This window comes from Aquimarina megaterium XH134, from assembly GCF_000520975.1.
Taxonomy (GTDB): Bacteria; Bacteroidota; Bacteroidia; order Flavobacteriales; family Flavobacteriaceae; genus Aquimarina; species Aquimarina megaterium.
Window position 1 is genome coordinate 115,344 of sequence record NZ_JACB01000032.1, and the last position, 56,206, is coordinate 171,549.

A 56,206-nucleotide genomic window follows, 5' to 3' on the forward strand; every position below is an offset into this window, starting at 1 on the left:
ACTTTCTGGACATTCGTACACTTCACCCTAATTAATTTTATCATCTAAGTACTACACTAGTACAAACCAGGTATTTGTTTTTAGCTTAAGCAGTTTGTTGCTCTATAGTAGGCTAAGAATAAGGATAGATTTTTATAAACAAACCATAAAAACATAAACAAATGAAAAAGAAAGAGTTTTTATATCGTTTAATCATCTTTTGCGTGTTGATTGTAGGATGCAAAGATGATGATGACAGAGTTATACCTCCTGTATCAGTCGAGAATCAGGTGCCAGGAGATTTTACCATACAGGTTAACCAGATAACTGATAATAGCGCACTATTAGAATGGACTCTCGCAGTTGATCCAGATGATGATGATGTATCGTATACTATTTTTTTGGGAGAGAATTCCATACAATCAGATGTACAAGCCGCAGAATTTTTGTTAGAAGGACTTGATGCCCAAACCACTTACAATGGGAAAGTAGTAGCTTCTGATGGAAAAGGAGGAACATCAGAAAACACATTTGCCTTTGATACAGAAGACGGAGTAGTAATTAGCGAAGAAGTATCAATAGCATGGGAAAAATCTTATGGAGGTTCTGAGATTGATGTTGCTAATGCGCTGCAACTAACAGTAGATGGAGGCTATATTGTTGCGGGTACTGCAAATTCTGATGATGGAGATGTAGGTGGTAATAACGATGCAGATGGATATATAGGAGGAGATTATTGGGTAATTAAACTAAGTAGTTCGGGTGATTTGATATGGGAAACAAACCTGGGAGGATCTAGTGATGATTCAGGAAGAAGTATACAACAAACATCAGATGGCGGATTTATAGTGGCAGGAGCAACCGATTCTAATGATCAGGATATTAGTGGTAATACTTCTTCTTCTGATTATTGGATTGTAAAACTGGATGAATTCGGAAATTTGATTTGGGAGGTGAGCTATGGTGGAAGCGGAAATGATGGAGCAAGAAGCATCCAACAAACATCAGATGGAGGTTATGTTGTGGTTGGCTCTGCAGGTTTTTCAAGTGGGGATATTGGAGGAAATTATGGAGGTTTAGATTATTGGGTAATAAAACTAGATACTATGGGAGCTTTAGTATGGGAAACAAATCTTGGAGGTTCTGGATTTGATATTCCGGAATCGGTTGAGCAAACTATTGATGGAGGTTATATTGTTGGAGGATATTCAGAATCCTCAAATGGTAATGTAGGAGGAAATTATGGAGGAAAAGATTATTGGATTGTAAAATTGGATGCTTTAGGAAATCTGGTTTGGGAAACAAACCTTGGAGGAACACTGGATGATTATGCATATGATGTTCATCAAACAACAGATCAGGGCTATATCGTAGCTGGATATTCAGAATCCTTAGATTTTGATGTAAGCAGTAATAATGGAAAAAAAGATTGCTGGATTGTAAAATTAAATACCTCGGGAGAATTGATATGGGAGGTTAACATTGGTAGTTCAGAGAGTGATGTTGCCCGCTCTATTCAACAAACTACAGATGGAGGATATGTCTTTGCTGGTAACTCGGGAGCAAGTGACTTTGATGCAAGTGTTAATAACGGAGGATATGCAGATTTTTGGGCGGTAAAACTAAATCCTCTTGGTGAATTGTCATGGGAAATTAGCTTTGGTGGTCCAGAACCTGATTACGCAAATTCGATTCAACAAACCAATAATGGTTACATCGTAGCCGGTTATGTTTATGCTCCGGGAGGAGATATTAGTGGTGCTGGCAAAGGTAAGTGGGATTGCTGGGTAGTAAAACTAGAATAACCTCCTGTATACGATAAAAATAGTTTGTAATGATTAGGTTTTTTTGTCCATGCTTTTCATTACCCGGATCCTCATTACCTAACCTAACAAGATAATGGGGATCCTTTTTTTTCTAACCTACAGGTAAACCCCTTAAAAAATGTCCGAATTCTTTGAAATTCAAACTTTTCGGATACTTCAAACTGTGACTGTAGTTAGGTTTGTGGCATTAGCTTTTTATCATAATAGAAAAACAATAATAGATTTCATAAAGGCCATTGTGAGATACATATTTGGCTATTAATTAACGTAAAAATGAGAGATGAAAAGGATGAAAATAATTCAATATGTAAGTGTAATTTTTTTTGTTATACTAATTTCATGTAGTAAGGATGATAATGTTCTAAATTCTAATTCTGAACCAGATCCTATTACAAATCCAGAAAAAAGAATTTTTGATGACTTTGAAGGTACTGGTCCTCTAGTAGATTATATAACAAACAATGCTACAGTATTGCCAAATGTAAGTAGGGTTTCAGGTAGATATCATGCAGTTTTAGACGATAATACGAATAATCAGACCTTACATTTTAACGAAGAGCAAGGGCGATTAGATGCTAAATTAGTTACGTTTCCTTTTGAGTTTATTGCAAGAAATATTGGTATTGGCACTACTGCCAATTCTCAAACAGGACCAGCTCATAGTGATACTCAATACAACTTTTCGGGGATTCAAGTACATGTAGAAGATTTTAGCTCTATAAACTCTTCTCATGTGGTTATAGGTCACAGAGGAACAAGAAGATTTACTATAGAAGGTAAAAACACGGTAAATGGTATTTCTTCTGTAGACGACATAGGTATAGATATGGCTCCTTTGGGACGAGCAGATATCCGTATTGTTGGAGATGAAAATTATGAACTTACTTTTTATTGGCAACAACCAAATTTAACAAGCAATAGTACTTCAGATGAATGGATACTTTATAATGGTACGGGTAAATTACCAGGAACCGCCCCTTCATACGATAGTAAAGTTTATATAGGGCTTATTACATATGCTTTTGGTAACGCAGGTATTCCGTTTGTAGGGACTTGTGACGCTATTGAGATAAAATAAATAGTAACAATAAATAAATTACAATGAAAACACAGATATATATAATACTACTAGCATTTGTATCTACGATCTTTTTATCATGTGATACTGAAGAAATCCAGATAGAAAACTTTGAAAAAAGTAATGCCAAATCTTTTATGACCAAAGCAATTAGTTTACATCCTAAGAAGATTCTTAAAGAAACGCCTTTTGGCGGTAGAGCAAATCATACCTCACTTGTATTTGACAATAAAATGTGGGTAATAGCGGGTAATGGTCCAGGAATATACTATAACGATGCATGGTATAGTAAAGATGGAACTACCTGGATGGCAGCCACAAAAAAGGCTTCTTTTTCAGCAAGAACAGGTCATGCTGCAACTGTCTCTCAAGGTAAAATGTGGATAACAGGTGGTAGGCTTGTTAATGAAATGAATGATGTTTGGTATAGTGCAGATGGGGAGACCTGGAAAGAAGCTACAAACAATGCTTCTTTTTCACCAAGATCAGGACATACGATGGTCGATTTACAAGGAAGAATGTTTGTAATTGGTGGTCATGAAAATGGAGTCGAAAAAGGTGATATTTGGGTAAGTAGCGATGGAGTTAAATGGAATTTAGTTTCTAACCTCGCACCTTTTGGAGCAAGAAGAGATCATGCCTCTGTAGTGTATGATAATAAAATATGGGTTATAGGCGGTTATGATATCAATAATAACTTTTTAAACGATGTATGGTATTCCCCAAATGGTTTTCAATGGTTTCTTGCTACCCCAGATGCAGATTTTTTACCCAGAAGAAATCATACAGTAACAGTAGATAAAAAGGGAATGTGGTTAACTGCCGGAACAAGAAATAACGACTTCGAGTATTTTAATGATTTCTGGTATAGTACCAATGGTATAGATTGGAAAAAAACTTATTTAACTAAAAAATTTCAAGAAAGAACGGAGCATACATCTGTGTATTTTGACAAGAAATTGTGGATCATTAATGGGTATGCGTTGGATAACGGAAGTCCAGATGATTTTTATGACGATATCTGGTCTTTTGAATAATAACAATGACATTTCTGATACACGTGACTATTCTAACTATTGAATTTTACATCCAATTTTTAAGCAATGGTATGTGTCAACGTTTGAGATTACTTAAATAAAAACAATAAATAATGAAAAAATTAATTCTAATTCTGCTAATAAGCACTGTTCCTATGTTTGGGCAGCAACAAAATAATACAATAAGTGTAATAGGAGAATGTTCTAAAAAAGTTGATATCGAAAAATATATTATTAATGTCGAATTCAGAGAAGTTATGGCAGATGGATATCAAAATATTGAATCCAAAAGTATATCACAACTTAAAGAGGATTATAAGAACAAATTGAACACTATAGGTGTGGATTTTGAAAAGTTTAAGGAAAATGTTTTATACAAAATTACCTCTACGGGTTATGGAGCACAGGCCTATTATTTTTATGTTACAAAATCCCTTGATGAAGTAAAAAAAATACATGCTCAAAAAATGAAAGGAGTAACAATCACTTGGGTGGATGTTATTGCCAAAGAAAAGACCAATGAAGAAATGATGATATTAAATAAAAAAGCTATCCAGGATGCTAGAGGTAAAGCCACTCGAATTGCAGGTAGTATCAATAAAAAGGTAGGGAGTATACAAAGCATAAAAGATACCAATTATAAGCAACAATATTATAATGTGAACAAATCACAAGAACTACAAAAGCATTACATAACAGTAACCTTTGTTTTAGAATAGATTTTTGAGAATCAAATAAAACGGTAGAGGTATCTCTAAAAAACGAAACGAAAAATGATTAACTTTAAGCTAAAATTAAGTAAGTAATGAAATGAATGTCAATAATAGTACTATTATTGACATTCTTATTTGGTTGTAAATCAAAAGCTAAAGTAAGAGAGTGAATACAAATTAAATTTAGAAATAGAAATGTACCATATATTGACAAAAGCGATAGTAATTTTTGCTCTTCTTTTTTTTAGTACGAGTTATGCACAAAAAAAAGAAGCAAATACACCATTATATTCATCAGACACCCTTAGGGTGGGATATACATATTGGTGGCCACAATCTGGGCCTTTTATTGGTAATTGTGGCGATACATATGCATTAGTTTTTTTAGGCACTATTCAACATATTGATGATCCGATTAAGAATGATGATATGCTCTATACTTCTCAACGAGGGATTATTGATATCGATGAGGTATTAACCTCAAGAATCCTTAAGAAGAATAGATATGATAAACAAAAGTTCTTTGTTTCAGATTACTTCTATGAGCAAGATGTAAAAGAAGGAGATCGGGTATTGGTTTTTTGCTATGAATACGAAGATAATTATAGTATTCCGGGAGGAAAGTCGATGTTAAAAATAAAAGGAGATAATGATCCTATTTTACTATCCATTAAAAGATATATTCAGTCTAATCAAAATGCATTAGAACTAAAAAAGGATGTGGCTTTATGGAAAAACTATGGTTTAGAGGCAGAGGTAAAACAAGTTATAGCTTGTAAAGAAACGATGGATTAACATTTTTGGGATAGTATGAAAGAATTTTCTGGATATGAGAAAATACCTAAAAACCTTAAAAATTTAGGGATCAATGATCATGATTTTCGCAAACTGGAAAAATTACAATGGGTTGTTACAGAAAAAATACACGGAGCAAATTTTAGTTTTGTATATGAAAATGGACAACTAAAATTTGCTAAAAGAAAAGAGTATTTATCATGGAAGGATGATTTTTTTGGGTTTCAAATGGTTGTACAGCGTATTGAAAATAATGTTCTTCAGCTTTTCGAGAGATTGAGTTTTGATATTAAAGGAGCTAAATATATTTTGTATGGAGAATTATTCGGCGGCGAATATCCTCATCCAAAAGTCACTTCAAATAAGCATGTACAAGCTATACAAACAGGAGTGTATTATACTCCAGAAATCGAATTTTGTGCTTTTGACATTGCCATAGAAAATAATGAAAAGTATTATGTGTCATATGAGATTGCAATGACATATTTTGAAAAACATGATATATTTTATGCAAGACCTTTGTTTGTTGGTAAGTTTAATGAAGCCTTAAATTTTGATACTCGAATCCAATCTACAATTCCTGAGGTGTTTCATCTTCCCAAATTAGAAAATAATTTGATAGAAGGGATTGTGGTAAAACCCTATAATCAAAAAGGGGTAATTGAAAATCAAATCAGACCTGTTATTAAACTTAAAAATAAGGAGTTTGATGAAGAAAAGAAATTTCACAAAGCTCAAAAATGGATGTTTACACCAAAGGTATCTTCAAATACAGAAGAGCTTGCCTTTTTAATAGATGAAATACGCAGTTATATTACCAAAAACAGGTTAGATAGTGTAGTATCCAAAATAGGAGCATTAGATAAAAATAATGAATCGCGATTAACAGCGATAGAAACCGAATTTTTACACGATGCCATTGCAGATTTTAATGAAGATCATGATCAGGTACTAGAAGAACTCAATGAAGTACAAAAAGAATGGATCAAAATTAGAATTAAGGTAGACATCAAAAGAGTAATGATTTCCCAGTTTTAAATATATACAAAGATAATATATCAGTATTTGATACATAAAATAGAGTTAAACCCCTTAAAAAGTGTCCGAATTCTTTGAAATTCAAACTTTTCGGACAGTACATATTCTTACCCATACTAGGTTTGTGCCATTAACTTTTAAAAATTATAAAAATGAAAGCAATAACAAATTTAGTAAAGGGGATGATGATAGTGATGGTATCGCTATTGATCTTTTCGTGTTCTGATGGGGAAGATGGAGCAATAGGGCCTGCAGGCCAGGATGGAGTTAACGGAGTTGATGGTGCTAATGGAACAGACGGTAATGATGGTGCCGATGGACAAGATGGTGAAGATGGGCAGCCGGGAACTGCCAATGTAATTTATTCTGATTGGATTGCAGAAGATTTTGAAACTAATGTAGCGGCTGAAACTAACGAGCAACTTCTCACTACCTTTAATCTTAGTGAATTCAATCTCAATGAAGATGTAATATTGGTCTATGGGCGACATGAGGTAAACATACTAGTTTCTGAAATCAAACAACTTCCATATATACTTGCTTCGCAAAATGAATACTACGGTTTTGAAGTTGCAAGCTTTGTCGGAGGAAGTTCGTTACGAATTGAAGTAACTACGTTGGATGGGTCGACTAATATATTCACTTTCTTTGATGACTTTAGGTATGTAATTATTCCTGGTGGAGTTGCGGCATCCACAAGTTCAGCTACAAAATCAGCGATAGACTATACCAAGATGTCGTATGAAGAAATTATAACTTTATTTAATATCCCAGAATAATCTTTATAACCAATCATTAATTTGAATTATGTATAGTGAGCAATACAAGGGTATTGCTCACTTTTTTGTACGAATAAATTCTGAAATTTGAATGATATAAATGGTGATGAGATATGATTTGTCATTTGTTGCTCTATTTTTTTAGCCTAAATTAGTAGCCCTAAATTCTTTTTTATGACGCTAACTATGAGTATTCCAGCTTTGTTATTTCCTGCAATATCATTAACTATGCTGGCCTATAATGCAAGGTATTTAGCTATTGCAGCATTGATACGGCAATTGCATGAGGAATATTTGACTTCACGATCAAAAAATACCGTATTGCAAATCAAAAATTTAAGAAAACGATTATGGTTGATTAGAAATATGCAGGCTATAGCTATTGTTAGTTTTCTCACGAGTGTGATTACCATGTTTTTATTGTATGTAGAAAAGATATCCTGGGCTAATATAGTATTTGGCATCAGTCTTTTCTTACTTATGATTTCACTTTTTTTATCATTTATAGAAGTTCAGATCTCTACCAAAGCACTAGCTATTAGGCTTAATAGAATCGAAGAGAATACCTAAGAAATCCTTATCTTGTTATGATAAATGCTACTGAATGCTTCAAAATGAACTTTTTAATAATGTAATTCAAGATTTCAATGCTGGATATTGGGAGCTGTATGATGATCCGGAAAGAGAGATTTGGTCAGAAAAATTTTATGCTAGTTTAGGATATACAAAAAATGAACTAGAGTCAAAAATAGAATATTTTTTAGAACACCTGATACATCAAGAAGATGTTGAGTTATTCAGAGATAATTTTTTTAGCTATCGACGTAATGCTGTAAGTTTTAAACAGCATATAAAAATTCTTGATAAAAAAGGAAGTTATAAGCTATATAGATGTGCAACTAATGATGAATTACCAGTAAATATAAAATCTAAGATTAGCCTTGTCTTTTTTATTGAAATCAAACTAGAGCCAGAGCAGGATATTACAAAAGATAATTTCTACTATAAAGAAACTGCCCAAATGACAGCTACGGGGAGCTGGTATGTAGATTTTCAGGAAAGGAAAAGTTTCTGGGATTTTGAGACCAGAAGAATTTTAGAATATGCCGACAACTATATTCCTTCTCTTAAAGATTCTGCCAACTACTACGCAGAAGATTCAAGGCAACAGGCAGCAGATTTATTTTTTAATTGTGCTATGGTAGGTACACCTTTTAACACCGAAATTAAAATGGTAACGGCCAACAAAAGAGAATTTTGGGTACGAGCGATAGGAAAACCTGTATATAATGAAAATAAAGAAATAATTGGGATTAGAGGTGTTTTTCAGGATATAGATGAAATAAAAAAAAAGGAATTAAGTCTGCAAAAATCAATTGATATTATTGCATCTCAGAACTCTAGATTATTCAATTTTGCTCATATCGTATCTCACAACCTTAGATCTCATACCAGTAACCTATCTTTATTAGTACAGTTGATTGAAGATATAGATGATCCTAAGGAAAAGATTGGATTGGTTAAAGAAATTAAACAAATATCGTATAGTTTAAATACAACCATCGAACACCTTAATGAGATTGTAGCAATACACACAAATAAGGACCAGGAAAAAAAACCAGTCAAATTTCAGGATGCTTTTAATTTGGTTGCAAGTGGAATCGGGCAAATGATTTCTATGAGCAAGACCAAAATCAAGACAGATTTTAGCGAATTAAATACAATTAATTATATTCCTGCATATTTAGAAAGTATTCTGTTAAATTTAATAACGAATGCTATAAAATATAAACATCAGGATAGAGATCCAGTAATAAAAATCAAAAGCTATTCTAGAGGTAGTAAAGAGTTTTTAAAGGTTACTGATAATGGTAGGGGGATTGATATGAAACTGTTTAAAGATAAAATATTTGGCATGTATAAAACATTTCATTACAACAAGGATGCAGTAGGAATCGGACTATTTTTAACAAAAAACCAGGTAGAATCACTTGATGGAAAAATTACTGTAGAGAGTGAAGTAGATAAAGGAACAACTTTTATAATTGAATTTTAATAACAAATACCCCCTTTAAATTATGAGTCACAAAATAGGATTAGCTTGTATTATTGACGACGACAATATGTATGTAAATCTTGTAAAAAGGATTGTAGAAGCAAAAAACCTTTGTAATAACTTAATGGTATTTCAAAATGGTAAGGACGCTCTTAATTATTTTGAGGCTATTTTAACTAATTTAAATAAAAAGACAATTCCCGAAATCATATTTCTTGATTTAAACATGCCGGTAATGGATGGATGGGAATTTTTGGATAACTTCACTAAAATCAAAAATAAACTCGGAAAAACTATTACACTATACATTGTAAGTTCCTCAATTAATCCGGTAGATATAGAAAGGGCAAAAAGTATTAATACGGTAAAAGATTATCTTATAAAACCAGTTACCATAGAGGACTTAGAGGCTATCTTTTTAAAGCAAACTTTATAGAAAAAAAGCTTCCCATTTAGAGAAGCTTTTTACTACAATATTCTATTGCAGGAATTCCTTAGATTTGCGAAACCCTAAGTGTGTTTACCATTCCTTTTGCAGTAATTGGCATTGCTGCCAAATTGATCAACATATCTCCTTGTTCTACAAATTTACGCTCTAATGCAATTTTATTAATATCTTCGACAGTTTCGTCAGTACTTACGAACTTATCATAATAAAAAGCTTTTACTCCCCATAAGAGACTAAGCTGAGATAAGATTCTATGATTACTGGTAAAGACCAGAATATGTGCATCAGGTCTCCATGCGGAAATTTGAAATGCTGTATAACCACTATTGGTAAGAGTACAGATTGCTTTGGCATCAATATCATTTGCCATGTGTGCAGCATGATAACAAATAGATTTTGTAATAAACCTATTGGTTCGAATATGAGGAGGGTTTTGAGGAACCGTTATTAAATCAGAATTTTCTACACTTTTAATAATTTTAGACATAGTTTCGATCACCTGTACAGGGTATTTTCCTACAGAAGTTTCTCCAGATAGCATAACGGCATCGGCTCCATCCATTACAGAATTAGCGACATCATTTACCTCGGCACGTGTTGGTGTAAGACTATCGATCATTGTTTCCATCATTTGTGTAGCAATAATCACAGGTATTCGGGCAGTTTTAGCTTTGAGTACCAAGTTTTTCTGAATTAGAGGTACTTCCTGGGCAGGAATTTCTACTCCAAGATCTCCTCTTGCCACCATCAATCCATCACAGTAAGCCACAATCTTATCGATATTTTCTACTCCTTCGGGCTTCTCTATTTTGGCAATAATTGGAATTTTGTGCTCACTATGTTCTTTTATAAGATCTTGTAATTCTATCAAATCCTGAGCATGACGCACAAAAGATAACGCAATCCAATCCACTCCTTGTTCACATGCAAAAATTGCATCCTTTATATCTTTTTCTGTCAGTGCTGGTAAAGAAATACTAGTGTTAGGAAGGTTTACTCCTTTTTTAGATTTTAGAGGACCTCCTTGTATTACTTTGGTCTTAACCGTATCTTTTTTGTTAGAAGAGATGACTTCAAAAATTAATTTTCCATCGTCTAACAGTATTCTTTCACCTGCTTTTACATCTTTTGGAAAACTTTCATAATTCATATAGACCTCTTTAGAGGTGCCTTCAAAAGGTTTGCCGGTCACAAAATTGATCATATCACCATCATTGACAATGATATCTCTTTTCATAACACCTACACGTAGTTTAGGACCCTGTAAATCTCCAAGTATAGATGCATTATAACCATGTTCTTTGCTTAGTTTTCGTATAATTTTAATGCGCTCTTTTACATCATTATAATCAGCATGAGAGAAATTTATTCTGAAAACATTTACTCCTGCTTCCAGCATTTTTTTTAATATCTCTTCACTACTTGTTGCGGGTCCAAGAGTAGCGACTATTTTAGTTCTTTTACGTTTTGGCATTATTCGAATATTAAGTTGTTCTTTGATTTAAGTGTAGCATATTCCAAAGGATATGCAGTTATAATTTGTGAAATGGTAAGCATGTCTATAAGCAAAGACTTACTTGAAAAATTTGATGCTTCGGTCTCAATTTTTAGAAAATAATCTACATTTTTTAATTCAGGAATTAAATATTTTGTAGTATATGTATTCTCTATAGTAGTAAATAGGCCTTCAGAAACCTGATTTTCTGATGTTATTTTGGATTGAAATTTATTTCCGATAAGACTATATGTACTATATTGAAAATGATCATCATACTGATATAATGGAAAATTGGCAGTGAGATCATTATACTCAAAATTGATATCTTCTTTTTTTCTATAGAGTTTTAAGTTCAGGTTTTTATTCAATAAAAAAGCCAACCGATATGAAGCTAATGAACAATGAATGGCAATAAGTTCATAATCATCATCGGCAAAGGCATCTAATACTAACCGCTGAACAGCCACTTTGATTTTTTTTGTTTCCGATTTAACGCGAAATATACAAATAAATTCACCTAACAAGTTTAATTAAAGATAAAGTTATTTTACGAAAACGATTGAGTTAGTATCTTTTAACTATAAAAAAATATAGTTTTTCTAGTATGCGTATATTTTGATTAATTTAATAAGAAAGAATCTAATGATATTTAGATATTTATTTTAGATTGAAATGCAAAATAAGCTCTTTTTGATGCTTTTTCTTCTGCTTTCTTTTTTGAAGTAGCTCTTGCTTTTGCAACTACTTTATCATCTATCCAGAGCTTTACGGCAAAATGTTTCATTTCATCCTTACCTGTATCTTCATATACTTCGTAACTAAATACTTTTTTCTCTTTTTGACACCATTCTATCAATAAGCTTTTATAACTAATGATTTGTCCCTCGAGGCTTTCGATATCAACATATGGATCGATTACAGCCTCTTTGATAAATCGTTCGCAGTATACAAAACCGCGATCCAGGTAAATAGCACCTATTAGTGCTTCAAAAAGGTTTCCGTGTATATTTATTCCAAATTGAGACTTAGGAATATTGGTTCGCACCAGTTCAATTAGTTTAAGATCTTTACCCAATTCATTAAGATGCTTTCTACTTACTACTTTGGCTCTCATTTTGGTTAAATACCCTTCATTACCTTCGGGTACTTCTTTAAATAAGTGAGCTGCGATAACACTGCTTAACATGGCATCACCAAGAAATTCTAACCTTTCAAAATTAACAGCATTTCCTTTTTTGTCTTTTAAATTTAGTGACCTATGGGTAAATGCTTTTTCATAAGGTTTAATGTTTTTGGGCTTAAAATTTACTATTTTCTGAATTTTAGAAAAAAAATTCCCGTTCTTTTCAGAGCGGGAATTTAGTATGTTTCGAATAACATTCATTTATTCGTTCAGTTTTTTAAATAACACACAAGCATTATGACCTCCGAAACCAAAAGTATTACTCATTGCATATGTGATTTCACGCTTTTGAGCTTTGTTTAATGTCAAATTCAATGAAGAATCTATGTTCTCATCCACTGTAGTGTGATTGATAGTAGGAGGTACTGTACTTTTTTGCATAGCCAAAATAGAAGCAATAGCTTCTATAGCTCCGGCTGCACCAAGTAAGTGTCCTGTCATAGATTTTGTTGAATTGATATTGATGTTAGATGCATGATCTCCAAAAACCTTAGTAATAGCTTTCAATTCTGCAACATCTCCTAATGGAGTGGATGTGCCATGAGTGTTTATAGCATCTACTTGTTCTGGTGTAACACCTGCATCTCTTAAACAATTAAGCATCACGCGTTCTACTCCTATTCCATCAGGATGCGGAGCTGTCATGTGATATGCATCACTAGACATTCCGCCACCAACTACTTCGGCATAGATTTTGGCACCTCGTGCTTTTGCGTGTTCATATTCTTCAAGAATAAGAGCTCCACTACCTTCTCCCAGAACGAAACCATCTCTAGTTGCGTCAAATGGTCTGGAGGCAGTCTCTGGACTTTCATTTCTTGTAGACAAAGCGTGCATCGCATTAAATCCTCCCATACCAGCTATAGTAACTGCAGCTTCACTTCCTCCTGTAATGATAATGTCACAATGACCCAAACGAATATAGTTTAGTGCATCGATCATTGCATTTGCAGAAGAAGCGCAAGCAGAAACTGTGGTATAGTTAGGTCCCATAAAGCCATTTCGTATAGAAATATGACCAGGAGCAATATCGGCGATCATTTTTGGGATAAAGAAAGGATTAAAACGTGGTGTTCCATTTCCGTTGGCATAGCCAATTACTTCTTCCTGAAAAGTCTCTATTCCGCCAATTCCTGCACCCCAGATCACACCAACTCTAAATTTATCAACTTTTTCCAGGTCAATAGCAGCATCTTTTATAGCTTCTTCAGAAGATACAATAGCATACTGGGCGAATTTATCAAGTTTTCGTGCTTCTTTTCTATCAAAATAGTCTGTGGGAGAATAATTTTTGACTTCGCAAGCAAATTTAGTCTTGAAATTTTCGGTATCGAAATAGGTAATGGGAGCGCAACCGCTTTTTCCATTTACTAATCCATCCCAATATTCATCAATATTGTTACCTATAGGTGTTAATGCACCTAGTCCTGTGACTACAACTCGCTTAAGATTCATATTTTGTTGTGAGGTTATTACTTTGCGTCTTCAATATAAGATATTGCTTGACCTACTGTTGCAATGTTTTCAGCTTGATCGTCTGGAATCTGAATATCGAATTCTTTTTCGAATTCCATAATCAATTCTACAGTGTCTAATGAATCAGCGCCTAAATCGTTTGTGAAACTAGCTTCATTTACAACTTCGTTTTCGTCTACTCCTAATTTGTCAACGATTATCGCTTTTACTCTTGATGCAATGTCTGACATAATGTTTAATTTTAATTTTTTAATTAGGTGGCAAAAATAAAAAACTTTATTTTAAAACCCCACAATCCCATAAAAATGTATTTGTATTTTATCAAATATAGCGAAGTATTGCCTTTTTGCTACCTAAAATTGAATAATAATTATTTTTTTTGTGCTCTCTAATTAACAACTTTACCATACTATGAAGCGTATTATAATTTTTGCTTCCGGCTCAGGTACCAATGCCGAAAATATAATTAAGTACTTCCACGAGCGAAAAATTGCCGAGGTTACACATGTGTTCTCTAACAACCTGCGTGCCAAAGTATTAAAAAGAGCTCATGCCTTGAAAGTAAAGGCGTTACACTTTGACAAAGAGTCATTTTATGACACAAATGAAGTGCTTAATATCTTAAAAGATGCCAAACCTGACATCATTGTACTAGCTGGGTTCTTATGGATTTTTCCTAAAAAAATCATTGAAGCTTTTCCTGATAAAGTGATAAATGTTCATCCTGCATTATTACCAAAATATGGCGGAAAAGGAATGTATGGTCATCATGTACATGAGGCTGTAGTTAGAAATAAAGAAAAAGAAAGTGGGATTACGATCCATTATGTAAACGAGCATTATGACGAAGGAGCGATTATTTTTCAGGCTAAAACATCAATTTCTAGAGAAGATTCTGCCGAAGATGTAGCGCAGGCCATCCATCAATTAGAATATAAACATTTTCCAATCGTTATAGAAGAACTTCTGTTCGCTGAAAAAAAGTAGTTTGAAAATGTTACGACTAAAGTTGCTTAGTAAGAAAAGTAATTGCCATACTAAGTCTATCGAAGCAAATTTGTAAGACAAAAGTACTTCGACAAGCTCAATGTGGCTTCCGAAATATCGTTAATGATACCAAAACAGACCTTAATAATAAATAACGAGGAACAATCAACGAATAAAAATGGCTAAGAAAGAAAAATTTTATGTGGTTTGGGAAGGACACAGGCCGGGGATTTATACAAAATGGGATGATTGTAAAGCAGCAGTAAAAGGATATGCTAATGCAAAATATAAGTCTTTTGACTCTTTTGATGTAGCCAAAAAAGCATATAAAGGCGATTATGAAGATTATAAAGGTAAAAGTAAGCCCAAAAAAACACTTACTGCAGCACAGTTATCAAAAATAGGAGAACCTAATTTGTATTCAATAGCAGTAGATGCTGCTTCTAGTGGTAATCCTGGTAAGATGGAATATAGAGGAGTAGACACCCAAACCGAAAAACAACTTTTTCACCAGGGCCCTTTTAGACAAGGTACAAATAATATAGGAGAATTTTTGGCACTTGTACATGGTCTTGCGTACCTTAAAAAGAAAAATAGCGACCGTATTATTTATTCTGATTCTAAAATAGCGATAGGATGGGTAAAACAAAAGACATGTAAAACAAAACTGCAACGAACTGCTAAAAACAAAGAAGTTTTTGATTTGGTAGATCGAGCTATGCAGTGGCTCAAGGAAAATACATATACAACTACAATTGTTAAATGGGAAACCAAAGCATGGGGAGAAATACCTGCGGATTTTGGTAGAAAGTAGTTTTAAGACGTATTCTAGATAATAATAATGTATAATACAAAATGCTCCGGTGTTTTTCCGGAGCATTTTTATATAATGATTTCATTAATCTAATGTAGCAAATAAATTAGATTGTACGATTTCTTTTCTCTTAGTTACCACATGCACCAAGATTATTCCATCCGCTAGCTGTTCTTTGGTATAAAGTTCCTCTATACGTTACTTTATCTCCAACAGAATAAGAAGCATTACTATTGTATGCTGATACGCCTGCGCAAATATCAGTACTAGGAGTACTATCACATGCACCAAGATTGTTCCATCCGCTAGAAGTTCTTTGATATAAAGTTCCTTGGTAAGTTACTTTATCTCCAACAGAATAAGAAGTATTACTATTATATTCTGCTACACCATCACAGTTACCACCACCAGTATTAGAACCAGGGTATATTCTTGCAATAAAAGATTTATCTGTAGCAGATAATTGAGTATTTCTTCCTACTGCAACACCATCTGTAGTATGTTCTGCAGGAATAGGGTAATGCATTATTGATAATGGATCGTATGCACTATAGTTAGAAATATTTGCTTCATAACGTCTGAATAGATTATGATCTACTTGTGCTCTACTCCAGTTGTTTGGTGGTCCAGCATAGTATGCATAAACTGCCTCTTTATCCCAGTTAATTCCTGCTACAGGATTTTGATGTTCGTGAATTAAACCAAGAGCATGTCCGAATTCGTGAATTGTGGTTCTTCTAAATTCTGTATCAGAAGTATTATTATTAAACCATCCAAAATGCATACTATGTGCATGATTATTAGAGTCGGTTCCTAAATAAGACCAAGATCCACCTTCGTTTGCAAATTGACCTTCTTTAAAACCAATTTTGATGTTTGCACTGCTGTTTGAAGATACCCATTCAAATTTAATGTTTGCATACTTTTCCCATTCTACAGCATATTGTCTTACTTTAGACTGTACAAAATTATTTCCATTTAAAAACTTTACACGGATAGTTTGACCAGCTTGCCATTCTTTTGATTTAACACTAGCAGCTTTTGAATTATTCTCGCTAGTATCCCATTTTTCGATACATACATGAGCAGCTTTTGCATCTGCATACTGATTAGTTTCAATAATGTCTTCAGAATCTTTTTCGCAATTGAAGAATAAAACCGAAAGCGATGTAGCTAAAACAAGTTTAGCTAAATTTAATTTTTTCATAATTAATTGAAAGTTTGAGTTTGTATTGGTGTAAAGAACGGTATTTTTTTAAGATTATTTTGGCATTTTTTAAATTTTTTTTTCGGAAATTATAATTTTTTTGAAATTTTTGAACCAAAAAATTGCCATTTTCATAAATTATTAGGTATAATTTTGCATTATTTTCAATACACAAAATAAAGAGTTAAAATTTTGATTTAGAGTGTGTTATTGTTAAAGTGGCAAAACCTAAAATCATATACCAATCTGCAAAAAGACGATTATCTGTTTACTATTTCTAAATAAGTAATAAAATTTTAGGTGTTTTAACTTAGATTTATCAAATATCGAACAACATCACAAAGAAAATACTTGTAAATTCTAACAGAAAATAACCTTTGTATTAATCTTCTTACTACTTAAAAGTAAAACGTATATTTGCAAAAAATTATTACGCTAGTTGTATGAGTAAATTACTTATTGTAGGTTCTATTGCCTTTGATGCTATTGAAACGCCTTTTGGTAAAACCGATAAAATATTAGGAGGAGCAGCCCCTTATATTGCGCTTTCTGCTTCGAATTTCAACATTTCTTCGTCAATTGTTTCTGTAGTTGGAGAAGATTTTCCTTTGGATTATCTTTCTATGCTTCAGGAAAAAAATATTGACACTTCTGCTGTTGAGATCGTAAAAGGAGGAAAGACTTTTTTCTGGAGTGGTCGATATCATAATGATTTAAATTCTAGAGATACATTAGATACACAACTTAATGTACTTGCTGATTTTAACCCTGTGGTTCCTGATAATTATAAAGATGCAGATATTGTGATGCTAGGAAATCTAAATCCGTTAGTACAGCTAGGTGTAATAGAACAACTTACTACTAAGCCAAAACTTACGATATTAGATACTATGAATTTCTGGATGGAAGATGCCTTTTTGGGAGATCTTCTAAAGGTAATTTCAAAAGTAGATGTAATTACTATCAATGATGAAGAGGCTAGGCAATTAAGTGGAGAATATTCTTTGGTAAAAGCAGCCAGAGCAATCGAAAAGATGGGACCAAAATATGTTGTGATTAAAAAAGGAGAACACGGAGCTTTATTATTTCATGAAGAACAGATCTTCTTTGCTCCTGCACTACCATTAGAAGAAGTTTTTGATCCTACCGGAGCGGGAGATACATTTGCAGGAGGTTTTTCGGGATATCTAACTAAGACAGATGATATTTCATTCGAAAATATGAAAAAAGCAATTATTCATGCTTCAAACCTCGCATCTTTTTGTGTAGAGAAATTTGGTACAGAGCGAATGGAGAATTTGAATCGAGACGAGGTTCAGAGGCGACTTCAGCAGTTTAAAGAGTTAACACAATTCGAGATAGAATTGTCTTGATATAAAGTATAGCCCTAAAGTGATTGTTTAGGGCTTTTTTGATTATGATTAACACAACAACATTTAGAATTGGAATACAATGAGTGATGCGTTAAAACACGAATGCGGTATAGCATTTATTAGATTATTAAAACCATTAGAGTATTATAAGGAGAAATACGGTAGTGCATTTTATGGAGTAAATAAAATGTATCTAATGATGGAAAAACAACATAATCGCGGTCAGGATGGTGCTGGATTTGCAAGTATTAAATTAGATACGGCTCCTGGCGAACGATATATAAGTAGAGTTAGATCTAGTGAATCGCAGCCAATACAAGATATTTTTTCTCAGATTAATGATAGAATTAATAAAGAATTGGTAGAGCATCCAGAATATGCTGACGATGTAGAACTACAGAAAAAAAATATTCCCTACATAGGAGAAGTACTTCTAGGGCATGTACGTTATGGGACATTTGGTAAAAATAGCGTAGAGAGTGTTCATCCTTTTTTAAGACAGAATAATTGGATGCATCGTAATCTTATTGTAGCTGGTAACTTCAATATGACTAATAATGATGTATTGTTTAATAACCTTGTGAGATTAGGGCAGCATCCAAAAGATAAGGTAGATACCATTACTGTAATGGAAAAAATAGGCCACTTTTTGGATTCTGAAGTAGCCAAGTTATATAAAAAATTAAAGAAAGAAGGGTTTAATAAAAATGAAGCCTCTCCTCAAATTGCAGAACGATTAAACGTTGCCAAAATCCTTAAGAAATCATCAAGAGATTGGGATGGAGGTTATGCCATGGCAGGAATGCTTGGGCATGGTGATGCTTTTGTTTTAAGAGATCCGGCAGGAATTAGACCAGCATACTATTATAAAGATGATGAAGTAGTGGTGGTTGCTTCAGAAAGACCCGTTATTCAAACTGTGTTTAATGTTGCTTTTGATGATGTATTAGAACTTGATCCGGGAAAAGCAATTATCGTCAAAAAGAATGGAGATACATCGATAAATAGAATTATTGATCCATTAGAGAGAAAAGCATGTTCTTTTGAGCGTATTTATTTTTCACGAGGAAGTGATGCCGAAATTTATGAAGAAAGAAAGAGTTTAGGAAGATTGCTTATGCCTCAGGTTTTAGAAGAAATTGATCATGATACAGTAAATACCGTTTTTTCTTTTATTCCGAATACTGCCGAAACCTCTTTTTATGGTATGGTTGAAGCAGCCCAGGATGAATTAAATAAGCAGAAGAACGAAACTATACTTTCAGAAAAAGAGACGTTAACAGATGAACGTCTATCAGAAATTCTCTCATACAGATTAAGAACAGAGAAAATTGCAATCAAAGATGCTAAGCTTCGTACTTTTATTACAGAAGATAGTAGTAGGGATGATTTGGTAGCTCATGTCTATGATGTGACTTATGGTGTAGTAAAACAAGAAGATAATTTAGTCATAATCGATGATAGTATCGTTAGAGGAACGACACTTAAAAAGAGTATTATCAAGATGATGGATAGATTAGGACCAAAGAAAATCGTTGTTGTTTCTTCGGCACCACAAATTCGTTATCCAGATTGTTACGGAATTGATATGGCAAGATTAGAAGGACTAGTGGCATTTCAGGCAGCATTAGAGCTTTTAAAAGAAAATGGAAATTATGACTTGGTAGAGCAGGTTTATGAAAAATGTAAAGCCCAGGAAAATTTAGTAGACTCCGAAGTGCAAAATTTTGTAAAAGAAATCTATAGTGGATTTTCTGATCAGGAGATAAGTGATAAAATATCAGAATTGTTAAGTGATAAATCGGTAAAAGCTGATGTAAAGATTATTTATCAGACTGTCGATAACCTTCATAAAGCCTGTCCTAAGAATCTTGGGGATTGGTATTTCACAGGAGATTATCCAACAATAGGAGGAAATAGGGTTGTAAATAAGGCTTTTATAAACTTCTTTGAAGGTAAAAATGAAAGAGCTTATTAAAAAAACAAAAATGTTTGTTGTTAAAAAGGGTTAATTTGTGTATTTCAACAAGTATTTTGACCTTTCGTCTAAAACATTTTTTCACTATGAAATAACGTTCTATATTAGCAAAGCCATAGCATAAGTAGGTTAAGTTCATGGTAGATTTGGGGCAAAAAAAGGTGGTTCTTCCACCTTTTTTTATTTTCTGACATTTCGTAATACTTTCACATAAAAAAAGAGTCACAATATTGTAACTCTTTTTTAAAAATATATTGATACTTATTTTCCTTGAGCATATCGGCTTGCTACTTCGTTCCAGTCAATTACATTAAAAAATGCTGCGACATAATCTGGACGACGATTTTGGTAGTTTAAATAATATGCATGTTCCCAAACATCTAATGCAAGAATAGGAGTTCCTCCGCATCCAATACCAGGCATTAGGGGATTGTCTTGATTAGGAGTAGAACAAATTTCTACTTTTCCTCCCTGATGCACACATAACCAAGCCCATCCAGATCCAAATCTTGTGCCAGCTGCTTTTGAGAATGCTTCTTTAAAAGCATCAAAAGATCCATACGCTGCATTAATTGCATCTGCAATTTCGCCAGAAGGCTTATCTCCTCCATTGGGTGACATTATCTCCCAAAATAAATTATGATTATAATATCCACCACCGTTATTTCTAACAGCTCCATTAGACATATCTAGATTAATAAGAATATTTTCAATGGTTTTACCCTCAAGATCAGTTCCTTCAATTGCAGCATTTAATTTGCTAGTATATCCAGCATGATGTTTATCATGATGAATTTCCATGGTACGAGCATCTATATGAGGTTCTAACGCATCAAAAGCGTAGTTTAATTTTGGTAATTCGAATGACATATGTTATTATTTTAATTAATAAAAAATAAAAGCGACATCAAATTTAACAATTAGAATGATGAATAAAAATTTATAATTGTTATAAATTGATTAAAACCCGAAGGATAATAAAAACGACCTTTTTTGTTGTAGTAATTTTATAGAAATTGATAGGTATAAGAATTTCGGGTTTTAGTATTTTAGTAAAAAAAAGAATTGAATTCTACTACCGCTTTTATTGTTTACAATGCTGCTGCTGGTGCTGGTAAAACCTATACTTTGGTAAAAGCATATTTGATAGCTCTTTTAAAAGGAGAGTATAGAGATAGTTACAAAAATATTCTGGCAATTACTTTTACAAATAAAGCTGTAGCTGAGATGAAATCCAGAATATTAGAGAACTTAGTTGCTATAAGTGCTCTTGATACTCCATCAAAATATCAAGGTTTGTTAAGTGAATTAAGTACAGAGACCAAAATTCCTGAACTCGAACTTAAACAAAAAGCAAAACGAATTCTTAGAAGTATCCTTCATAATTATGCAGCATTCGATGTTGTTACTATTGATACATTTACACATAGAGTAATCAGGACATTTGCACATGATTTAGAGATTCCTATGAATTTTGAGATCGAAATGGATACAGATGCTTTAATTGAAGAAGCTGTAGATGCTGTAGTTGCCAAAATAGGACTAAACGAAGAACTGACCAGGTTGATTGTTGATTTTGCGATTAGCAAGCTAGAGGATGATAAAAGTTGGGATATCACTATAGAACTTAATAAGATAGCAAGATTGTTATTTAGTGAAAATGACAGAGAACACCTTAATAAACTTTCGCATAAAACAATTACCGATTTTGAGGTTCTAAAAAAACAGTTGAATCAAAAAGTCGCCGAATGTAAGAAAGATATTATTTCTAAGTCGAATACAGTTTTACAACTAATTAGAACCCAAGGATTAGAATATGCAGATTTTACTCGAAGCTCAATTCCTAATCACTTTTTAAAACTTGTAGAAGGCGAGGTAAAAACAGATTTTAAAGCAGCCTGGAAACAGAATATACAAGAAGCCTCTTTCTATAATGCTAAGTTAGACCCTCATAAAAAAGAACTAATCGATAGTATTAGATCTTCTGTAGAAGATGCTTTTCTAGCAACAAAGCAATTGTTAATACAAGTTGGTTTTTTTCAGAATATTATCAAAAACCTTACACCTCTTTCGGTATTAAATGCAATTAATAAAGAATTAATCGGAATCAAAAAAGAGAGAAAGATTCTATTGATATCAGAGTTTAATACGATTATAAGTAAAGCGATTAAGGATCAGCCGGCTCCATTTATATACGAACGTTTAGGAGAGCGTTATAGAGATTATTTTATTGATGAATTTCAGGATACTTCAGAATTACAGTGGAATAATTTGATTCCTCTTATTGATAATGCAGTTTCGACAGAAACATTAACAGGTAAAAGAGGGCAGGTTACTATAGTAGGAGATGCAAAACAAGCAATTTATCGATGGAGAGGAGGGAAAGCAGAACAATTTATCAATTTATCATCTGATGAAAACCCTTTTTCAATACAGGAAAAACAAGTTCTTAATCTCCCTAGGAATTATCGTAGTCACGAAGAAATTATTAAATTCAATAATAGTCTATTTACTTTTTTATCGGGTGATTTTAAAAATGAAAAACATCGAGAATTATATGTAGTAGGCAATAAACAAGAAGTTAACTCCAAAAAAAATGGATACGTTAATCTATCATTTGTTGAAGCAAAAAATGTAGCTCAGGAAAATGATTTATATCCCGAGAAAGTATATGAAACAGTACTCGAACTAAACAAAAAAGGGTATCCTCTTAATGAAATATGTGTTATCGTAAGAAAACAAAAAGAAGGTGCTGTCATAGCAGACCTTCTTACCCAAAAAGGGCTGTCTATAATTTCTTCAGAAACATTATTAATTAATAATGCTCCTCAAGTTGTATTTATTATTGACCTGCTTACCTGGTGCATACAACCTGATCATCTTCAATCAAAAATCAACGTATTACATTTCTTGACCGAGAAGTTCTCAATACAAGAAAAACATTTGTTTCTGGAAAAAATGATCAACAGTACTAAAAATACATTTTCTTCCGAACTTAAAACTCTAGGGCTTGATTTTGATCTTGCCAAAGTAGCTATAAAACCTCTTTATGACGCAGTAGAATATATTATAGCCAGTTTTTCTCTTGCCGATAGTACTACAGCGTATATACAATTTTTTCTAGATGTTGTGTTTGCATTTACCCAAAAACACACAGAAGGTATTGTGGGTTTTTTATCATATTGGCATATCAAAAAAGATAAATTAAGTATTGTTGCTCCAGAAACAGAGCAGGCAATTAAGATCATGACTATACATAAAGCAAAAGGGCTAGAGTTTCCTTGTGTTATTTACCCATATGCTAATATAGATATCTATGAAGAAATAGAGCCCAAAACCTGGCTGGCAGTAGATAGTAAAAAATATGGCAATTTTGAAGAAGTGTTTATTAACTATAATAAAGGGATATCTGAGTATGGTAAAGATGCAGAAGAAATTGTATTAAACAGGCAGGCTCAATTAGAGTTAGATGCGTTTAATCTATTATATGTTGTACTTACTCGTGCAAAAGAACAACTGTATATTGTTTCTAATTTGAAATTAAATTCTAAAGGAGAAAGTAACCCAAATACTTTTTCTGGAAAATTGATTGCATATCTAAAACATTTAGATCAATGGAATCCTGAAAAAACCGAGTATACTTTTGGCTACCCTTTAAAACCAGAGGTTTTAAATACAGATATAGAAGACAAACCAAAAGGGATTAAACTTTCTCGATTCGAGGACTCCTCGGGAAAATATAAGGTAAATATTGTAACCAATTCTGGTAAACTATGGGATACATCTCAACAGAATGCAATTGAAAAAGGAAATTTGATACATGATCTTATGGCTTCTATCGATACATATAAGGATGTGAAAAGAGTTGTTGAAGAAGCCCACAAAACAGGGGAAATTACTATTTCTGAAAAAGAAATACTTTATGATGAAATAAAAGGTATTGTAGACCATCCAGAGCTTTCTCAATACTTTTCTTTAGATAATGTAGTATATAATGAAAGAGATATAATTTCTAATGGAAGATTATTTCGACCAGATAGAATAGTAGTCGATAAAAATAATCGAACCACTATAATAGATTATAAAACGGGAGTTCATAATGCTTCTCACGCTATGCAAATACAGGGCTATGCATCACTTCTTGAAAAAATAGGGCACACTATAAAAGGTAAAATTCTAATTTATTTTAATGATAATATCACTTTAAAACACGTATAAATAAACTATCATTTTTATAATTACTAAAAGAAATTTAAGGATAAAAGGTATTTTTATCTTATAATTGTAACGTAATTGCTGAGATAGATACTTTAATTTTTCTCTAATAAGGTTAAAATTATTGCTTTTTTTGGGGCTTGAAAACTGTAAGAAAAAACGACTACACTCTCCAAAGCTGCGATATATGCTGGCCTGTTAAGAAAAATTTATTAGATTTATCTTTGACAGTTATTTTTAACATATTACATTTGCTCTAATTAACACTTAAAAATTAAATTATTGAATATGAAACATCTTAGCAGATTTTTAGTGGCTTCGTTACTTGTACTTGGATTTAGTACGGCGAATGCACAAGATGAAAACAATCCTTGGGCGGTTTCTATAGGCATTAATGCCGTTGACATCTTTCCTACTGGGGGAGACCTTACTAGTCAGGGAGAAATTTTCGATGAATATTTTAATGCTAGTGACCACTGGAACATCCTTCCATCTGTTTCCAAATTATCTGTTGGTAGATATATAGGAGATGGTTTTAGTTTTACAGCGGCAGGATCGGTTAACAAAATAGAAAACTGGGGAGAAAATCCTACCACAGGAGAAGATTTAAAAGTTGATGACCTATCTTATTATGCCTTAGATGGTAGAATTAGCTACAGCTTTAAGAAAGCATTTGGTTCAAGTTGGATCGATCCTTACTTAGGTGTAGGTGGAGGTTATACTTGGCTTGATGAAAAAGGAGCTGGAACATTAAACGGTTCTCTTGGATTCAACTTTTGGTTAACTGAAAACTTGGCATTTAACCTTCAAACAACTTACAAGCACGTATTTGAAGATTATGAGACTGGTAGTTACCCACCAACTCATTTCCAACATTCTGCAGGACTTACTTTCGCATTTGGAGGTAAAGATACTGACGGTGACGGAATATATGACAAAGATGATGAGTGTCCAGATGTTCCTGGTTTAGAGGAATTCAACGGATGTCCTGATACTGATGGTGATGGAATCACTGATGCTAAAGATGAATGTCCTGATACTGCAGGTACTGCTGAATTTAATGGATGTCCTGATACTGACGGTGACGGAGTTCCAGATCCTAAAGATGAGTGTCCTACTGAAGCTGGATTACCTGCTCTTAATGGATGTCCTGATGCTGACGGTGATGGTATCGCTGATGGTAAAGATGGTTGTCCTAATGAAGCTGGACCAGCTGCTAATAACGGATGTCCTTACCAAGATAAAGACGGTGACGGTGTATTAGATAAAGATGATAACTGTCCTGACGTTGCTGGTACTGTTGCTAACAATGGTTGTCCAGAAGTAACTGAAGAAGTACAGAAGACTCTTAATGAGTATGCAAAAACTATCTTGTTTGATTCTGGTAAATCTACAATCAAAGAACAATCTCACTCAGTACTTGGAGATATCATTGGTATATTAAAAGAGTATCCTACTGCTAAATTTACTGTAGAAGGACACACTGATAGTGTAGGAAGTGCTAAACTTAATCAAAGATTATCTGATTCTAGAGCAAATGCTGTTAAGAACTACTTAACAGAAAATGGTATCGATCAGTTCAGATTATCAGCTGTTGGTTATGGTGAAGACAGACCTATCTCTTCTAATAAAACTAGAAAGGGTAGAAAAGAAAACAGACGTGTAGAGATCAACTTAGTAAAATAAGAATAAACTCTCTTAATCATACGAATAAAACGTCCCGAAATTTTCGGGACGTTTTTTATTTTAGAAAATTAAATAGATATAAAATATCTTAATTTAGCACGATTGATTCTGCTTAGCGGGTTAAGGTTTGTTTAGAGATTTAATATCTTGTACTTAAAATCATAAATACTTGAAAAGTTTTCTAAAAGAAGTTATACTAGAAGTGCAAGGCACTACAGAAAAAGTAAGTGATCTGATTTTTCTGGTACCTAGTAAAAGAGCAGGGCTTTTTCTTAAAAAAGAACTTTTAGAGACCTATCCCGATCAAACTCTTTTTGCGCCAATAATCCTTAGTATTGAAGAATTTATTGTTCGATTATCAGGACTGCAACAGATTGATAACGTACAGACGTTATTTGAGTTTTATGAAACATATTTAAACACTCATACTCACCTAGAAAAGGAAGATTTTGAAACATTTGGTAATTGGGCTCAGACCTTAATCTATGATTTTAATGAAATCGACAGGTACTGTATAGATCATAAGAGCTTTTTTGCTTATTTATCAGGAATACAAGACTTAAACCATTGGTATTTACAAAAAGAAAAAACCGAATTGGTTAAAAATTATATTAGATTTTGGGAAAATCTGATGGATTACTATGATAATTTTAAAAATAAACTACTTTCTAAAAAAATAGGATATCAAGGGTTGCTGTACAGAAAAGCATCAGATGATATCCAGACGTATATTAATACCGAAAATAGAACACATATCCTGGTAGGGTTTAATGCCTTGAATAATGCAGAACAGATCATTTTTCAATCACTTTTAGAAGCTAATATTGCTCGGGTGTATTGGGATGCAGATCAGTTTTTTATGGAGAATACCTACCACGAAGCATCGTTATTCTTACGAACATATAAAAATCAATGGGGATATTATAAAAAGAATCCATTTCAATGGGTGCAAAACAATTTTTCTGAAGAAAAAGACATTACTCTGGTAGGGGTACCTAAAAATATAGGGCAAGCAAAATCTATTGGTCAGTTACTTACATCGATACCCAAGTCCGAGGTCGAAAAAACAGCTTTAGTGCTTGCAGACGAAACGCTATTGCAACCCCTACTTAATTCATTACCTAATACAATCGAAGCCCTAAATATTACAATGGGACTACCTCTTAAAGAAGTTCCTATTGCTGCATTTTTTGAGCTGGTATTTGGTCTTCATAAAAATTCTAACCCCAAAGGATTCTATTATAAATTAGTATTAGAAATTTTAAATAGCTTACCTGTATATAGAATATTAGGATTTGAAGCAACACGATTGATCAATACCATTTCTAAAGAAAATATCGTTTACATAACATTAGATAAACTACAGGAAAAAGCTTCGGATAAGGAAAAACAAGCGCTTAAATTAATATTTGAACCTTGGAAAGATGTTACTACAGCCTTAGAAAATTGTAGAAAAATAATACTATTACTCAAGGATAATCTTGATAAGAAAAACGATGAGTTAGAACTAGAATATGTATATCATTTTCATTTAGTTTTTAATAAAGTTTTTACGTTACATAGTAGCTATCAATATTTAGAAACGATAGGATCTTTATATACATTGTATAAAGATATTATGATGTCTGAGACATTAGATTTTTCTGGTGAGCCATTTAGTGGGTTACAACTTATGGGAATGTTAGAATCCCGATGTCTTGATTTTGAAACTGTTATTATTACTTCAGTTAATGAAGGAGTTTTACCTGCTGGTAAAAGTATGAATTCTTTCATTCCTTATGATCTCAAAAGAGCATACAGCCTTCCTACATATAAAGAAAAAGACGCTATATATACATATCACTTTTATAGATTAATACAAAGAGCTAAAAAAGTATACCTGCTGTATAATACAGAAGATGAAGGAGTAGGTGGTGGAGAAAAGAGTAGGTTTTTGCTTCAGTTAGATATTGATAAAAGACCCAAGCATAAACTTGCAAAATATGTAGTGTCGGCAGAAGTGCCAATGTTAACCAACCAACCATTGCAGATAAAGAAAAATGAAGTTGTTTTGCTAAAATTAAAAGAACTAGGTGCACATGGGTTATCCCCTTCTGCACTTACTGCTTATATAAGAAACCCGATGGATTTCTATTATAAATATGTTTTGGGTGTTACAGAAACCGAACAGGTAGAAGAAACTATTGCTGCAAATACTTTGGGGACAGTTATTCATAATACACTCGAAACTTTTTATAAGCCATTAGAAGGTGAGTTTCTTACTATAGAAGATATCAATAGGATGAGAGGTCAAATTGATATCGAACTTCGAGATCAGTTTAAACAAGAATATACAAAACTCAATATCACGCAGGGTAAAAATCTTTTGATTTTTGAAGTGGCGAAGCAGTATGTATATAATTTCCTGAAAGCCGAAGAGAAACTAATAAAGAGTGGAGCCCGATTAAAGATTTTGGCCATAGAAAGTAATCTAAAAACAAAATTAAAAATTCCTGAGTTGGATTTTCCTATTTATATTAAAGGAAAAGTAGATCGTATTGATGAGCTAGATGGACAAGTAAGGATAATAGATTATAAGACAGGAAGAGTAGGTCGAAATGATGTTGTTATTATGGATTGGGATATAATTACCGACGACTATAAATATAGCAAAGTAATCCAGGTTTTGGCATATGCATACATGCAGCATAATGAAAATCCAATTTCAGAAGCTTTTCAAGCAGGTATAATTTCATTTAAGAATCTTCAGGAAGGGTTTCTTAAGTTTGGAACAAAAGAAAGCATAAGAGGGAAAGCAAATTACGAAATTACAAATGCAGTGTTTGACGATTATCTGCTACAGTTAAAAAAACTGATCCTGGAAATTTTTAATATTGAAATCCCATTTATTGAAAAAGAAGTGTAGCTGCAATAGCGTAGATACTAAACTCTATACTTAGAATTATGATGATCAAAAACAAAAATATAATAGTAGCAGGAAAACATCAAAAACCAATTTTGACAGATGTTTTTTATACGAATAATGAGTTGCAAAAACCTATTGTTATTTTTTGTCATGGGTATAAAGGTTTTAAGGACTGGGGAGCTTGGGATTTGGTGGCAGAAGCTTTTGCCAGAGCTGGGTTTTTCTTTGTAAAATTTAATTTTTCGCATAACGGAGGTACTATAAAACAACCCATAGATTTTCCTGACCTCGAAGCTTTTGGTAATAATAATTATATCAAAGAATTAGATGATTTAGAAACCATTATAAATTGGGTAACCTCTTCAGACTTTAAATTCAAAAATGAAATTAATACTTCAAACATTTCTTTGATAGGCCATTCTCGTGGTGGTGGAATTGTAACTATTAAAGCTGCAGAAGATAAGAGAATCACTACATTAATAACATGGGCAAGTGTTTCTGATTATAAAAACCGGTTTCCAAAAGGAGAAGCCTTTGCATATTGGCAGAAGAAAGGAGTAACGTATATCGAAAACGGAAGAACCAAACAGCAAATGCCACATTATTTTCAGTTTTATACATCTTTTATAGAAAATGAAGATAGATTAACCATCGCTAATGCGGCCAAAAAAATTGAAATTCCACATTTAGTTATTCACGGTACAGACGATCCAACAGTTGATGTACAGGAAAGTAAAAATATACATGAATGGAGTATTAACAGTGATATTTTCTTGGTAGAAGGAGCTGATCATATATTTGGAGTAAAACATCCTTGGCAAAGCAGTAATTTATCAAAACATTTGGAGGCAATAGCACAAAAAAGTATAGATTTCATACGTCTTTAACACTTTCTTAGCCAAAAAATATAATAAGCAATCATTTTTTTTCGTTTATTTGCTGTTATGAAGTTTAATAGACAAATACTAGCTTCCATATTTTTGGTACTCTTCGGTATCATTCAATTAGCAGACTTGCATATTGTAGGTCATGATGCTGATGATATAGACTGCTCTCTTTGTAAGTTTACTTCTGATCATCATAATGATAATTTTACATCTGCAGATACAGTTACTGTTCCTGAAGCAGTACATGTTCCTGCCGATATTGTTCGAGCAACTTATGTGAATCGATATTTTGATTCATCTGCTGCTTACAATTTTCTAAACAAAGCTCCCCCTGCAGCTTAGTTTTACCTAAACTTTATTACTGAAACTTAACTGTGGTATATCCATACCAATCAGTTTATCCATTATTTATTTTACAAATGAAAAGACACACTTGGTTACTTGTGTTTCTTCTCGGGATTAATCTCCTTTCAGCACAAGAATGTGATAAAACACTTTCTGGCAGAGTCATAGATTTTCATGACGGAGCACCCCTTGAAGGCGCTACAATAACATTTAATAATCGTACAATCGTGACAGACGCTTCTGGTAGATATTCTATTACAGGTTTATGTGCAACAGCATATGCTTTTACTATTTCTCATGAAAAGTGTAATTCGCAGGTAGTAACTCTTGATGTAGGCAAAACGTCCTCAAAAGATTTCTCCTTAGAACATCACCTTAATGAATTAGAAGAAGTAAAAGTTTCGGGAGCCAATGATACTAAAACAACTTCTGCTCAAGAAGAAACTATAGGCTCTGATATCATAGAAAAATACGGCAGTGCCTCTTTGGGAGATGCCCTTAGAGAAATTACAGGTGTTTCGTCTTTAAATACCGGATCTACGATTGTAAAACCGATTATTCAAGGTCTTAGTGGAAGTCGTGTATTGATCATGAATAATGGCGTTCGGATGCAAGATATGGAATGGGGTGACGAACATGCTCCTAATGTAGATATTAACACCGCAGGAAATGTTACTGTTGTTAAAGGAGCTTCTGCATTACAATATGGAGGAGACGCAATTGGTGGCGTTATCATTATGGAGCCTCGTAAAGTACCTGCAAAAGATACTTTGTTTGGGAAAACCCGGTTATCGGGAGCTGTAAATGGTAGAGGAGGATCGGTTTCTTCAGAATTGATAAAAGGATATAAAAACGGATGGTTTTTTAAAGTACAAGGAACATTAAAACGCTTTGGAGATGTAGAAGCACCAGACTATGTTCTTTCTAATACAGGAGTATTCGAAAAAGGAGCCTCCCTATCTTTTGGAGTAAATAAATTTACCCACGGCTGGGATGCATATTATTCTTTTTTTGATAATGAAATTGGAGTATTGGCAACATCTCATATTGGTAATGTAGACGATCTTATAGATGCTATTAATGAACAGCGACCTGCAATTGTTAGAGATTTTACCTATGAGATTGATAATCCTAAGCAAGAAGTTACCCACCATCTGGGACGTCTTCGGTATTTTAAACGTTTTGAAGAACTTGGGAAATGGAATACACAATATGATTTTCAATATAATAAACGATTTGAGTTTGATATTCGCAGAACAGAAGAACTTACCAAATTACCTAGTATAGATCTTGAGCTAAAAACACATACGCTAACTTCAGATTTTAGTTTTGATTCGAATCCTGATTTTCTGTGGAATGTAGGAGTGCTATTTAGATATCAGAATAATTTTGCAGACCCCAGTACAGGAGTAAAAAGATTAATTCCCGACTATGATAAGTATGATGCTGGAGTATTTGTTACAGGTGAATATAGCTTAACAAATGATATCATTATAGATGCAGGTATTCGATATGATTATAATCGTATGGATGCTAAGAAGTTTTATTTAAAATCAAGATGGGAAGAAAGAGGATATGATGTAGGTTTTTCTGACCTCATTATTGAGGATTTTAATACACAATGGTTAACTAATCCAGTTTTTGATTACCATAGTATTTCTGGTACCGCTGGAATACAATATATTTTTAAAGAAGATTACGAATTTAGATTCAATTATGCGCTGGCACAACGTGCTCCTAATCCTTCAGAGTTATTTAGTGACGGTTTACACCACTCGGCTGCCAGAATTGAGTTGGGAGATTTAAGAATGGACCAGGAAACATCACATAAAATATCTGTAACCGCACAAAAGAATACAGAAAAATGGGGATGGGAAATTGCGCCATATGCCAATTTTATAAATGATTATATTTTGCTAGAACCTGTAGATGTTGAACTATCTATACGAGGAGCATTTCCTGTTTGGGAATATCGACAAACCAATGTTAGGTTATTAGGTGTTGATGCAAAACTTTATGCTAATTGGCATCAGAGCTGGAGAACAGATCATAGTTTTTCTATGGTAAAAGGAAAAGAAAATGAAAAAGATGCTGCATTAATCAATATCCCTGCACCAACTTTTAATAACGGTATTACTTATAGTAACAAAAATTGGTTTGGGCTTAATGTTTCTTTAGAAAGTCAATACTTTTTTAGACAAAATGAGTATCCGTCCAATATATCTGTGTTCTCTCCGCAGCAAAATGAAGATGTATTATTAGAGGTAAATACTCCTCCAGATGCATATCATTTATTAAATGCAGATACTAGTATGGAGTTCTCTTTAGGAGAACGAAATAAACTAAAAGTTGGATTAACAATAAACAACATATTAAATACAAGCTATAGAAATTACTTAAATCGTCAGCGATATTTTGCAGATGATTTGGGTAGGAATTTTTTATTAAGATTATCAATTAACTATTAAATTAAATTTTAGAAATGATGAACACACGCAAACTTTTATCAACGCTTATCGTCGGAGGTATTTTATTCGCATCTTGCTCTAGCGATGATGATAATCCTGTACCGGTTAATGAAGAGGAATTAATAACTAAAATGACAGTATCTCTAGTTGGCGGTGGAGGAACCGTAACTTTAGTTGTTGCCGATGAAGATGGAGCAGATGGACCAGTAGCACCAGTAATAACGGTTTCGGGTAATTTAACCGCCAATACAACATATACTGGATCTGTAGAATTGCTTAATGAATCCGAGAGTCCTGCCGAATTAATTAACGAAGAAATAGAAGCAGAAGCAGATGAGCATCAATTTTTCTATGAAGCAAGTTCTGCATTAAATATCACGACAGCTTATACTGATAAAGAATCAGATTATAAAAAAGAAGATGGAACCTCTTTTACAACCACTAATCCTGTTGGGCTAACATTTACAGTAACTACAACAGATGCAGGAACCGGAACTCTTACAGTAACATTGAGACACCAACCTAATAAAGCTGCAGATGGAGTAGCTGCTGGAAATATTGCTAATGCAGGAGGTGATACAGATATTACCCAAAGTTTTGATATTACAGTACAATAATTGAAACTCGATTAATTATGTAAGTTGAATTTGTGTAAAATTTCATAATTAGTTTCAATTCTAGCCCTCGGGAGTAGTTACCCGAGGGTTTTAAATCATATTTATTTTTAGAATAAAATAGATTAACCTAAAAATTGGCACGAATTTTGCTATAATAAGGGTCTTCAGTGTTAGGGAAAAAAATTAAAAAACACTGGGAATACAACAATCAATATACCATAATTGGTACATAAAATAGTTTAAAAATTAACTTTTAATTAGTTAGTATTATTGGTTTTATCAATGCATTAAGATACTATTAAGTGTTAATTATCATCAAAAAAACGTTAAAATATTTAAAGGATAGCGCTTATCTTCGTATCATAAGCCTAGACTAACAAAACAATATAATTGAAACTATCATAATTAGTATAAGTTGAGTTTGTGTTAAATACAATTAAGTTTCAATTTAGACCCCTGGGAGTAGTTAACCCGGGGGTCGCTTTTTTGGTCTTGTTTTGAATATAAAACCTTAAAAAACAGACTCCAATTCTTATTGTTTTTTATTTTTAAGAGTAGTATGTGTGCTTCCAAAGAAAATAATTAATAACATTTAGAATCTAGGTAATTTTGCAATACCATTGCATTACAATATTACTATCTTTGTAATGTGAAGATTTTAGCATTCATATTATCAATATATTTTCTGGCACTCGATTTTATGCCTTGTAATGATAGTATACCTATCACAGAGGATTCTCAAATTGAAGCTTTTGCAGATTCTTGCGAAAATCACGATCATAGTATAGAGAATGATTTATGCTCTCCTTTCTGTCAATGTCATTGTTGCCACGTTCATGTTATTGATTTTAGTATTGATACGTATCAATTAATATCTCCAGAAATTTCTACAGAGTTATTTGCCCATTTTGATAGTGTTGGTAAAGAAATCTCTAATACACTATTCCAACCACCGCAAGTTTAATTTAGTTTTATAGGATAACTATGTCTTGTTGCTATCTTTTTAAAAGAAAGTAACAGCTATTTAACATCGAGAAATTCTGTTAAATCAGATTGAATCGAGATGTCTAACTGAATTAAAACTATTATATGCTTAATAAAATAATTAGGTATTCCATAACTCATAAATTGATTATTGGATTACTAACACTAGCATTGATTATTTTGGGAATATATTCATCAAAACAGCTGCCGGTGGATGCTGTTCCCGATATTACAAATAATCAAGTACAGGTGATTACCTCTTCTCCAACATTGGCATCACCAGAAATAGAGCGGCTAATCACTTTTCCTGTAGAAATTACAATGGCTACCATTCCCGAAATTGAAGAAATACGTTCGTTTTCGCGTTTTGGACTATCAGTAGTAACCATTGTTTTTGAAGAAAACGTAGATGTGTATTGGGCAAGACAACAAGTTAGTGAACGTCTTGTCGAAGCACAATCCCAAATCCCTGAAAATATAGGAAAACCAGGGATAGCACCTTTAACTACTGGTCTGGGAGAAATTTACCAATATGTTATTACTACAAAACCAGGTTACGAAGACCAATATGATGCAACAGAATTAAGAACTATTCAGGATTGGATTATAAAACGTCAACTATTGGGTACACCAGGAGTAGCAGATGTAAGTAGTTTTGGAGGATATCTAAAACAATATGAAATTGCAATACGTCCCGAACGATTAAATGCTATGAATATATCTATTTCTGAAATATTTAATGCATTAGAAAGTAATAATCAAAATACAGGTGGTGCCTATATAGAGAAGAATGATAAAGCCTTATTTATACGAAGTGAAGGATTGATAGGTACCATAGAGGATATAAAAAACATTCTTATTAAACAAACATCTGATGGGATACCGGTTTTAATTAGTGATGTAGCCAAAGTACAAACCGGAAAAGCTATTCGTTATGGCGCTACCACTCGTAATGGAGAGGGAGAAGTAGTAAGTGCTATTGTAATGATGCTTAAAGGAGCAAATTCTGCAGAAGTAATTAAAAATGTAAAAGACAAAATAGCATCTATTACCAAAACGCTTCCAGAAGGAGTAATAATCGAACCTTTTTTAGATAGGACCAAATTAGTCAATAATGCAATTGGTACAGTGACTACTAATCTTATAGAAGGAGCATTGATTGTTATTTTTATCCTATTATTATTACTAGGGAATTGGCGTGCAGGGCTTATTACAGCATCGGTAATACCATTGTCACTTTTGTTTGCCTTTAGTATGATGCACCTTTTTGAGGTTTCTGCAAATTTAATGAGTCTTGGGGCAATTGATTTTGGTTTGATAGTAGATGGTGCAGTAATTATTGTAGAAGCTACTTTGTTTCATCTTGGAGCTTTAAAACTTAATAGGAAGTTGACACAGAAAGAGATGGATGAAGAAGTGTATAAATCAGCTAGTAAAATCAGAAATTCTGCTGCTTTCGGTGAAATCATTATTCTTATTGTGTATTTACCCATTTTAGCCCTGGTAGGAACAGAAGGAAAAATGTTTGGTCCAATGGCGAAGACAGTTGGTTTTGCTATCCTGGGAGCTTTCATACTATCACTAACTTATGTTCCTATGATGTCTGCATTGGTGTTGAGTAAAAAAGGAACCCATAAAGAGAATATTTCTGATAAAATCATGAATTTTTTCTATAGACTATATGAACCTATAATTAAATGGTCGATGCGTAGTAGAATATTTATTCTGGCAATTACATCAGGACTTTTTATAATAGCATATTTGGTGTTTAATAACCTTGGAGGAGAATTTATTCCAACACTTGAAGAAGGTGATTTTGCTGTAGAAACCAGAGTACTTACCGGAAGCTCTCTTTCTAATACAATAAAAGCTACAACCAAAGCAGAGAAAATAGTACTCGATAATTTTCCAGAAGTATTACAAGTGGTTTCAAAAATTGGTTCGGGAGAAATACCTACTGATCCTATGCCTGTAGAAGCCGCAGATATGATGATTATTCTTAAAGATAAATCAAAGTGGGTATCTGCTTCCAATCGTTCAGAATTGGCTAATAAAATGGCAGAAGCTTTAGAAGTGCTACCAGGAGTGGCTTTTGGTTTTCAACAACCTATTCAGATGCGATTTAATGAACTAATGACAGGGGTACGCCAGGATGTAGCCATAAAAATATATGGAGAGGATTTAACCCGACTTTCCTCTTATGCCAATCAGATTGGTAAAATTGCAGGAAAAGTTAAAGGAGCAGTCGATGTTTATGTAGAAGAGGTGACAGGAGTACCACAAATCGTAATCGATTATAATAGAGCCCAATTGGCAAAGTATGGCTTGGATATTAAAGCAGTTAATAATACAATTCAGGCAGCTTTTGCAGGGGCATCTACAGGATTGGTGTATGAAGGAGAGAAACGTTTTGACTTGGTAGTACGATTAGATAATAGTAACAGAACCAGTCTTGCAGATGTGCAGAATCTTTATATTAATGGGCGTAATGGAGAGCAAATTCCATTGCAACAACTGGCAACTGTGTCTATCAAAGATGGCCCTTATCAAATACAACGAGATAATACAAGAAGACGTATTATCATCGCTTTCAATGTTCGGGATCGCGATGTCGAGAGTGTTGTAAAAGAAATTAGCGCTAAAATTGATAATCAGGTAAATTTTGAATCAGGATACACCGTTGCTTATGGTGGTCAATTTGAAAATCTGATCAAAGCTAAGCAACGTTTGGCGATAGCAGTTCCTTTAGCATTACTGCTTATTTTCATTCTATTGTATTTTACTTTTGGTTCTTTAAAACAAGGAGTTTTAATATTTACTGCAATCCCTCTTTCTGCTATAGGAGGTGTCTTTGCTCTTTGGCTTAGAGATTTGCCATTTAGCATTTCTGCTGGCGTTGGTTTTATAGCCTTATTTGGCGTAGCAGTCTTAAACGGAATTGTACTTATTGCAGAATTTAATCGATTAAAAAAAGAAGGTATTACCGATATTTTTGAACGAATCTATAAAGGAACCAAAACTCGATTACGACCCGTAATTATGACTGCAACTGTTGCTTCATTAGGATTTTTACCAATGGCAATTTCTCAAACTTCGGGAGCAGAGGTACAGCGACCTCTGGCAACAGTAGTTATAGGAGGATTGATTACCGCTACTTTTTTAACTCTGGTAGTATTACCTATTCTCTATTATTATTTTGAAAAAAGAGTACAAATGAAACCAAAAAAAGCAATGCTTTTACTAGTAGTATTTCTTGGAGTAACAGGAAATATGACTAGCATAAATGCTCAGACTAGTGAAGCAAAAACCATATATCAAAGTATAGAAGAAGTTATGGACGCAGCTTTAAGAAATAATCCAAACCTAAAAGTTGCTGCGCTTCAAACCAAGAAAGAACATGCCTTAAAAGGAACTAGTTTTAACCTGCCCAAAACTGATTTTGATCTGACATATGGACAAACCAATAGCGATTTTGATAATGATACTCGGTTTAGTATCAGCCAGACGTTTGCCTTTCCTACGCTTTACACCAACCAGAATAAGTTGGCTAAAGCAACAATAAAATCCAGTGAATTGAATCAGGAAGTGGTTCAAAATAAAATAGTAACACAATTAAAAGCAACGTATTATCAATTGTGGTTCCTAAAGAGTAAGCAACAATTACTTCAAAAACAAGATAGTATTTATCAGCGATTTGTATATGCTGCAAACCTGCGATTTAAAACAGGAGAAAGTAATGCATTAGAACAAGCAACAGCCAATGCAGAAGTTGCAGATTTACAAATTAAAATACAGGAGAATAATGCAACCATACGAGGATATCAATTGCTTATGCAAAAATTGGTAAATTCTGAAAACAAGGTTGATATTGCTGTAGGAGATTTAAAAGTAAAATCAAATTTACTGCCAGTAGATCAAAATACTACAGCTGTAGAAAAAAATCCTACACTATCTTTTTACAAGGAACAAATAGCGATTGCCGATATTAAGAAATCGGTAGCCGTATCAAAAATGCTTCCCGATATCACATTAGGGTATTTTAATCAATCTTTTAATGGCCCGGGACAAACCGCAAATGGATCCGATGTGATTTTTGATTCTGGAGACAGATTTACCGGGGTAAAGTTAGGTTTGGCTATTCCGATATGGGGCAAACCACATGCAGCAAAAATAAAAGCTGCCAAAATTCGTCAAAAAGAAAGTCAGGCACAGTTAGATGTGGTTGAAAATGAAGTCACTACTCGGTTAAATATGCTTTTGGAACGACTAGAAAAAAACCAAAAGAACTTGTTGTATTATGAGAAAAATGCGCTTTCACAATCCGAACTGTTATTAAAACAATCTCAGCGAGGTTTTACAGAAGGAGCTATAGGATATATAGAATATGTACAAGGACTCAATCGGGCACTAGAAATTCAAACCAAATACTTAGAATTCATAAACGCTTACAATCAAACTCTTATCGAAATTGAAAGTATAAACGCAATTCAATAAAAATGAAAACAAACATATATAAATTAATAGCTATATTCATACTTCTGCTTATCTTAGGGTGTAATAATAAACCAACTACAACTTCTGAGGAAAAACATGAAGAAGGTAACGAAAACTTTATTGAGTTGACCGATGAACAAATGAAGCAAACTCAGATAGAAATAGGTAAAGCTCAGAAACGTAAAATAGGAAATGAGTTAAGTGTAAATGGGATGATCGATGTTCCGCCACAAAGTAATCTTTCTATTACAGTTCCTTATGGAGGGTTTTTGAAATTTACCGATATGTTACCAGGCACACGATTAAGAAAAGGACAACTTGTAGCAAGAGTAGAGAATCCTGATTTTATAGAGTTTCAAAGAGATTACCTCGAAGCAGTTGCAAAAAATGAATACCTGAAAGCAGATTATAAACGTCAGGAAACACTAAATAAAGAAAATGTCTCTTCGACAAAAGTATTTCAAAAGGCAAAAAGCGATTACCTAATTAATAAAGCAAATATTCAGGCGTTAGAAAGTAAATTAAAAATGGTAGGTATCAATCCTTCTAATGTAAACAATGGAAGAGTATCTTCTATGGTAAATGTATATTCTCCTATTAATGGAGTAGTGAGAGAAGTATATGTAAATACCGGAAAATACTTTGGATCAGAAGACGTGTTAATGGATATCACTAATGCCGAAGATTTGCATGTCGAGCTCAAAGTGTATGAAGATGATATCCCATTAATAAAAAATGAGCAACGTATTCGTTTTCGATTAGCAAATGAACCTGATAAATGGATGGAAGCAGAGGTTTTCTTGATAGGTAATAATGTAAGTGATGATAGATCAATAACTATTCATGGGCATTTAAAAGAGAAAAACCAGGAGTTGCTTCCGGGAATGTTTGTAAACGCAAAAATTGAAGTCGGTGCTCGCGAAGCATATGCGGTTCCAGAAGAAGCCATAGTTCGTTTTGATGGAAACCATTATGTTTTTGCAGCAGGAGAAAAAAGAAGCGAGGGAGAAACAATGGTTACAGATTTTGAAATGATACCGATCACCAAAGGGACCGAAGAAGAAGGATTCGTAGCGATTACATTAGAGGATAAAAATAAAGATATTAGTATCATTCGATTAGTAATAAAAGATGCTTTTACCATTTTAGGGAAGGCAAAAAATAGTGAAGAAGGAGGTCACGGTCACGGGCATTAATAATGAACACTATTGAAAGTTTTTTAGAATCAAAGAAAGTACGACCAACAGCGATGCGATTATTGGTCTATAAATATATGACTCAGAGTAATGTAGCTAAAACACTTGGAGATATTGAAAATGCTTTTGCAAAAGCAGATAGAACAACGCTGTATAGAACCGTAAAGACATTTGAGGAAAAAGGTATAGTACACCAGGTAGATGATGGAACGGGCACGATAAAATATGCGCTTTGCGAAGCTGGTTGTAATTGTGATATTGACAGAGATTTACATTTACATTTTCGTTGTAATAACTGTAGAGAAACGACATGTCTTACAGAGCATAAAATTCCTCAAATCAATTTACCAGATGGATATATAGCAGAAGACATGAATTTGGTCATAAAAGGTATATGTGAGCATTGTAGCGGTTAATAAATGCACTTCCGTTGCATGACTACTGTACATATTTTTGTATAAAACATGTAATTATATGAAGTTTAATATAACAATACCACCAAAGCTTAAAATCGAATATGATAAAGAATTGTCGCTTTATAAAACGGCATTATCCAATAACAATTTGCCAAAAGCCTGGGATCATTTAGAACGCAGCCATATTTTGGGGCAATCATACCCGTGGGAGCATTCTTATACGCATTATTTAATGCTTAAATATGGCGTGCTTACCAGAGATATCAAAGAGATTTTTGGACAAGTTATTCGCTTGATTGTGGGTGGTTGGAAATCTTTTATTAATAAGGTCCCTATTGGTAATACAGGAGGTGCTAATGTACCTCCTTTAAAAACAATGCCTATACCTCATGATTTGAAAATAAAATTAGAATCATACCAAAAGTAATTATGGGACACGACCACTCACATGACCACGCAGGAAAGAATTTAAAAATTGCATTTTTTCTAAATTTGGGCTTTACAATTTTAGAAATTATAGGAGGTCTTTATGTAAATAGCATTGCTATTATTTCTGATGCTATTCATGATTTAGGAGATTCACTTTCTTTAGGTACTGCATGGTACCTCGAAGGGAAATCTAAAAAAGAAGCCGATGCCAAATTCTCATTTGGTTATAGGCGTTTCTCTCTCTTAGGTGCCCTGATTAATAGCATTGTTTTGATTTTAGGATCCATTTATGTGATTTATGAAGCCATAGGCAGATTATTAGAACCCGAACATTCTGATGCTGGAGGAATGATTGTTTTTGCACTTATAGGAATAGCAGTTAATGGTTATGCAGCATGGAAAGTAAGTAGCGGGAAATCGTTGAATGAGAAAGTGGTTTCCTGGCACTTGTTAGAAGATGTATTGGGTTGGGTTGCTGTACTTTTTGCAGCGATTGCTATATATTTTACAGATGTACAGTACCTTGACCCTGCCCTTTCTCTTTTAATAACCCTGTATATTCTATATAATGTTATTAAGCGATTAAAAGAAACATTATTCGTATTTCTACAGGGAATTCCGAAAGATATTAATATAGAAGAAGTAAAATCAAAAATACTACAAGTACCACGTGTTGATTCTATACACCACCTACATGTATGGTCACTAGAGGGAGAACATCATGTTTTTACAGCACATGTTAAGCTAAAAGACATTACAGAAACCGATCAGATTATTTATATAAAATCAGAAGTTAAAAAGGCCTTAATGATCTATCATTTTAGCCACTGTACTATTGAAACAGAATTGGATGGTGAAATGTGTATGGTAACAAAGCAATAAGAGGTTATTTATATTCTATTGTATTAAACTTTAATAGCAAATTACCAGTATTTTTTAAATCATGAACAAAATCACCTTTGGTATCATGATCATAATATGATAGATCTCCTTTTTGGTACTTTATTTCGACAATCCTACCATTTTCATGATGAGATATGGCAACCCCTTGGGTTAAACAAATCCAGGTATAGTTTTTTGTATGTTTATGAAACGGTAATTGATCTCCGGGTTTTAATAGTATAGACCAAACCTTAATACTATCATCTTCAAATAATAGAGTGTTTCCAATACGATTACTTTTATTGCTGTTTTGTAGTTCTTGCATTTTAGTGCTATCCCAATTTTTAAAACTACCGGCAGGATTAAGTTCTTTTGTGACCATAATTTTATACATCTAAAAATGGATAATCGGTATACCCTCTTGCATCCCCACCGCCAAAAAGAGTATGGGAATCAGAAATATCATTCATTGTAGCATTTAATTGTACTCGTTTCGGGTAATCAGGATTGGTTAGAAATTTTCTTCCGAACCCTACCAGGTCAACTAAGTTTTTGCCCAATAGACCATTAGCTTCTTTGGGAGTTTTATTTCCTGTAGCTATAATTGTATGTGTAAAATTAGCTCTCAATTTAATTCTGAAATCTTCTGGAATTATGGGAGCATCATCCCAATCGGCTTCGCATAAATGAATATAGATTACTCCTATTTCGTTTAATGCTTTGGCAGCAATCATAATGGTCTCTAAAATTTCGGGGTCATTCATATCTTTAAAACTTATAAAAGGGGATAGTCGTACTCCTGTTTTATCAACACCTATTTCATCTGCCACAGCTTGTGTAATTTCTTTAAGGATACGAATTCTGTTTTCTTTGGTGCCGCCGTATTCATCTGTTCTATGATTGCTATTACTTCGTAAAAACTGATCAATAAGATATCCATTTGCTCCATGAATTTCGACTCCATCAAAGCCGGCTTCGATAGCATTTTTTGCTCCTATCCTAAATTCTTCGATAACCTGGGTAATATCGCCTTTGGTCATTTCCCGAGGCTTTTCGACGGGAACAAATGTGGCATCACCATTAGGAGCACCATCAAAAATATATACTTGTGTATCTTTTGCTATTTCGGCAGAAGGAGCAATAGGTTGTAATCCATTTACTTTTGAAGAGCTAACACGTCCCACATGCCATAGTTGTAAAAAGATTTTACCACCTTTTTTGTGTACTGCCTCTGTAACGAGTTTCCAACCTTCGATTTGTTTCTGAGAATAGATTCCTGGAGTTTTTGCATAACCCATTCCTTGTACAGAAATTTGAGTAGCCTCGGTAATAATAATCCCGGCAGATGCTCTTTGTTCGTAATATTTTGCCATTAAAGCATTAGGTATATTTCCAGGTTCTTCTGCTCTGGAGCGTGTCATAGGAGCCATTAAAAAACGATTTTTTAATAAAATCCCATTCATTTTGTATTTTGTATATAGCGTGGTTTTCATAACTTATTTTTGTAAGAGGTTATCAATTGAAAAAGGGTTGTTTTGTGTTGTATCAATCAAAAGGTAAAAGAACAGTACGTAGACCATTTGAAATCCGACCCATTCCCATTGTTCGACCAAACAAGAACCAAAAATTAGAATAATCATTAGTATTCCTCCAGCGAGGCAGGTACGATAGGTAAATAACCCAAAAATTAGGAAGATACCAATCGTGAGTTCTGCAAAGGGCAATATTTTGGCAAAAGAAGAAATGAATATTTCGGGTAGTACTACTTCTTTATAAAGGTTTATCATCCAGTTGCTAAAGGTTTCTATTTTTGGAATTCGTACCAATCCATGTGCTAAAAGGTTGGTGCCCATTGCTAATCGTAGTAGTAAATAGGCATGATTTTTTGAAGTTGTATTTTTCATTGGTTATACATTAATTCAGAATTATCTCTAGGTGTCTTTGGGTCGTCTTTTATCATTTTTGCAATATCATCTTTACGCATAAATACAACACCTTTATGTTTCTTAGCATACTGTATGAATAGGTCTACCGCACGAACAATTGATGGTGCCCCACCGATTCTGTCGTGTAAACTCACAGACATCATTCTTCTTTTACTTCCTGCTTCATCATATAATTGATCAAACTCCATTTTTAATTGATTTAAAAACTGGCCAGGAGTCCAATTTTTACCTTCAATATTTACGATATCATTATTACGAAGTGTATACGGCATGACTACAAAATCCTTTCCTCTAACCTCTGTGATAAATGGTTCGTCATGGCTTAAATCATCTATATGATATAAGAAATCAAGTTCTTGTAGCACTTTTAGTGTGTTGGGACTACGTCGTAGCCAATTCGCATTATAACCTCTACCGCGTTGTCCGGTAATCGTTTCAACTGTGTCAATACCAGTTTTTATAAATGCTAATTCCTGTTCATATGTCATATCCCATTGGTCACTCCATGCGATACCATGTGCAGCAATTTCATGACCGCGATTTGCTATAGCTTTGGCAACTTCGGGGTATTTGATAGCAGCAGCGCCAACGATATGAGAACTAACTTTGATATTGTGTTTATCCCACAAATCAAGCATTCGGTAAATACCTTCTTTGGCACCGTAACGAAACCAACTTTGTGCGGGAAGATCAGGATGTCCCTTTGGTAATGGTTTTGCTGCAAAAGAACTTTCTGCGCCCTCTGGTTGTCCGCCAGTTTCAAATTGCATTGAGAATGAGATGACCAGTCGTGCATTATTTGGCCAGAAATGATCTGTTATGCTATCGGTTTCTATTGTGGTGGTCTTTATAAGTTTTTTTTCTGAAGTATGACTAGAAAATAGAACTACACATGCGCTTATAGAGAGTATTAAAAAAGATATTTTTATTGGTTTCATTGGATTTTACCATTTGATTTATAATGCAAATTTAGATGAAGGAAGAAGTCTGTTTTTGGTACATATTCATTGTATATTTGTAAAAATCTATGCTAGTATACTTGTGTCAAAACGTTTTTTTAGTGCAAAATCTTTAAATGTATTCGAACTGTCGCTTGATAAGTGGGAGTATCCAAAGCATTCTCATAATTTTTTCGAATTGATTTTTATTCTCAAGGGGAATGGGCAACACATTTTAAATGAGAGTGTTTTTGAATATGCAGAAGGGGATATCTTCTTATTGACGCCAAAGGACGAACACGAATTTATCATTAGTGATCATACAGATTTTGGCTTTATTAAATTCACAGAGCAGCTTTTTATAGAAAAAACAGAACTTGTTTCTGATTTAAAATGGCGAAAGAATATAGATGCTATTGTATTACATGCTAATAGTATTCCCGAAAATATTATTTCTAATACTACAGATAGATCGCATGTATTCGAATTGTTTCGAATTATTAAAAAGGAGTACCAAACCCCCTCCTTGTATAGCCGCTCGATTTTATTAGAGCTATTAGGTGCATTATTAATTATAATATCAAGAAACCTTAATAAGAATGTTGCTATACCTACCATTTCTGAAGAAGAAAAGGTGAGTGATGTACTCACATATATTCGGCAGAACGTTTTGGATAAGGATGCTATTAGAATAAAAAAAATTGCTGCAACATTTAATATGTCTCCTAGTTATGTAAGTGTATTTATTAAAAAGCATGCGGGTATTTCGATACAGCAATATGTAATTCAGACAAAAATCAAAATGGCAGAACGATTATTGAAACAAACAAATTTGAATATTTCTGAAATAGCTCAAAAAACAGGTTTTACAGACTCTAGTCATTTTAATAAACTATTTAAAAAATATACAGGTAAAAACCCGAGTGACTTTTAATCAACCAAAATAATTTTATAATTAATGTTTTTTTGGAGTCATTATTGTGATAATGTTTAATCTATAAATTTCTATACATTTAGATAATGGAGATAAATTATAATGTTGTATCGCTGATCGACACTCTTGGGTTAATACAAGGGGTTATTCTTGGTCTGTTACTTATTATTATAAATAGAAAAAGGGATAAGTCTACTTTGTTTTTGGGTTTGTTTATAATTGTATATGCCTTAAACTTGCTCCCGGCAATATTAGAAGATTTAAATATTACAACGTATTATCCTCGATACAATTTATTGCCTTTTGATTTTACCTGGTTGATGTTTCCTTTATTTTACATCTACGTTCAGCAGGTTTCAATACTCTCTAAAAACAAACTCAATTATGGGGTGCTAATCCCGGGAGTATTAGAATTTATTATCGGAATAGTTGTGTTTTTTCAGGATAATGACTCGAAAATAATAATAGAAGAATCTCTTTGGTATAATCTTGTACTTTTAGGAGGAGTTCTTTTTTCTTTCTATATAGGTTTTAAAACTTTAAACTTTATAAAAAAACATACCAAAGAGTTAAAAGATCAATATACGTCTACAGAATACAGAGAGTTACGTTGGGCAAGAGGGTTTGTTGGTTTTGGGCTTCTCCTTACTTTTATTGCAATAGCTTCAGAGTTTTTTGACACTGGTTTTTACCTTCATCTAACTCTTTCTACTATTAATGTTATGTTATTGTATTGGATATCGGTACGAGGTATTCTTCAGCAAAATGTAAAGACTTTAATCCCTATTGAGGATAGTGAAAAAACTGTTGACAAAAATGACAAAAACAATGGTTCTTTAATAAATAATGAAAGTACAATACAATTACTACAAGAAATAAAGAAATATATTCAGGATGAAAAGGTATATACTATACCTGATTTAACTATCATTGATATTGCAGAAAAGATAGGAGCACATCCCAAACGTATTTCTGGTGTAATAAATTCCCAGCTTAATCAAAATTTCAACTCATATATCAATAGTTTTAGAGTTAAAAAAGCAAAAGAACTTCTAAGAAGTGATATTGCAAATAGTTTAAGCGTCGAAGGCATTGGTAACGAAGTTGGTTTCCAAAGTAAAAGTACGTTTTATGATGCTTTTAGAAAATATACAGGCACTACTCCTTCTCGTTTTAAAAACGACGAATAACCTTCTTTTTTTATGTCCGGATTCCTGAAACAGGAATGAAACCTTTGATTTTACTACTATTTCCGTTCGGATTTCTGAAATCCGAACCGCTACTCTATTGGTTTTCTTGGCCGTCTTTTTCCTTTTAACAAATCTTTGTGCAACGTTAAAATAAACTATTCAAAAATGAAACGTGTAGTTATAATATTACTGGTTTTTTTAATTGTGATCTGGTCCAGTTTTATTGTTTGGGAGTTACAGATAACCAAATGGGAAAAAACCATAACTGGTCCGGCAATACGAGTCGATATGGTTCTTATACTCCCCATCCTGATTGGAGTAACTATTTATGTGATTGATCAAATTATTACAATATTAAAAAAGAAATGAAAAAACTAACATACATAATCAATCTCTTATTTTTTATAAGTATTTCTGTATATGGCCAGAAGATTCAAGATTTAGAATATTTATTAGATCGAGAATGGAAATACGATCCATCGGGAATAGAATCTGTAGTCGAGGATTTATATGTGAAAATATTGACCGAAGTAGAAAAAAAGGGTAATAAAAAAGAAGGCAAAGAACTAAAATCTAATAAAAAGGAAATACTATTATCAATTAAAGAATTGGCATCCAATGCCAGATTCAAATTCAATTCAGACTATACATTAAATACAGAGGTAAATGGAGATGTTACCGAAGAGAAATGGACGTATAATGGTAATAGCAAAACGATAAGTTATGTAAATAGTAAAACTAATGAAATCAATACCAGAACGATTAAAAAACTAACCGAAACTGAGTTTGTTTTTGTTAATCAAGATGGACAGGAGATAGCATTTATACCAGCATCGCCAAGACAACCATTTGATCCTTTAGTATTAAAAGAAGATTTAAAAATCTACCGTAATATTATAGAAACGGCACATAGTGGAATGTATTTGTATACTTCTAAAGAGGTCTTTGACTCAATATTCAAAAAAGCAAATGAAAAACTACCAACACTCAAAAACGCTAGGGAATTTTATAATCTAATTACGGGTATTCATACCAAAATTAATTGTGGACATTCTAGTTTTTATACCTCTGGAGACATTTTTTCAGAAGTAAAGAACAATGCTACCAAAGCCTTTTTCCCTTTTAAAGTGAAATTTTTAAAAGATACATTAGTCGTTGCTCAGGATTATGAGAAATTAAAGAAGGGAACTCAAATTTTAAGTATTAACGGAAACACAATTAAAAAGATAACTACAGAAACTTTTAAGTTACTGAGTTCAGATGGGTATAATACTACTTTTAAATACAGGCAATTAGAAGATGATTTTTCGACCAACTACTTTTTGGCTTTTGGACCACAAGAGAAATTTACCATAGCATATTTGCATGATTCAGATAAGGAAAGCTGTACTGTAAAATTACCGGGAATTCCGAAATCCGAATTAGAAAATACAGTTACAGAAAGTCATTATGAAAAACCATATTACTTAGAATATGTGGATGATAATACGGCTTTATTAACAGTAAATACATTTTCGACTGAAACCCGAAAGAATCAAAAAAAATTCTTCGGATTCCTTAAAAACGCTTTCAGTGAAATAAATAAAAAAGGAATTAAGAATCTGATTTTAGATATCAGAGAAAACACTGGTGGAGATGATGGAAATGATATGGAATTAGCTTCGTACCTAATTGATACACATTTTAAAGAAAACAAGTATAGAAAATTAAACACCATTGATAATGTACCACCATATCCGCAGTATTTACTGCCACAATGGTATGATATGATGGAATTAGATGCCGATAGTAAACCTGAGGCTATCCAAAAAACTATGAAGAAAATGGTGAAAGAAGAAATGATAAAAGGAGATGATGGGGCGTATTATTGGAGAGAAGATAAGGTTATTCATCGTGATCCGGCAAAAAACAAGTTTAAAGGAAATGTATTTGTCTTAACAAGTGGTAGAGTTTTTTCTGGTGGAGGTTTGTTTAGCGCACTAGTGAGGGATAAAAGTAATGCCATTTTTATTGGAGAAGAAACTGGAGGAGGATATTACAGACATACAGGATCTATTCCATTGTTTTATAATCTACCCAATTCTAAATTAATCTTTTCCATCTTCATTGTGATTAATGAGCAAGATGTCGATAAGAAATTATTTCCAGAAGGTAGTGGTACTGTACCACAGTATAAAGTATACCAAACAATTGAAGAGTTTATCGAAGGAAAAGATGCTGTTATAGAGAAAACAAAACAATTGATAAAAGAAGTGAAGTAATATTTAGACAGTAAAAAATAGGGTGTTCTAGAAGTTTACTGTTGTGTAAGAAGGAAGAACACTGAAATTAATAATAAATAATAAAAAGTAAGAAAAATGAAAAAAGTAATTCTATTAAGCGGATTTATTATCGCATCAATTGTAACAAGTAGTGCACAAACTTCGACTCCAAAATATGAAGTAAAGGTTATTACCAGTGTAGAATCTATAGTTCCAAGTGGTTTAGGGCGTTCAAGACTTATTTCAGCAAATGCAGAAAGAGATTATAAGGAATTCACTTCTACACAAACAGAAGATGATAATACACGTAATAAATCAAAAAGAAAAGCAATTCGTGTTAAGGATTTTGAGGAAACTAAACTTTTAAACTTTTACAATCTGGTAGGGATTCGTTTTCAGAATATTGCAGCAAACGATGCGGTAATTTCATCAAAGATAACTACAATGCTGGCAGAAGGTTGGGATCTGATTTTTGTAACCAGTGCCGTAGAAAGTGATGCAGGCGAAGGAGATAGCAATGGGATATTTATTACACGTTTCATTTTTAAACGCGCAATACAATAGTGAATTAATTCATAAAAACGAAAACATGAAAAAAACCTATTTAATTGTGCTCTTTTTTGCAGTTAGCTTAGTACAGCTTCATGCACAAAAAACGTCCTCTTTTTATGTTGATATTGGAGGTGGTTTTTCCTCCTTTCAGGACGTAAAATACTCTAATGTAAAGTATAATGGATTTGGTGGTGTATTTGGATTAGGGTATCTAAAAGAAAATGAAAAAGCAATTTGGGGAATTAATTTACAAGGAATAGTAACTACAGAAAAAGCTGCTACTCACGACAATACAGTTAGCACTTATAATCCTATGTTGCAGGCCAAATATCTTCATCGTATTAAAGAAAATCTATTTATTGGTGCAACATGGGACGTGCTGGATTTATATGCAAAAAACTTTGATGGTTTGGGCAATAACAGTGCATATAATGTAACAGGAAGCACATTGTGGGCTTCGGCAATATATGATTATAAAAAGTTTCGTTTTGGCTTAGATTTAGGATTGGTTTCTTATTTCAAAGAAAGTACGGGGTTTGCTTTTTCGGCATCGCAGAATGTACTGGAGAATGGAGATTTTGATTATCAAAATGATAAAATAGATAGCCCTTTTGCCTTTAAGTACTATGAATTGAGAACTATACCCAGACATTTTCAGGTAAGAACAAGCATACGATATCAATTATCAAACCGGTTTTCTGTAGGTTATAAATGGCATCTGAGGAAGTTTTCTGAGGTTAAGAAGTATCCGGTAACGTATGGTATACATTCACTCTCTATTCGATATAATATTTTTAAACGCACTAAGTAAGAGTGATGCATTTTAATTAATTTTTTAATAAAACATTGTAATGAAATATCTAAAAATAAAAATGGGTCTTCTTCTATTTTTGGTGGTGTTCAGTTCTTGCGAAAAAGCGTTGATGGAACCAAATCCAAAAACAGATGCACTTGCTGTATTTGATGAGTACACCACTCTGGTACAGGAGAAATATGCTATGTTGGAATTTAAGAATGTGAATATAAATACGTTGAGAAGCAACCTTAGAGGAAAGATTAACGCGACTACAACTCAAAAGGAATTTTTTGAAATTCTAGGAGAGGTTACCAAAAGTTTAAGAGACGGTCATTCTAGCCTTATCGAAGATCAAAACAATCCAAATGGCATGTCTATAAGCTTTGATCTTGAAGAAGGGTATCCGGTAGGAATAGACGCAGCGATCTTAGTGAATAATTATATTGGTAATACGGTCAATTCTGAAATAAAGACATTATCAGGTGGGCAGGGATTTAGAGCTGTATGGGGTACTTTACCACAAGATAGAAAAATCGGATACCTATGGATTCCTTCTTGGAATGTTGAGATTTCTGATGATGAAATTGAGCGAATATTCTTGGATTTAAAAGACACCAAAGGTCTCGTTTTTGATATGCGAACTAATACAGGAGGCGATCCGGCTTTGGCAACCAAATTTGCATCTTATTTCACAAATAAACCTATTTATAACGGCTTTGAACGTTTTAAAACAGGTCCGGGACCAAATGATTTTTCTGATAGTCATATCACGCTTCAACCATCGGGTAGTGCAAACAAATACCTGAAACCCGTAATGGTGCTTACCGATAGAAATGTATACAGTGCTTCTACTACTTTCTTGTATTCTGTAGATCCGGTAGAAAGTATAAAAACAGTAGGACAAAGAACAGGAGGAGGAAGCGGTTCTGTAGCCGATGGATATTTAGCTAATGGATGGTATTGGAGCCTCTCTACAAGTGAATTTATTGATGCCCAGGGAAGACATCTGGATGATGGGGTAGATCCAGATATTCCTGTAGTACTTAATCTTGAAGATACAACAAAAGATGAGGTGATAGAGCGTGCAATAGTAGAATTGCAATAGCGCATAAATCGCTATAGATCTAATCTATATAAAAGCATTAAACGCAGTTAGGTTCGGGGGAGTAGTCGCCTGGGGTCGTAGTTAGAAATAGCTAAAACCTCAGGCTTTCTATGTTTTAACAAATAATCCAATTAAATATGTTATAGACAGAATAGAGTGATGACCTGAAGATTAATTTAGATAACTCTAAAACCAAACTCATTACAAAAACACTTCCTTTTTTTCGTTAGGATTGCTTTTTAACATAGTTCTGATAATAGAAAACGATGACTTCTGAATTAAAAATTTAGTTTATGGTTTTCCGTACATATTAAGTGTGGTAAAACCATAATTTTGTTTTCTATTACTGTACCAATAAGGTAAAGAAGATAATCGAATAATCATTATCATTTTTCGTAGTACAGTATGTGTTTTTAATCTATAGCTATGAATTCTATGTTAAAGCAAATACAATTGATAGAACGAATTGATCAGCTTATTCGTTTGCAAGCTACCGGATCTCCTGTAGAACTGGCAGCAAAGTTAGGGATCTCTAAAACCAAATTATATCGTATGCTTTGTATCATGAAAGAATTAGACGCACCTGTAGAATTTGATACACTCACACAGAGTTTTGTGTACTCAGAACCGGTAGGATTTACTTTTGGGTTCTATAAAAAAAGGTCAAAAAACGAATATCATTAACCCTTCTGTTAGGTAAATAAGAGAACATAACCCATATCTAAAACCTGATACCAGGTACCTGAAACCCCCTTTAAATTTATTTCTAAAAAAACTTTCATTTTTTTTCTCAGTCCCGAAAAACGAAACTGGGATGATTTAATATTGCATCAGGAATAACTAACATGACATAAAAATAAGTTCATTTATGGTGCTTTACCCATGTTTATAAACAGTTACTAAAAAGTTGCAGATCAATACAAAAATATTGATTTGTTATCACATTTAGTTATGGTTGTAATTGTAGGTTTGGCACCAGGAAAAACAAAATCAGTCATTAATTACTTTTTTATGAAACATCTTATCACTACGTTAACGTTCTTGCTTCTGGGATTTACAATTCTTGCTCAAGGAGGACAACCACCCACAGAACCACCAAAGATTTTTCCTACTTCTCCCGAAGCAGCTAGTTTAGGAAAGTATGGAGAGATTCCCGTTAATCTTTCTACCGGAAGAATGAACCATACTATCCCGTTGCATACCATTAATGAAGCAGGCTTTAGTCTGCCGATTTCGCTATCCTATAATTATTCTGGATTGATGGTCGATGTGATTCCCGGAGCTACCGGATTGGGTTGGGATTTTTCTGGTAAAGGAATGGTTACCCGACAAGTTCGTGGTCTTGCAGATGAGTCACCGCTTGGATATATCGGGCCAAATGAAATAGGAAAAAAAGTACATAAGTATCATACAGATTCTCAAAATATGACATCAGAAGAGATTGGATTATTGATACGAGAATCTGCGGCAGGAAAATGGGATACAGAATCTGATAAATATATGATTAGTGTAGGTTCTCTATCTGCTACTTTTTATTTTAACCATAATGGTGAAGCTGTTTTTGCACCGTATAAGAATTATAAGATAACTCGTTTGTTTGGGGCTCAAGGTAGTTTTAAAGGTTTTAAGTTGATAGACGATGCAGGAATTAACTACTTTTTCGAACTTCAGGAAACTACCGAGATTGAAACCCTAAGTGCTACAGAACCTACCATAACGACCTACCCTTCTGCCTGGGTAATTACCAAAGTAGAACTTCCTAATACAAAAACGATCACTTTCGAATATCAAAACTATACCGTACGACAAAGAACATATTCTGATGCCTGGACCTTAGTAGATCTTGATTCTCCAGAATATACACGGTGTATACAAGAAAAAGGCCTAAACAGTGTTTCTCACTCTTATTCTGATAATACTACCGAAGGGTTATTATTGAATAAAATCATTACTCCATCAGAAACCGTAACCTTTGATTATACTACCTATACTGCAATTAATATTGATAAAAACCCGACATCACTTGATGCGATAACGATAAAGAATGCTATAGGACAAGATGTAATGACATATACGTTAACGTATACTGATAAAGCTGCTACCCGAAAACTTCTAACTGCAATAGATAGAGGAAGAACAAGTGCCTCACAACAACAAAGTTATTATCGATTCGAATACTATGGTAGCCCTGCTGCAACTATTGATTATTATAAACAAGATTATTGGGGGTATTACAGTGGTAATACCAATAATACAGGCAGTCTGATTTCAGAAAACTCAAATCGATCTCCTGATTTTAACAGTACTCGTCAAGGTGCTTTAAGAAAGATACATTATCCTACCAAGGGATATTCAGAATTTATCTATGAGCAAAACCAGGTGTTTGGAAAACTGGATACAGGAGAAATTGGTAGTGAAGCTCGTTTGGATGTAAAGATAGATACCATAATCACTTCAGATAGGTATCCTTTAAATGAAAACATCAATAAAACCATTACCATTCCTTTTACTCCACAAGTACTTCCAGGCGGCGGTGGTATTAAAGTTAGCTTAGGCTATTATTTACATACTTCTATGGGATATTCTCTGGCTTCGGTAGAACTTAAAAAAGTTGGAGGAGGCGTAGTGTCAAATTGCCCGGGTCAGGGTATATGCAACTATAAATCTGAAATTTCCTCAGCAGAACAAGAACCAGTTACCAAACAACAGGATCCAACATTATATAGCCTAGAAGCTGGAGATTATGAACTGGTTGTTCAGTTAGAAAGAATAGCTGCACCATCAAATCCAGATAGAACACCAAGAGCCGTAGCTAATGTACAGCTAAAATACTATTCGGGAACCCCTCCTCCAGAACCAGAAGTGATTAATATCCCTTTTGGAGGACTACGAATCAAAGAAGTAAACTCTTATGACAGTCAGGGAGGGCATACCACCAAACGATATTCGTATATGAAAGAAGATGGGATTACTTCTTCGGGAATTAATCTTTCAAAACCTGTATTTGTAAACAAAGAATCCTATCATTACCTGCCGGATCTTACTCCTCCGGGTAAAGCAAAAATGGACTGTAATCTTACCAAAAGATCATCATCCAGTACGATTCCGTTAAGTACTTATATTGGTAGCCCGGTATTATATACTACTGTAGAAGAGCAATCGATAGGAGATGTAAATGAAATGCTTAAAACCCGTTCTTATTTTTCGGGAACCAAAAATTTGGAAGAAGACTATCCTTATGCTCCTATAGAGCAAAGTAACTGGAGAAAAGGACTTGTGAAAAAACAAGAATCCTATGCCAAAAACGGAAATGCATATGAAGTGAATGGAAAAACTACCAATATATACAATAAGTTAGAAAGGCATTTAGGAGCGTTAAGCCATTTAAATTCGTTTAACTTAAAAGCAGGTAAGGTTAGATATATCTTCGATGCCGATGGAAATCTACAAACGTCTACATCTGGGGTTAATAATTCTGAGTGGACCCAATATGTAAACCGTTCTGAATTGTATCCTATTACATCATCAAAACAAGAAGAAATTCATCATAGTAAAACCATTACCAAGGAGGTTACCTATACCTACGATGATCCATATGGGCAGTTAAAAACACAAACCACTACAATTAGTAATCAGGCTACCGTTGCTACAAACTATAGTTATCCTTATGATAAGAGTAGTACGGTAAACAATGCTCTGGTGACTCAAAACAGGATTACGACTCCTATAGAAATTCAAAATATAGAAGCAGGTGATGTATTATCTACCCAAATCACAGAATTTACAGATTGGGGTAACGGGATTCTACTACCTGGGATTACTAAAATTGCCAAAGGAACTGATACTCCTGAGCCACGCCTTACCTATCATAAATATGATACCGAAGGAAATCCATTAGAAGTTTCACAGGCTGATGGAAGTCGTATTATGTATATCTGGGGATATAACAATACTCAACCTATTGTAAAAATTGCTAATGCCAGTTATACTGGAATTCCTGCTACGGCTACAGCAATAATTACCCAATTACAAACGGCATCCAATACCGAAGATACAGCTGCAGAAGAGGTAACCATGCGTAATTTGTTTAAAGATCTTAGAGAACACACCTATTTTGCAGATGCTCAGGTAATGGGGTATACCTATGATCCATTAATTGGTGTGAGTAGTATAACTAGCGCAAAAGGAGAAACAGCATACTACCGTTATGACGAAATGAACCGTATGCAATATGCATTAGATGATGATCAACATATCGCACAACAAGTGCGTTATAATTACCAGGGAGAACAAACAGCTACTTTGGGTGATGTGACCATTAGTCCAAGCTTAAGCGCAATACAGCCGAATCAGGCAGCTACTTTTACTGCTAATACCTCAGGAAGTGGCGGTGCCGATCTCTATACCTGGTCTGTAAATGGTACACAAGAACAATGTGATAGTAGTACAAGCTTTACTAAAGCTTTTAGTGCCGAAGATACATATACTGTATCTGTAATAGCGTATAATACGCAAACCAAACACCGGGTAAGTAAAACGATGAATGTAGTGGTGGCCTATCCTCCTATTACGATCCCTACAGTAAGTGCAAACTACACTAATATTGTAAAAGGAACCAATGTAAGTTTTACTGCTTCAAGCGTAGGAGGCGGTACAGGAGATCTAAGATACGAATGGTATGTAAACAATGTAAAA

General features: G+C 33.5%; 47 protein-coding genes. 36 read left to right on the forward strand and 11 right to left on the reverse strand.

Translation table 11 applies throughout. The features are described 5' to 3' along the window. Positions 1-161: 161 nt before the first annotated feature. The 10 genes from Z053_RS0117070 (at position 162) to Z053_RS0117115 (ending at position 9,737) form a co-directional block, all read left to right on the forward strand. Positions 162-1,784, forward strand: a complete 1,623-nt coding sequence (locus Z053_RS0117070; protein ID WP_025666202.1) for a fibronectin type III domain-containing protein — start codon at positions 162-164, stop codon at positions 1,782-1,784. Between the two features lie 310 nt (positions 1,785-2,094). After that, the gene (locus Z053_RS0117075) at positions 2,095-2,883 is read left to right on the forward strand and encodes a hypothetical protein (protein ID WP_025666203.1); all 789 of its coding nucleotides are present in this window, start codon (positions 2,095-2,097) and stop codon (positions 2,881-2,883) included. Positions 2,884-2,906: 23 nt separating this feature from the next. Continuing rightward, on the forward strand, positions 2,907-3,920 hold the full coding sequence (locus Z053_RS0117080) for a Kelch repeat-containing protein (protein WP_025666204.1): 1,014 nt from the start codon (positions 2,907-2,909) through the stop codon (positions 3,918-3,920). 113 nt (positions 3,921-4,033) lie between these two features. Next, positions 4,034-4,639, forward strand: coding sequence for an SIMPL domain-containing protein (locus Z053_RS0117085; RefSeq protein ID WP_025666205.1), 606 nt, complete (start codon positions 4,034-4,036; stop codon positions 4,637-4,639). Between the two features lie 189 nt (positions 4,640-4,828). Beyond that, positions 4,829-5,428 (forward strand): hypothetical protein, encoded by a 600-nt coding sequence (locus tag Z053_RS0117090; RefSeq protein WP_035096347.1) that lies wholly within the window; start codon positions 4,829-4,831, stop codon positions 5,426-5,428. Between the two features lie 15 nt (positions 5,429-5,443). After that, the gene (locus tag Z053_RS0117095; RefSeq protein WP_025666207.1) at positions 5,444-6,466 is read left to right on the forward strand and encodes an RNA ligase family protein; all 1,023 of its coding nucleotides are present in this window, start codon (positions 5,444-5,446) and stop codon (positions 6,464-6,466) included. Between the two features lie 152 nt (positions 6,467-6,618). Further along, positions 6,619-7,245, forward strand: coding sequence for a collagen-like protein (locus Z053_RS0117100; RefSeq protein WP_025666208.1), 627 nt, complete (start codon positions 6,619-6,621; stop codon positions 7,243-7,245). Positions 7,246-7,419: 174 nt separating this feature from the next. After that, positions 7,420-7,815 carry a DUF2721 domain-containing protein gene (locus Z053_RS0117105; RefSeq protein WP_025666209.1) on the forward strand — a complete coding sequence of 132 codons (396 nt, stop codon included), beginning with the start codon at positions 7,420-7,422 and terminating at the stop codon, positions 7,813-7,815. A 34-nt stretch (positions 7,816-7,849) separates the two neighbouring features. Continuing rightward, complete coding sequence (locus Z053_RS0117110; RefSeq protein WP_025666210.1) at positions 7,850-9,301, forward strand: sensor histidine kinase; 1,452 nt, start codon at positions 7,850-7,852, stop codon at positions 9,299-9,301. 22 nt (positions 9,302-9,323) lie between these two features. After that, positions 9,324-9,737, forward strand: a complete 414-nt coding sequence (locus Z053_RS0117115) for a response regulator (protein ID WP_025666211.1) — start codon at positions 9,324-9,326, stop codon at positions 9,735-9,737. 58 nt (positions 9,738-9,795) lie between these two features. Here Z053_RS0117115 and pyk read toward each other — a convergent pair whose 3' ends face one another. The 5 genes from pyk to Z053_RS0117140 form a co-directional block, all read right to left on the reverse strand. Then, entirely contained in the window at positions 9,796-11,223 is a 1,428-nt protein-coding gene (gene pyk / locus Z053_RS0117120) for a pyruvate kinase (RefSeq protein WP_025666212.1), read from the reverse strand. Continuing rightward, positions 11,223-11,714, reverse strand: coding sequence for an IPExxxVDY family protein (locus Z053_RS0117125; RefSeq protein ID WP_025666213.1), 492 nt, complete (start codon positions 11,712-11,714; stop codon positions 11,223-11,225). Before Z053_RS0117125 ends, pyk begins: the two co-directional genes overlap by 1 nt. A 182-nt stretch (positions 11,715-11,896) precedes the next feature. After that, positions 11,897-12,631 carry a ribonuclease III gene (gene rnc, locus Z053_RS0117130; protein ID WP_025666214.1) on the reverse strand — a complete coding sequence of 245 codons (735 nt, stop codon included), beginning with the start codon at positions 12,629-12,631 and terminating at the stop codon, positions 11,897-11,899. Then, a complete protein-coding gene (fabF, locus tag Z053_RS0117135) occupies positions 12,632-13,885 on the reverse strand; it encodes a beta-ketoacyl-ACP synthase II (protein WP_025666215.1) in 1,254 nt (417 codons plus the stop codon). Positions 13,886-13,902: 17 nt separating this feature from the next. After that, positions 13,903-14,136: an acyl carrier protein gene (locus tag Z053_RS0117140; protein WP_024768509.1), complete on the reverse strand. Its 234-nt coding sequence runs from the start codon at positions 14,134-14,136 to the stop codon at positions 13,903-13,905. A gap of 181 nt (positions 14,137-14,317) precedes the next feature. Here Z053_RS0117140 and purN point away from each other — a divergent pair, with 181 nt between their 5' ends. Both purN and Z053_RS0117150 read left to right on the forward strand, forming a co-directional pair. Then, positions 14,318-14,893, forward strand: a complete 576-nt coding sequence (gene purN, locus Z053_RS0117145) for a phosphoribosylglycinamide formyltransferase (RefSeq protein WP_025666216.1) — start codon at positions 14,318-14,320, stop codon at positions 14,891-14,893. A gap of 178 nt (positions 14,894-15,071) precedes the next feature. After that, a complete protein-coding gene (locus tag Z053_RS0117150; protein ID WP_025666217.1) occupies positions 15,072-15,707 on the forward strand; it encodes a ribonuclease H1 domain-containing protein in 636 nt (211 codons plus the stop codon). Positions 15,708-15,837: 130 nt separating this feature from the next. Here Z053_RS0117150 and Z053_RS28820 read toward each other — a convergent pair whose 3' ends face one another. Further along, positions 15,838-16,914 carry a carbohydrate-binding protein gene (locus Z053_RS28820; RefSeq protein WP_025666218.1) on the reverse strand — a complete coding sequence of 359 codons (1,077 nt, stop codon included), beginning with the start codon at positions 16,912-16,914 and terminating at the stop codon, positions 15,838-15,840. A gap of 443 nt (positions 16,915-17,357) precedes the next feature. Between Z053_RS28820 and Z053_RS0117165 the strand changes: the two genes are divergently transcribed. Next, positions 17,358-18,287 carry a PfkB family carbohydrate kinase gene (locus Z053_RS0117165; protein ID WP_025666220.1) on the forward strand — a complete coding sequence of 310 codons (930 nt, stop codon included), beginning with the start codon at positions 17,358-17,360 and terminating at the stop codon, positions 18,285-18,287. A 79-nt stretch (positions 18,288-18,366) separates the two neighbouring features. Further along, on the forward strand, positions 18,367-20,265 hold the full coding sequence (locus Z053_RS0117170; RefSeq protein WP_025666221.1) for an amidophosphoribosyltransferase: 1,899 nt from the start codon (positions 18,367-18,369) through the stop codon (positions 20,263-20,265). Between the two features lie 261 nt (positions 20,266-20,526). Here the strand turns inward: Z053_RS0117170 and Z053_RS0117175 are convergent, their stop codons facing one another. Continuing rightward, a complete protein-coding gene (locus tag Z053_RS0117175) occupies positions 20,527-21,135 on the reverse strand; it encodes a superoxide dismutase (protein ID WP_025666222.1) in 609 nt (202 codons plus the stop codon). A 195-nt stretch (positions 21,136-21,330) separates the two neighbouring features. Here Z053_RS0117175 and Z053_RS0117180 point away from each other — a divergent pair, with 195 nt between their 5' ends. The 13 genes from Z053_RS0117180 to Z053_RS0117240 all read left to right on the forward strand — a co-directional run bounded on the left by Z053_RS0117180 (position 21,331) and on the right by Z053_RS0117240 (position 41,789). Continuing rightward, positions 21,331-24,483, forward strand: a complete 3,153-nt coding sequence (locus Z053_RS0117180) for a UvrD-helicase domain-containing protein (RefSeq protein WP_025666223.1) — start codon at positions 21,331-21,333, stop codon at positions 24,481-24,483. Between the two features lie 285 nt (positions 24,484-24,768). Further along, positions 24,769-26,166 (forward strand): OmpA family protein, encoded by a 1,398-nt coding sequence (locus Z053_RS0117185; RefSeq protein ID WP_025666224.1) that lies wholly within the window; start codon positions 24,769-24,771, stop codon positions 26,164-26,166. Between the two features lie 169 nt (positions 26,167-26,335). Continuing rightward, the gene (locus Z053_RS0117190; protein ID WP_025666225.1) at positions 26,336-29,071 is read left to right on the forward strand and encodes a PD-(D/E)XK nuclease family protein; all 2,736 of its coding nucleotides are present in this window, start codon (positions 26,336-26,338) and stop codon (positions 29,069-29,071) included. A 38-nt stretch (positions 29,072-29,109) separates the two neighbouring features. Continuing rightward, on the forward strand, positions 29,110-29,958 hold the full coding sequence (locus Z053_RS0117195; protein WP_316930193.1) for an alpha/beta hydrolase family protein: 849 nt from the start codon (positions 29,110-29,112) through the stop codon (positions 29,956-29,958). A 57-nt stretch (positions 29,959-30,015) separates the two neighbouring features. After that, positions 30,016-30,300: a hypothetical protein gene (locus tag Z053_RS0117200; RefSeq protein ID WP_025666227.1), complete on the forward strand. Its 285-nt coding sequence runs from the start codon at positions 30,016-30,018 to the stop codon at positions 30,298-30,300. Positions 30,301-30,377: 77 nt separating this feature from the next. Beyond that, the gene (locus tag Z053_RS0117205; RefSeq protein ID WP_025666228.1) at positions 30,378-32,771 is read left to right on the forward strand and encodes a TonB-dependent receptor; all 2,394 of its coding nucleotides are present in this window, start codon (positions 30,378-30,380) and stop codon (positions 32,769-32,771) included. A 14-nt stretch (positions 32,772-32,785) separates the two neighbouring features. Then, positions 32,786-33,388, forward strand: coding sequence for a type 1 periplasmic binding fold superfamily protein (locus tag Z053_RS0117210; RefSeq protein ID WP_316930194.1), 603 nt, complete (start codon positions 32,786-32,788; stop codon positions 33,386-33,388). A gap of 649 nt (positions 33,389-34,037) precedes the next feature. Next, positions 34,038-34,352, forward strand: a complete 315-nt coding sequence (locus tag Z053_RS0117215) for a DUF6660 family protein (protein WP_025666230.1) — start codon at positions 34,038-34,040, stop codon at positions 34,350-34,352. 125 nt (positions 34,353-34,477) lie between these two features. Next, the gene (locus tag Z053_RS0117220; protein WP_025666231.1) at positions 34,478-38,866 is read left to right on the forward strand and encodes a CusA/CzcA family heavy metal efflux RND transporter; all 4,389 of its coding nucleotides are present in this window, start codon (positions 34,478-34,480) and stop codon (positions 38,864-38,866) included. Between the two features lie 2 nt (positions 38,867-38,868). Continuing rightward, on the forward strand, positions 38,869-40,062 hold the full coding sequence (locus Z053_RS0117225) for an efflux RND transporter periplasmic adaptor subunit (protein ID WP_025666232.1): 1,194 nt from the start codon (positions 38,869-38,871) through the stop codon (positions 40,060-40,062). 2 nt (positions 40,063-40,064) lie between these two features. Further along, positions 40,065-40,478, forward strand: coding sequence for a Fur family transcriptional regulator (locus Z053_RS0117230; protein ID WP_025666233.1), 414 nt, complete (start codon positions 40,065-40,067; stop codon positions 40,476-40,478). A 58-nt stretch (positions 40,479-40,536) separates the two neighbouring features. Beyond that, a complete protein-coding gene (locus Z053_RS0117235) occupies positions 40,537-40,905 on the forward strand; it encodes a DUF3703 domain-containing protein (protein WP_025666234.1) in 369 nt (122 codons plus the stop codon). A 2-nt stretch (positions 40,906-40,907) separates the two neighbouring features. Continuing rightward, positions 40,908-41,789, forward strand: a complete 882-nt coding sequence (locus Z053_RS0117240) for a cation diffusion facilitator family transporter (protein ID WP_025666235.1) — start codon at positions 40,908-40,910, stop codon at positions 41,787-41,789. Between the two features lie 4 nt (positions 41,790-41,793). Here Z053_RS0117240 and Z053_RS0117245 read toward each other — a convergent pair whose 3' ends face one another. The 4 genes from Z053_RS0117245 to Z053_RS0117260 are packed head-to-tail and all read right to left on the reverse strand — an operon-like array spanning position 41,794 to position 44,673. After that, a complete protein-coding gene (locus Z053_RS0117245; RefSeq protein ID WP_160170116.1) occupies positions 41,794-42,171 on the reverse strand; it encodes a cupin domain-containing protein in 378 nt (125 codons plus the stop codon). Between the two features lie 4 nt (positions 42,172-42,175). Further along, on the reverse strand, positions 42,176-43,282 hold the full coding sequence (locus Z053_RS0117250; protein WP_025666237.1) for an alkene reductase: 1,107 nt from the start codon (positions 43,280-43,282) through the stop codon (positions 42,176-42,178). Positions 43,283-43,285: 3 nt separating this feature from the next. Then, a complete protein-coding gene (locus Z053_RS0117255) occupies positions 43,286-43,693 on the reverse strand; it encodes a DoxX family membrane protein (RefSeq protein WP_025666238.1) in 408 nt (135 codons plus the stop codon). Continuing rightward, positions 43,690-44,673 carry a polysaccharide deacetylase family protein gene (locus Z053_RS0117260; RefSeq protein ID WP_025666239.1) on the reverse strand — a complete coding sequence of 328 codons (984 nt, stop codon included), beginning with the start codon at positions 44,671-44,673 and terminating at the stop codon, positions 43,690-43,692. The genes Z053_RS0117255 and Z053_RS0117260 overlap by 4 nt, the downstream gene beginning before the upstream one ends. A gap of 103 nt (positions 44,674-44,776) precedes the next feature. Between Z053_RS0117260 and Z053_RS0117265 the strand changes: the two genes are divergently transcribed. From Z053_RS0117265 to Z053_RS0117305, 9 genes are all read left to right on the forward strand, one after another. Beyond that, complete coding sequence (locus Z053_RS0117265) at positions 44,777-45,607, forward strand: helix-turn-helix transcriptional regulator (RefSeq protein WP_152538328.1); 831 nt, start codon at positions 44,777-44,779, stop codon at positions 45,605-45,607. Between the two features lie 86 nt (positions 45,608-45,693). Beyond that, on the forward strand, positions 45,694-46,797 hold the full coding sequence (locus Z053_RS0117270) for a helix-turn-helix domain-containing protein (protein WP_025666241.1): 1,104 nt from the start codon (positions 45,694-45,696) through the stop codon (positions 46,795-46,797). A gap of 165 nt (positions 46,798-46,962) precedes the next feature. Next, entirely contained in the window at positions 46,963-47,166 is a 204-nt protein-coding gene (locus Z053_RS0117275) for a hypothetical protein (RefSeq protein ID WP_025666242.1), read from the forward strand. Continuing rightward, on the forward strand, positions 47,163-49,058 hold the full coding sequence (locus Z053_RS0117280) for a S41 family peptidase (protein ID WP_025666243.1): 1,896 nt from the start codon (positions 47,163-47,165) through the stop codon (positions 49,056-49,058). Before Z053_RS0117275 ends, Z053_RS0117280 begins: the two co-directional genes overlap by 4 nt. A 96-nt stretch (positions 49,059-49,154) precedes the next feature. Next, positions 49,155-49,622: a hypothetical protein gene (locus Z053_RS0117285; RefSeq protein WP_025666244.1), complete on the forward strand. Its 468-nt coding sequence runs from the start codon at positions 49,155-49,157 to the stop codon at positions 49,620-49,622. Between the two features lie 25 nt (positions 49,623-49,647). After that, positions 49,648-50,421, forward strand: coding sequence for a hypothetical protein (locus tag Z053_RS0117290; RefSeq protein ID WP_025666245.1), 774 nt, complete (start codon positions 49,648-49,650; stop codon positions 50,419-50,421). Between the two features lie 40 nt (positions 50,422-50,461). Next, positions 50,462-51,511: a S41 family peptidase gene (locus Z053_RS0117295; protein WP_081748286.1), complete on the forward strand. Its 1,050-nt coding sequence runs from the start codon at positions 50,462-50,464 to the stop codon at positions 51,509-51,511. 426 nt (positions 51,512-51,937) lie between these two features. Next, positions 51,938-52,195, forward strand: coding sequence for a hypothetical protein (locus Z053_RS28825; RefSeq protein WP_025666247.1), 258 nt, complete (start codon positions 51,938-51,940; stop codon positions 52,193-52,195). 249 nt (positions 52,196-52,444) lie between these two features. Further along, a partial coding sequence (locus tag Z053_RS0117305) for a PKD domain-containing protein (RefSeq protein WP_152538329.1) occupies positions 52,445-56,206 on the forward strand: 3,762 nt, incomplete at its 3' end.

What these genes read in the sequence shown, in the direction of transcription:
- Z053_RS0117280 (WP_025666243.1), top strand. Translation starts at nt 47,163, where the DNA reads ATGAAAAAACTAACATACATAATCAATCTCTTATTTTTTATAAGTATT.
- pyk (WP_025666212.1), bottom strand. Translation starts at nt 11,223, where the DNA reads ATGCCAAAACGTAAAAGAACTAAAATAGTCGCTACTCTTGGACCCGCA.
- Z053_RS0117230 (WP_025666233.1), top strand. Translation starts at nt 40,065, where the DNA reads ATGAACACTATTGAAAGTTTTTTAGAATCAAAGAAAGTACGACCAACA.
- Z053_RS28825 (WP_025666247.1), top strand. Translation starts at nt 51,938, where the DNA reads ATGAATTCTATGTTAAAGCAAATACAATTGATAGAACGAATTGATCAG.
- Z053_RS0117210 (WP_316930194.1), top strand. Translation starts at nt 32,786, where the DNA reads ATGATGAACACACGCAAACTTTTATCAACGCTTATCGTCGGAGGTATT.
- Z053_RS0117110 (WP_025666210.1), top strand. Translation starts at nt 7,850, where the DNA reads ATGCTTCAAAATGAACTTTTTAATAATGTAATTCAAGATTTCAATGCT.
- Z053_RS0117105 (WP_025666209.1), top strand. Translation starts at nt 7,420, where the DNA reads ATGACGCTAACTATGAGTATTCCAGCTTTGTTATTTCCTGCAATATCA.
- Z053_RS0117260 (WP_025666239.1), bottom strand. Translation starts at nt 44,673, where the DNA reads ATGAAACCAATAAAAATATCTTTTTTAATACTCTCTATAAGCGCATGT.
- Z053_RS0117115 (WP_025666211.1), top strand. Translation starts at nt 9,324, where the DNA reads ATGAGTCACAAAATAGGATTAGCTTGTATTATTGACGACGACAATATG.
- Z053_RS0117285 (WP_025666244.1), top strand. Translation starts at nt 49,155, where the DNA reads ATGAAAAAAGTAATTCTATTAAGCGGATTTATTATCGCATCAATTGTA.
- Z053_RS0117095 (WP_025666207.1), top strand. Translation starts at nt 5,444, where the DNA reads ATGAAAGAATTTTCTGGATATGAGAAAATACCTAAAAACCTTAAAAAT.
- purN (WP_025666216.1), top strand. Translation starts at nt 14,318, where the DNA reads ATGAAGCGTATTATAATTTTTGCTTCCGGCTCAGGTACCAATGCCGAA.
- Z053_RS0117100 (WP_025666208.1), top strand. Translation starts at nt 6,619, where the DNA reads ATGAAAGCAATAACAAATTTAGTAAAGGGGATGATGATAGTGATGGTA.
- Z053_RS0117165 (WP_025666220.1), top strand. Translation starts at nt 17,358, where the DNA reads ATGAGTAAATTACTTATTGTAGGTTCTATTGCCTTTGATGCTATTGAA.
- Z053_RS0117150 (WP_025666217.1), top strand. Translation starts at nt 15,072, where the DNA reads ATGGCTAAGAAAGAAAAATTTTATGTGGTTTGGGAAGGACACAGGCCG.
- Z053_RS0117220 (WP_025666231.1), top strand. Translation starts at nt 34,478, where the DNA reads ATGCTTAATAAAATAATTAGGTATTCCATAACTCATAAATTGATTATT.
- Z053_RS0117195 (WP_316930193.1), top strand. Translation starts at nt 29,110, where the DNA reads ATGATGATCAAAAACAAAAATATAATAGTAGCAGGAAAACATCAAAAA.
- rnc (WP_025666214.1), bottom strand. Translation starts at nt 12,631, where the DNA reads ATGAATGTTATTCGAAACATACTAAATTCCCGCTCTGAAAAGAACGGG.
- Z053_RS0117290 (WP_025666245.1), top strand. Translation starts at nt 49,648, where the DNA reads ATGAAAAAAACCTATTTAATTGTGCTCTTTTTTGCAGTTAGCTTAGTA.
- Z053_RS0117090 (WP_035096347.1), top strand. Translation starts at nt 4,829, where the DNA reads ATGTACCATATATTGACAAAAGCGATAGTAATTTTTGCTCTTCTTTTT.
- fabF (WP_025666215.1), bottom strand. Translation starts at nt 13,885, where the DNA reads ATGAATCTTAAGCGAGTTGTAGTCACAGGACTAGGTGCATTAACACCT.
- Z053_RS0117225 (WP_025666232.1), top strand. Translation starts at nt 38,869, where the DNA reads ATGAAAACAAACATATATAAATTAATAGCTATATTCATACTTCTGCTT.
- Z053_RS28820 (WP_025666218.1), bottom strand. Translation starts at nt 16,914, where the DNA reads ATGAAAAAATTAAATTTAGCTAAACTTGTTTTAGCTACATCGCTTTCG.
- Z053_RS0117170 (WP_025666221.1), top strand. Translation starts at nt 18,367, where the DNA reads ATGAGTGATGCGTTAAAACACGAATGCGGTATAGCATTTATTAGATTA.
- Z053_RS0117080 (WP_025666204.1), top strand. Translation starts at nt 2,907, where the DNA reads ATGAAAACACAGATATATATAATACTACTAGCATTTGTATCTACGATC.
- Z053_RS0117255 (WP_025666238.1), bottom strand. Translation starts at nt 43,693, where the DNA reads ATGAAAAATACAACTTCAAAAAATCATGCCTATTTACTACTACGATTA.
- Z053_RS0117185 (WP_025666224.1), top strand. Translation starts at nt 24,769, where the DNA reads ATGAAACATCTTAGCAGATTTTTAGTGGCTTCGTTACTTGTACTTGGA.
- Z053_RS0117250 (WP_025666237.1), bottom strand. Translation starts at nt 43,282, where the DNA reads ATGAAAACCACGCTATATACAAAATACAAAATGAATGGGATTTTATTA.
- Z053_RS0117295 (WP_081748286.1), top strand. Translation starts at nt 50,462, where the DNA reads ATGAAATATCTAAAAATAAAAATGGGTCTTCTTCTATTTTTGGTGGTG.
- Z053_RS0117275 (WP_025666242.1), top strand. Translation starts at nt 46,963, where the DNA reads ATGAAACGTGTAGTTATAATATTACTGGTTTTTTTAATTGTGATCTGG.
- Z053_RS0117075 (WP_025666203.1), top strand. Translation starts at nt 2,095, where the DNA reads ATGAAAATAATTCAATATGTAAGTGTAATTTTTTTTGTTATACTAATT.
- Z053_RS0117200 (WP_025666227.1), top strand. Translation starts at nt 30,016, where the DNA reads ATGAAGTTTAATAGACAAATACTAGCTTCCATATTTTTGGTACTCTTC.
- Z053_RS0117140 (WP_024768509.1), bottom strand. Translation starts at nt 14,136, where the DNA reads ATGTCAGACATTGCATCAAGAGTAAAAGCGATAATCGTTGACAAATTA.
- Z053_RS0117245 (WP_160170116.1), bottom strand. Translation starts at nt 42,171, where the DNA reads ATGGTCACAAAAGAACTTAATCCTGCCGGTAGTTTTAAAAATTGGGAT.
- Z053_RS0117085 (WP_025666205.1), top strand. Translation starts at nt 4,034, where the DNA reads ATGAAAAAATTAATTCTAATTCTGCTAATAAGCACTGTTCCTATGTTT.
- Z053_RS0117205 (WP_025666228.1), top strand. Translation starts at nt 30,378, where the DNA reads ATGAAAAGACACACTTGGTTACTTGTGTTTCTTCTCGGGATTAATCTC.
- Z053_RS0117270 (WP_025666241.1), top strand. Translation starts at nt 45,694, where the DNA reads ATGGAGATAAATTATAATGTTGTATCGCTGATCGACACTCTTGGGTTA.
- Z053_RS0117235 (WP_025666234.1), top strand. Translation starts at nt 40,537, where the DNA reads ATGAAGTTTAATATAACAATACCACCAAAGCTTAAAATCGAATATGAT.
- Z053_RS0117070 (WP_025666202.1), top strand. Translation starts at nt 162, where the DNA reads ATGAAAAAGAAAGAGTTTTTATATCGTTTAATCATCTTTTGCGTGTTG.
- Z053_RS0117240 (WP_025666235.1), top strand. Translation starts at nt 40,908, where the DNA reads ATGGGACACGACCACTCACATGACCACGCAGGAAAGAATTTAAAAATT.
- Z053_RS0117175 (WP_025666222.1), bottom strand. Translation starts at nt 21,135, where the DNA reads ATGTCATTCGAATTACCAAAATTAAACTACGCTTTTGATGCGTTAGAA.